55 protein-coding genes, 1 other RNA gene and 1 riboswitch (2 of these 57 only partly in view) are annotated in these 55847 nt (G+C 72.4%); of the genes, 19 read left to right on the top strand and 37 right to left on the bottom strand.

The window, feature by feature from the left end:
* Both ACFQ6X_RS00935 and ACFQ6X_RS00930 read right to left on the bottom strand, forming a co-directional pair.
* Positions 1–1176: the 5' portion of an MFS transporter gene (locus ACFQ6X_RS00935; protein WP_383173890.1), read on the bottom strand. Its footprint begins 186 nt before the window's first position; the window shows 1176 of its 1362 coding nt (coding positions 1–1176); it begins with the start codon at positions 1174–1176; its stop codon lies beyond the left edge, outside the window.
* A gap of 236 nt (positions 1177–1412) precedes the next feature.
* Positions 1413–2075 (bottom strand): TetR family transcriptional regulator, encoded by a 663-nt coding sequence (locus tag ACFQ6X_RS00930; protein ID WP_383173887.1) that lies wholly within the window; start codon positions 2073–2075, stop codon positions 1413–1415.
* A gap of 145 nt (positions 2076–2220) precedes the next feature.
* Between ACFQ6X_RS00930 and aroQ the strand changes: the two genes are divergently transcribed.
* The 3 genes from aroQ to ACFQ6X_RS00915 all read left to right on the top strand — a co-directional run bounded on the left by aroQ (position 2221) and on the right by ACFQ6X_RS00915 (position 5408).
* Positions 2221–2691, top strand: coding sequence for a type II 3-dehydroquinate dehydratase (aroQ, locus tag ACFQ6X_RS00925; protein WP_383173884.1), 471 nt, complete (start codon positions 2221–2223; stop codon positions 2689–2691).
* Entirely contained in the window at positions 2688–3551 is an 864-nt protein-coding gene (locus ACFQ6X_RS00920; protein WP_383173881.1) for a shikimate dehydrogenase, read from the top strand. Before aroQ ends, ACFQ6X_RS00920 begins: the two co-directional genes overlap by 4 nt.
* A gap of 66 nt (positions 3552–3617) precedes the next feature.
* The gene (locus ACFQ6X_RS00915) at positions 3618–5408 is read left to right on the top strand and encodes a bifunctional sugar phosphate isomerase/epimerase/4-hydroxyphenylpyruvate dioxygenase family protein (protein ID WP_383173878.1); all 1791 of its coding nucleotides are present in this window, start codon (positions 3618–3620) and stop codon (positions 5406–5408) included.
* Positions 5409–5479: 71 nt separating this feature from the next.
* Here ACFQ6X_RS00915 and ACFQ6X_RS00910 read toward each other — a convergent pair whose 3' ends face one another.
* The 6 genes from ACFQ6X_RS00910 to ACFQ6X_RS00885 all read right to left on the bottom strand — a co-directional run bounded on the left by ACFQ6X_RS00910 (position 5480) and on the right by ACFQ6X_RS00885 (position 11812).
* A complete protein-coding gene (locus ACFQ6X_RS00910) occupies positions 5480–5920 on the bottom strand; it encodes a lytic transglycosylase domain-containing protein (RefSeq protein WP_383173875.1) in 441 nt (146 codons plus the stop codon).
* Between the two features lie 274 nt (positions 5921–6194).
* Positions 6195–7019, bottom strand: a complete 825-nt coding sequence (locus ACFQ6X_RS00905; RefSeq protein ID WP_329211546.1) for an ECF transporter S component — start codon at positions 7017–7019, stop codon at positions 6195–6197.
* Complete coding sequence (locus ACFQ6X_RS00900) at positions 7016–8752, bottom strand: ABC transporter ATP-binding protein (protein ID WP_383173872.1); 1737 nt, start codon at positions 8750–8752, stop codon at positions 7016–7018. The genes ACFQ6X_RS00905 and ACFQ6X_RS00900 overlap by 4 nt, the downstream gene beginning before the upstream one ends.
* Positions 8749–9897, bottom strand: coding sequence for an energy-coupling factor transporter transmembrane component T (locus tag ACFQ6X_RS00895; protein ID WP_383173869.1), 1149 nt, complete (start codon positions 9895–9897; stop codon positions 8749–8751). The genes ACFQ6X_RS00900 and ACFQ6X_RS00895 overlap by 4 nt, the downstream gene beginning before the upstream one ends.
* Positions 9894–10568, bottom strand: a complete 675-nt coding sequence (locus tag ACFQ6X_RS00890) for an SCO2322 family protein (RefSeq protein ID WP_383173866.1) — start codon at positions 10566–10568, stop codon at positions 9894–9896. Before ACFQ6X_RS00890 ends, ACFQ6X_RS00895 begins: the two co-directional genes overlap by 4 nt.
* Positions 10565–11812: a prenyltransferase/squalene oxidase repeat-containing protein gene (locus ACFQ6X_RS00885; protein WP_383173863.1), complete on the bottom strand. Its 1248-nt coding sequence runs from the start codon at positions 11810–11812 to the stop codon at positions 10565–10567. The genes ACFQ6X_RS00890 and ACFQ6X_RS00885 overlap by 4 nt, the downstream gene beginning before the upstream one ends.
* A gap of 125 nt (positions 11813–11937) precedes the next feature.
* Positions 11938–12008: riboswitch (cobalamin riboswitch) on the bottom strand.
* A gap of 248 nt (positions 12009–12256) precedes the next feature.
* On the opposite strand from ACFQ6X_RS00885, the gene ACFQ6X_RS00880 reads away from it, so the two are divergent.
* Positions 12257–12721, top strand: a complete 465-nt coding sequence (locus ACFQ6X_RS00880; protein WP_383173861.1) for a hypothetical protein — start codon at positions 12257–12259, stop codon at positions 12719–12721.
* Here the strand turns inward: ACFQ6X_RS00880 and ACFQ6X_RS00875 are convergent.
* Complete coding sequence (locus tag ACFQ6X_RS00875) at positions 12703–14184, bottom strand: PHB depolymerase family esterase (RefSeq protein WP_383173858.1); 1482 nt, start codon at positions 14182–14184, stop codon at positions 12703–12705. The genes ACFQ6X_RS00880 and ACFQ6X_RS00875 overlap by 19 nt on opposite strands.
* 273 nt (positions 14185–14457) lie before the next feature.
* Between ACFQ6X_RS00875 and ACFQ6X_RS00870 the strand changes: the two genes are divergently transcribed.
* A complete protein-coding gene (locus ACFQ6X_RS00870) occupies positions 14458–15252 on the top strand; it encodes a 3-hydroxybutyrate dehydrogenase (RefSeq protein WP_383173855.1) in 795 nt (264 codons plus the stop codon).
* Between the two features lie 36 nt (positions 15253–15288).
* Positions 15289–17277: a helix-turn-helix domain-containing protein gene (locus ACFQ6X_RS00865; protein WP_383173852.1), complete on the top strand. Its 1989-nt coding sequence runs from the start codon at positions 15289–15291 to the stop codon at positions 17275–17277.
* A 63-nt stretch (positions 17278–17340) separates the two neighbouring features.
* On the opposite strand, the gene ACFQ6X_RS00860 is transcribed toward ACFQ6X_RS00865, so the two are convergent.
* The 7 genes from ACFQ6X_RS00860 to ACFQ6X_RS00830 all read right to left on the bottom strand — a co-directional run bounded on the left by ACFQ6X_RS00860 (position 17341) and on the right by ACFQ6X_RS00830 (position 23736).
* Complete coding sequence (locus tag ACFQ6X_RS00860) at positions 17341–18219, bottom strand: alpha/beta fold hydrolase (protein WP_383173849.1); 879 nt, start codon at positions 18217–18219, stop codon at positions 17341–17343.
* Positions 18216–19322, bottom strand: coding sequence for a branched-chain amino acid ABC transporter permease (locus ACFQ6X_RS00855; RefSeq protein ID WP_383173846.1), 1107 nt, complete (start codon positions 19320–19322; stop codon positions 18216–18218). Before ACFQ6X_RS00855 ends, ACFQ6X_RS00860 begins: the two co-directional genes overlap by 4 nt.
* Entirely contained in the window at positions 19319–20206 is an 888-nt protein-coding gene (locus ACFQ6X_RS00850) for a branched-chain amino acid ABC transporter permease (protein WP_329211562.1), read from the bottom strand. The genes ACFQ6X_RS00855 and ACFQ6X_RS00850 overlap by 4 nt, the downstream gene beginning before the upstream one ends.
* Complete coding sequence (locus ACFQ6X_RS00845; RefSeq protein ID WP_383173842.1) at positions 20206–20955, bottom strand: ABC transporter ATP-binding protein; 750 nt, start codon at positions 20953–20955, stop codon at positions 20206–20208. The genes ACFQ6X_RS00850 and ACFQ6X_RS00845 overlap by 1 nt, the downstream gene beginning before the upstream one ends.
* Positions 20952–21743, bottom strand: a complete 792-nt coding sequence (locus ACFQ6X_RS00840; protein WP_383173839.1) for an ABC transporter ATP-binding protein — start codon at positions 21741–21743, stop codon at positions 20952–20954. The genes ACFQ6X_RS00845 and ACFQ6X_RS00840 overlap by 4 nt, the downstream gene beginning before the upstream one ends.
* A 3-nt stretch (positions 21744–21746) precedes the next feature.
* On the bottom strand, positions 21747–22976 hold the full coding sequence (locus tag ACFQ6X_RS00835; RefSeq protein ID WP_383173836.1) for a substrate-binding domain-containing protein: 1230 nt from the start codon (positions 22974–22976) through the stop codon (positions 21747–21749).
* Between the two features lie 139 nt (positions 22977–23115).
* Complete coding sequence (locus ACFQ6X_RS00830) at positions 23116–23736, bottom strand: TetR family transcriptional regulator (protein ID WP_383173833.1); 621 nt, start codon at positions 23734–23736, stop codon at positions 23116–23118.
* A gap of 340 nt (positions 23737–24076) precedes the next feature.
* On the opposite strand from ACFQ6X_RS00830, the gene ACFQ6X_RS00825 reads away from it, so the two are divergent.
* Genes ACFQ6X_RS00825 through ACFQ6X_RS00815 form a run of 3 tightly spaced genes read left to right on the top strand, consistent with a single transcriptional unit; the run spans position 24077 to position 27244 of the window.
* Positions 24077–25390, top strand: coding sequence for a glycosyltransferase family 4 protein (locus ACFQ6X_RS00825; RefSeq protein WP_383173830.1), 1314 nt, complete (start codon positions 24077–24079; stop codon positions 25388–25390).
* A 52-nt stretch (positions 25391–25442) separates the two neighbouring features.
* On the top strand, positions 25443–26174 hold the full coding sequence (locus tag ACFQ6X_RS00820; protein WP_329211574.1) for a methyltransferase domain-containing protein: 732 nt from the start codon (positions 25443–25445) through the stop codon (positions 26172–26174).
* Entirely contained in the window at positions 26171–27244 is a 1074-nt protein-coding gene (locus ACFQ6X_RS00815) for a prenyltransferase (RefSeq protein WP_383173827.1), read from the top strand. Before ACFQ6X_RS00820 ends, ACFQ6X_RS00815 begins: the two co-directional genes overlap by 4 nt.
* 7 nt (positions 27245–27251) lie before the next feature.
* Here the strand turns inward: ACFQ6X_RS00815 and ACFQ6X_RS00810 are convergent, their stop codons facing one another.
* On the bottom strand, positions 27252–27545 hold the full coding sequence (locus ACFQ6X_RS00810; protein ID WP_356414213.1) for a hypothetical protein: 294 nt from the start codon (positions 27543–27545) through the stop codon (positions 27252–27254).
* Between the two features lie 140 nt (positions 27546–27685).
* On the opposite strand from ACFQ6X_RS00810, the gene ACFQ6X_RS00805 reads away from it, so the two are divergent.
* Both ACFQ6X_RS00805 and ACFQ6X_RS00800 read left to right on the top strand, forming a co-directional pair.
* On the top strand, positions 27686–28252 hold the full coding sequence (locus ACFQ6X_RS00805; protein ID WP_383173824.1) for a hypothetical protein: 567 nt from the start codon (positions 27686–27688) through the stop codon (positions 28250–28252).
* Positions 28253–28293: 41 nt separating this feature from the next.
* Complete coding sequence (locus ACFQ6X_RS00800) at positions 28294–29073, top strand: maleylpyruvate isomerase family mycothiol-dependent enzyme (RefSeq protein WP_383173821.1); 780 nt, start codon at positions 28294–28296, stop codon at positions 29071–29073.
* A 75-nt stretch (positions 29074–29148) separates the two neighbouring features.
* Here ACFQ6X_RS00800 and ACFQ6X_RS00795 read toward each other — a convergent pair whose 3' ends face one another.
* The 9 genes from ACFQ6X_RS00795 to ACFQ6X_RS00755 all read right to left on the bottom strand — a co-directional run bounded on the left by ACFQ6X_RS00795 (position 29149) and on the right by ACFQ6X_RS00755 (position 39460).
* Positions 29149–29976 carry a hypothetical protein gene (locus tag ACFQ6X_RS00795; protein WP_383173818.1) on the bottom strand — a complete coding sequence of 276 codons (828 nt, stop codon included), beginning with the start codon at positions 29974–29976 and terminating at the stop codon, positions 29149–29151.
* A gap of 188 nt (positions 29977–30164) precedes the next feature.
* A complete protein-coding gene (locus ACFQ6X_RS00790; RefSeq protein WP_383173815.1) occupies positions 30165–31142 on the bottom strand; it encodes an N-acetylmuramoyl-L-alanine amidase in 978 nt (325 codons plus the stop codon).
* Between the two features lie 22 nt (positions 31143–31164).
* Positions 31165–31845 carry a class I SAM-dependent methyltransferase gene (locus ACFQ6X_RS00785; protein ID WP_383173812.1) on the bottom strand — a complete coding sequence of 227 codons (681 nt, stop codon included), beginning with the start codon at positions 31843–31845 and terminating at the stop codon, positions 31165–31167.
* Between the two features lie 77 nt (positions 31846–31922).
* On the bottom strand, positions 31923–33437 hold the full coding sequence (locus ACFQ6X_RS00780) for an MFS transporter (protein ID WP_383173809.1): 1515 nt from the start codon (positions 33435–33437) through the stop codon (positions 31923–31925).
* A 336-nt stretch (positions 33438–33773) separates the two neighbouring features.
* Positions 33774–34589, bottom strand: coding sequence for a DUF899 family protein (locus ACFQ6X_RS00775; protein ID WP_383173806.1), 816 nt, complete (start codon positions 34587–34589; stop codon positions 33774–33776).
* Positions 34590–34709: 120 nt separating this feature from the next.
* Positions 34710–35876, bottom strand: a complete 1167-nt coding sequence (locus ACFQ6X_RS00770) for a sensor histidine kinase (RefSeq protein ID WP_383173803.1) — start codon at positions 35874–35876, stop codon at positions 34710–34712.
* Positions 35877–35887: 11 nt separating this feature from the next.
* On the bottom strand, positions 35888–36610 hold the full coding sequence (locus ACFQ6X_RS00765; protein WP_383173800.1) for an ABC transporter permease: 723 nt from the start codon (positions 36608–36610) through the stop codon (positions 35888–35890).
* The gene (locus tag ACFQ6X_RS00760; protein ID WP_383173797.1) at positions 36610–37560 is read right to left on the bottom strand and encodes an ABC transporter ATP-binding protein; all 951 of its coding nucleotides are present in this window, start codon (positions 37558–37560) and stop codon (positions 36610–36612) included. Before ACFQ6X_RS00760 ends, ACFQ6X_RS00765 begins: the two co-directional genes overlap by 1 nt.
* A 463-nt stretch (positions 37561–38023) precedes the next feature.
* Positions 38024–39460, bottom strand: a complete 1437-nt coding sequence (locus tag ACFQ6X_RS00755) for a hypothetical protein (protein ID WP_383174582.1) — start codon at positions 39458–39460, stop codon at positions 38024–38026.
* Between the two features lie 567 nt (positions 39461–40027).
* On the opposite strand from ACFQ6X_RS00755, the gene ACFQ6X_RS00750 reads away from it, so the two are divergent.
* The 5 genes from ACFQ6X_RS00750 to ACFQ6X_RS00730 all read left to right on the top strand — a co-directional run bounded on the left by ACFQ6X_RS00750 (position 40028) and on the right by ACFQ6X_RS00730 (position 44766).
* Complete coding sequence (locus ACFQ6X_RS00750) at positions 40028–41068, top strand: ABC transporter substrate-binding protein (RefSeq protein WP_383173794.1); 1041 nt, start codon at positions 40028–40030, stop codon at positions 41066–41068.
* Between the two features lie 85 nt (positions 41069–41153).
* Positions 41154–41990: a Nif3-like dinuclear metal center hexameric protein gene (locus tag ACFQ6X_RS00745; protein WP_383173791.1), complete on the top strand. Its 837-nt coding sequence runs from the start codon at positions 41154–41156 to the stop codon at positions 41988–41990.
* Positions 41987–42730 (top strand): zinc ribbon domain-containing protein, encoded by a 744-nt coding sequence (locus ACFQ6X_RS00740; RefSeq protein WP_383174579.1) that lies wholly within the window; start codon positions 41987–41989, stop codon positions 42728–42730. Before ACFQ6X_RS00745 ends, ACFQ6X_RS00740 begins: the two co-directional genes overlap by 4 nt.
* Positions 42730–43971, top strand: a complete 1242-nt coding sequence (locus ACFQ6X_RS00735) for a bifunctional RNase H/acid phosphatase (protein ID WP_383173788.1) — start codon at positions 42730–42732, stop codon at positions 43969–43971. Before ACFQ6X_RS00740 ends, ACFQ6X_RS00735 begins: the two co-directional genes overlap by 1 nt.
* A gap of 9 nt (positions 43972–43980) precedes the next feature.
* The gene (locus ACFQ6X_RS00730; RefSeq protein ID WP_383173785.1) at positions 43981–44766 is read left to right on the top strand and encodes a sulfite exporter TauE/SafE family protein; all 786 of its coding nucleotides are present in this window, start codon (positions 43981–43983) and stop codon (positions 44764–44766) included.
* Between the two features lie 28 nt (positions 44767–44794).
* Here the strand turns inward: ACFQ6X_RS00730 and eda are convergent, their stop codons facing one another.
* Both eda and yaaA read right to left on the bottom strand, forming a co-directional pair.
* Complete coding sequence (eda, locus tag ACFQ6X_RS00725; protein ID WP_383173782.1) at positions 44795–45436, bottom strand: bifunctional 4-hydroxy-2-oxoglutarate aldolase/2-dehydro-3-deoxy-phosphogluconate aldolase; 642 nt, start codon at positions 45434–45436, stop codon at positions 44795–44797.
* 59 nt (positions 45437–45495) lie between these two features.
* Positions 45496–46296 carry a peroxide stress protein YaaA gene (gene yaaA, locus ACFQ6X_RS00720; RefSeq protein ID WP_383173779.1) on the bottom strand — a complete coding sequence of 267 codons (801 nt, stop codon included), beginning with the start codon at positions 46294–46296 and terminating at the stop codon, positions 45496–45498.
* Between the two features lie 165 nt (positions 46297–46461).
* Here yaaA and ACFQ6X_RS00715 point away from each other — a divergent pair, with 165 nt between their 5' ends.
* A complete protein-coding gene (locus tag ACFQ6X_RS00715) occupies positions 46462–47901 on the top strand; it encodes an RNB domain-containing ribonuclease (protein ID WP_383173776.1) in 1440 nt (479 codons plus the stop codon).
* On the opposite strand, the gene ACFQ6X_RS00710 is transcribed toward ACFQ6X_RS00715, so the two are convergent.
* The gene (locus ACFQ6X_RS00710) at positions 47852–48709 is read right to left on the bottom strand and encodes a hypothetical protein (protein WP_383173773.1); all 858 of its coding nucleotides are present in this window, start codon (positions 48707–48709) and stop codon (positions 47852–47854) included. The two genes, ACFQ6X_RS00715 and ACFQ6X_RS00710, sit on opposite strands and share 50 nt — an antisense overlap.
* A complete protein-coding gene (locus ACFQ6X_RS00705) occupies positions 48706–49449 on the bottom strand; it encodes a MerR family transcriptional regulator (protein WP_383173770.1) in 744 nt (247 codons plus the stop codon). Before ACFQ6X_RS00705 ends, ACFQ6X_RS00710 begins: the two co-directional genes overlap by 4 nt.
* A 175-nt stretch (positions 49450–49624) precedes the next feature.
* Here ACFQ6X_RS00705 and ACFQ6X_RS00700 point away from each other — a divergent pair, with 175 nt between their 5' ends.
* Positions 49625–50149, top strand: coding sequence for a TetR/AcrR family transcriptional regulator (locus ACFQ6X_RS00700; protein ID WP_383173767.1), 525 nt, complete (start codon positions 49625–49627; stop codon positions 50147–50149).
* A 50-nt stretch (positions 50150–50199) separates the two neighbouring features.
* Positions 50200–50601: RNase P RNA component class A (gene rnpB / locus ACFQ6X_RS00695), an RNA gene on the top strand.
* 79 nt (positions 50602–50680) lie between these two features.
* Here rnpB and ACFQ6X_RS00690 read toward each other — a convergent pair.
* The 7 genes from ACFQ6X_RS00690 to ACFQ6X_RS00660 form a co-directional block, all read right to left on the bottom strand.
* Positions 50681–51523: an HAD family hydrolase gene (locus ACFQ6X_RS00690; RefSeq protein WP_383173764.1), complete on the bottom strand. Its 843-nt coding sequence runs from the start codon at positions 51521–51523 to the stop codon at positions 50681–50683.
* 4 nt (positions 51524–51527) lie between these two features.
* Positions 51528–52382: an ABC transporter permease gene (locus ACFQ6X_RS00685; RefSeq protein WP_383174576.1), complete on the bottom strand. Its 855-nt coding sequence runs from the start codon at positions 52380–52382 to the stop codon at positions 51528–51530.
* A 12-nt stretch (positions 52383–52394) separates the two neighbouring features.
* On the bottom strand, positions 52395–53228 hold the full coding sequence (locus ACFQ6X_RS00680) for an ABC transporter permease (protein WP_383173761.1): 834 nt from the start codon (positions 53226–53228) through the stop codon (positions 52395–52397).
* The gene (locus ACFQ6X_RS00675) at positions 53225–54229 is read right to left on the bottom strand and encodes an ATP-binding cassette domain-containing protein (protein WP_383173758.1); all 1005 of its coding nucleotides are present in this window, start codon (positions 54227–54229) and stop codon (positions 53225–53227) included. The genes ACFQ6X_RS00680 and ACFQ6X_RS00675 overlap by 4 nt, the downstream gene beginning before the upstream one ends.
* Positions 54230–54298: 69 nt before the next feature.
* Entirely contained in the window at positions 54299–55537 is a 1239-nt protein-coding gene (locus ACFQ6X_RS00670) for an NAD(P)/FAD-dependent oxidoreductase (RefSeq protein WP_383173755.1), read from the bottom strand.
* Positions 55534–55830: a hypothetical protein gene (locus ACFQ6X_RS00665; protein ID WP_383173752.1), complete on the bottom strand. Its 297-nt coding sequence runs from the start codon at positions 55828–55830 to the stop codon at positions 55534–55536. The genes ACFQ6X_RS00670 and ACFQ6X_RS00665 overlap by 4 nt, the downstream gene beginning before the upstream one ends.
* Positions 55820–55847: the end of an NUDIX hydrolase gene (locus ACFQ6X_RS00660; protein ID WP_383173749.1), read on the bottom strand. Its footprint extends 503 nt past the window's final position; only the last 28 of its 531 coding nucleotides appear in the window; the start codon falls outside the window, past its right edge — the gene reads right to left on this strand; its stop codon occupies positions 55820–55822. The genes ACFQ6X_RS00665 and ACFQ6X_RS00660 overlap by 11 nt, the downstream gene beginning before the upstream one ends.

Here is a 55847-nt window from a genome sequence, read left to right as displayed (position 1 = left end):
GAAGGCCACGGCGAAACCGGCGATGGCGAAGCCGGTCTGGGTGCCGATCGCCATGCCCGAGAGCCTGACCCGGGTGGGGAACATCTCGGCGTAGAACGAGGGCCAGATCCCGTTGGCGGCGCTGTAGACGACACCGAAGACGAGGATGCCCAGCCCCAGCACCAGGGGGTAGCTGCCGGTGGAGATCGCCCACAGGTAGAGCGGCATGACCACCGCGCTGCCGATGGCGCCCATCAGGAAGACGGGCCTGCGCCCGATGCGGTCCGAGAGCCGGGCCCACAGCGGAATCGTGAACAGAGCGACCAGATTGGCCAGGGCGCCGACCCACAGCATCCCGGTGCGGCCCATTCCCACGGCGTCGCTCGTCGCGTACGACAGCGCCCAGACGGTGAAGATCGTGCTGACGGTGGCGACCACCGCGCACCCGACGACCCGCAGGACATCGGCCCAGTGGTCGCGGAGCAGCACCGCGAGCGGCAGCTTCGCCACACCTTCGGTCGCTGCCTGCTTGGCGAAGACGGGTGTCTCCTCCAGGGTGCGGCGGATGACGTACCCCGTCACCGCGACGGCGATGCTCAGCCAGAACGGGATGCGCCAGCCCCAGGAGAGCAGCTGCTCCTCGGGGAGGGCGGCGACGGGGATGAAAGCGAGGGTCGCGATGAGCTGGCCGGCCTGCGTTCCGTTGATGGTGAAGCTGGTGAAGTAGCCGCGCCGGTGAGCCGGTGCGTGTTCCAGGCTCATGGAGTTGGCGCTGGCCTGCTCGCCTGCCGCGGATATGCCCTGGAGGATGCGGAGGAGTACGAGCAGGACCGGAGCGGCACCACCGATCTGGTCCCGGGTGGGCAGACAGCCGATGAGGAACGTCGACAGGCCCATCAGGATCAGCGTGAAGACCATGATCTTCTTACGGCCGACCCGGTCTCCGACATGGCCGAGGAAGAGCGCGCCGACGGGACGGGCGGCGTAGGCGACACCGAAGGTGGCCAGCGACAGCAACGTCGCGTTCGCGGGATCGGACTCGTCGAAGAAGACCTTCGGGAAGATCAGCGCGGCCGCGCTGCCGTAGATGAAGAAGTCGTAGTACTCCAGGGCGCTGCCGATCCAGGCGGCGAGCGCGGCCTTACGGGGCTGGGCCTGAGGCAGCGGTGGACCGGTGGCGGGGTCGTGAACGGTCACGTCGTACTCCTTCGGGGACGTTCCGTGCGGGGAGGGCGAGCGGGTGGAGCGAGCGGGAACGAGCGGCGCGGCTAATTAACGCACTAGGTAGTTAGTTGCGGATGGCTACGGATGCTGCGAGGAGATGACGCCCCTGTCAAGAGTCCGCGCAGAACTCACCCGGTCCGCGCGCCGCCCGGCCCGCGCCCCGGCCGTCTCGGCCGGCCCTGCTCCCGGACCGGCCCCGGCCGCGGGTCTCAGGCTGCCCGGTCGGCCGTCAGATAGGCGATGATCATGTCGCCGAGCATGGTCCGGTAGTGCTCCCGCCGGTCCGTGGCGACCAGGTCGCGGCCGAAGAGCGCCCCGAAGGTGTGCCGGTTCGCGATCCGGAAGAAGCAGAAGGAACTGATCATCGCGTGCAGGTCCACGGCGTCGACGTCCGCCGTGAACAGCCCCGATGCGCGGCCCGCGTCCAGGATGCGTCGCAGGACATCGATCGCGGGGGAGCCGATACGGCTCAACTCGGCGGAAGCGGCGATGTGTTCGGCCTCGTGGATGTTCTCGATGCTGACGAGCCGGATGAAGTCCGGGTGGTCCTCGTGGTGGTCGAAGGTCAGCTCGGCCAGCCGTCGGACCGCGGCCACGGGGTCGAGGTGCTCCACGTCCAGGAGCTGCTCGGCCTCCCGGATCCTGCTGTACGCCCGCTCCAGTACCGCGGTGAACAACTGCTCCTTGCCGCCGAAGTAGTAATAGATCATGCGCTTCGTGGTGCGGGTGCTGGCCGCGATCTCGTCGACCCGGGCCCCCGCGTAGCCCAGGCGTGCGAACTCGCGTGTGGCCACGGTGAGGATCTCGTCCCGTGTGCGGGCCGCGTCGCGGGTGCGCCCGGCGGGTCGGACGGGTCCTTCGGTGCTGGTCATCCGGATCCTCCGCGGGCAGTCGGTGAGTGCTCGCGATTCTAGAAGCCGGGGGGGCGGGGCGGCCGATCCGGGCCGGGGTCTTCCCAGGGCGGCCCGCATTCGGTAAGACTAACTAACCAGTCCGTACATTAATGGGAAGTGAGCGATGCCGAACCACGCCGACACGCCCCACGGCGCCCCGGTCCTCGTGCTGAACGGGCCGAACCTCGGCCTCCTCGGTCTGCGCGAGCCCGCCGTCTACGGAACGGGCACCCTCACCGACGTCGAGGAGCTCTGCCGCCGGACCGCGCAGGAGCACGACCTGCGCGCCGACTGCCGGCAGAGCAACCACGAGGGCGTGCTCATCGACGCCGTCCACGAGGCCCGCACGGCCCACCGGGGCATCGTGATCAACCCCGCCGGGTACAGCCACACCTCGGTGGCCCTGCGCGACGCGCTCGCCGCCGTGGAGCTGCCCGTCGTGGAGGTGCACCTGTCGAACATCCACCGGCGTGAGGCGTTCCGCCACCACAGCTACGTCTCGGCCGTCGCCGATGCGGTCATCTGCGGGGCGGGTGCCCACGGGTACGCCATGGCCCTCGCCCACCTCGCCCAGCTCCTGGAGGAGAACCGTTGAGCCCGGACTCGTACCTCGTCGGCCTCATCGGCTCCGGCATCGGCCCCTCGCTCAGCCCCGCTCTCCACGAACGGGAAGCCGACCGGCAGGGGCTGCGCTACCTCTACCGCCTCATCGACATCGGCGCGCTCGGTGTCCCGCCGGAGAGGACCGGTGAACTCGTGCGCGCCGCGCGCGACATGGGGTACGACGGCCTCAACGTGACCCACCCCTGCAAACAGCAGGTCCTGGAGCACCTCGACGCGCTCTCCCCACAGGCCGAGGCGCTCGGCGCGGTCAACACCGTTGTCTTCGAGGGAGACAGGGCGACCGGCCACAACACGGACGCCACGGGCTTCGCCGCCTCCTTCGCCCGAGGGCTGCCCGACGCGGCACTGGACCGGGTCGTGCAGCTGGGCGCCGGCGGCGCGGGAGCGGCCGTCGCCCACGCGCTGCTCGCCCTGGGCGCCGGCCGGCTCACCGTGCTGGACGCCGTTCCCGAGCGTGCTGCCGCCCTCGCCGGTTCCCTGAACCTGCACTTCGGTCCGGGGCGGGCGGAAGCCGCGGACCTCCTCGACATCGCCGCGCGGACCGCCGGTGCCGACGGGCTGGTCAACGCCACCCCCATCGGAATGGCCGCCCACCCCGGACTCCCGCTCCCCGCAGACCTGTTGCACCCCGGCCTGTGGGTTGCCGAGGTCGTCTACCGTCCGCTGGAGACGACCCTCGTACGCACCGCCCGCGCGCTCGGCTGCGCCACCCTCGACGGCGGCGGTATGGCCGCCTACCAGGCCGCCGACTCCTTCCGGCTCTTCACCGGCCGTGAACCCGACACCGCGCGCATGCTCGCCGACATCGCGGATCTCACGAGCACTCGCTGACCCAGGAACCCGGAAACCCGGACTCCTGAACCCCGATCCCCGATCCCCGAATCCCGGAGGACCGACATGCGTACGTCCATCGCCACCGTCTCGCTCAGCGGCCCGCTCACCGAGAAGCTCACCGCTGCCGCGCGCGCCGGCTTCGACGGCGTCGAGATCTTCGAGAACGACCTGATCGGCAGCCCGCTCACACCGGAGGAGATCAGGGAACGGACCGCGGACCTCGGCCTGACGATCGACCTCTACCAGCCCATGCGTGACATCGAGGCCGTCCCCGAGGACGTGTTCGCCCGCAACCTGCGGCGTGCCGCGCACAAGTTCCGTCTGATGCGGCGGCTGGGTGCCGACACCGTCCTGGTCTGTTCCAGCGTCTCCCCGCAGGCCCTCGACGACGACGCGCTCGCGGCCGACCAGCTCCGCCGACTCGCGGACCTCGCCCAGGAGTCCGGCATCCGCATCGCGTACGAGGCGCTGGCCTGGGGCCGTCACGTCAGTACGTACGACCACGCCTGGCGCATCGTCGAAGCCGCGGACCATCCGGCTCTCGGCGTCTGCCTGGACAGCTTCCACATCCTCGCCCGGGGCTCCGAACCCGCGGGGATCGCGGACATCCCCGGCGACAGGATCTTCTTCCTGCAGCTCGCCGACGCCCCCCTGATGGCCCTGGACGTCCTGCAGTGGAGCCGCCACTACCGCTGCTTCCCGGGCCAGGGCGACCTGGACGTCGCCGGGCTGGTCCGGGCCGCCGTGCGGGCCGGCTACGACGGGCCCCTCTCCCTCGAGGTCTTCAACGACGTCTTCCGCCAGGCGGACGCGGGCCGCACCGCCGTGGACGCCCAGCGCTCCCTCGCCCTGCTGCAGGAGTCCGCGGGGCTGACCGCGCCCCCGGCACCGGTCGTCCCCACCGGATTCGCCTTCGTCGAGATCGCCACCGCCGACACGGCCAGAATCACGCCCCTGCTGACCGCGCTCGGCTTCTCCCGCACGGCCAGGCACTCCGGCAAGCCGGTGGACCTCTGGGAACAGGGCGGGGCCCGCATCCTCCTCAACACCGATACCGACACCGGCACCGGCAGTCACCTGCCGGACCCCTCGCTCACCGCCATCGGCCTGGAGAACCCCGACCCGGCGGCGGCGTCCGCCCGCGCCGAGTCCCTCCTCGCCCCCGTCCTGCCCAGGCGCCGCGCACCCCGGGACGCACCGCTGGACGCGGTGGCCGCGCCCGACGGCACCGAGTTCTTCTTCTGCGCCACGGGCCGTCCCGGGCAGCCCGACTGGACCGGCGACTTCGCACCCGCCCCGCACACGCCGCCCGGCGGCATCGGCGTCACCCGCATCGACCACGTCGCACTGACCCAGCCCTGGCACCAGTTCGACGAGGCGGCCCTCTTCCACCGCAGCGTGCTCGGCCTCCGGCCGCACGCGAGCATCGACCTCGCGGACCCGTACGGCCTGCTCCGCAGTCGAGCCGCGAGCAACCCCGAAGGAACCGTACGCATCGCCCTCGGCGTGGGGGCGTCCCCCACGGACGACCCCGCACGCCCCCAGCACGTGGCCCTGGCCACCGACGACCTGGTCACCGCGGTCCGCCGTGCCCGCGCGGCCGGCGCGCGGCTGCTGCCGGTGCCCGCCAACTACTACGACGACCTGGCCGCGCGCCACGAGTTCGCCCCCGGCGAGCTGGAGACGTACCGCGAACTCGGCATCCTCTACGACCGTGACGAGAAGGGGGAGTTCCGGCACTGCTACACCGTGACGACCGGCAGTCTCTTCTTCGAACTCGTCGAGCGCACCGGCGGATACGACGGATACGGGGCCCAGAACGCCCCCGTCCGGCTCGCCGCCCAGCGGACGTGAACGCGTGCGCACACCACAGGGCCCCGACCGGTGAACCGGTCGGGGCCCTGTGGGATGTGTCTGCTGCTGGATCAGTACCAGCCGTTGGACTGCCAGAAGTCCCAGGCGCCGCACGGGCTGCCGTAGCGGTCCTCCATGTAGTCGACGCCCCACTTGATCTGCGTCTTGGCGTTGGTCTGCCAGTCGGAGCCCGCCGACGCCATCTTCGAGCCGGGCAGGGCCTGGACCAGGCCGTACGCGCCGGAGGAGGCGTTGGAGGCGTGCACGTCCCAGTCGCTCTCGTGGTCCACGATCTTGTTGAAGCACTCGTACTGGGCGCTGTCGTCGATCATCTTCTTCGCCGTGTCCTGCGCGCTCGCCGCGGTCGTCGGAGCGGCGGCGGGCGCAGCGGCCATCGCCGGGGTCACGCCGAGGGCCAGTCCGGTGGCACCCAGCAGCACGGAGGCGCCGGTGACAGCGGCCCTGCGACGGGTGATGCGGGGCTGGGCGAGGATGCGACGGGCGAACGACACGTGGAACCTAACGTCGGGGACGGGGAGGTCGCGGCCGGCCCTGAAGTGCGGGACCGGTACTCATGGACCGCGGTCCGTCCGTGCGGACGCTGCGGTGCTCGGCGACGTCATCCATCGTCAGCGACGCGGCCCGGGCCGCGCAACGAGCGCCGGTACGACCCCGCGTAGTACCAGGGGGCCGAAGGCCCCGTACGTGCCGCCGGGAACGGGGCCCGGGCGAGGGATCACGCCCTACGGGGCCGGGTCGTACAGGACCGAGGTCCTGTGGGCGCCCTCACGCCTTCGGGACCTCGAATGTGACCTGGGCCTCGAAGGCCGCACGCCGGGTGGCCCGCCGCAGCGCCTTCAGCAGGGTGGGCCCGATCGTGAGGGTCAGGACCACGGTGAGGACGGCGCGGCCCAGGTCCCAGCCGAGCGAGGTGGCCACGCAGTACGCGAGGAAGCGGACCAGGTTCTCGTGCAGCGGGCCGCCCTCGACGAACGAGATCCCGGACCCGAGCCCCGTCACGAGCGTCCAGCCCTGCAGGTTCATCACTGTGCCGTACGCGAACGCCGCCACACATCCGTACGCCGCGAGCATCAGCACCTCGCCCCTGCCCCGCAGCCGCTCCGGGCCGGGCAGCAGGCCCGCGCCCATCGCGAACCAGCCCATCGACAGCATCTGGAACGGCATCCACGGACCCACTCCTCCCGTGAGCAGGGCGGAGGCGAACAACGTCACCGAGCCGAGCACGAAACCGAAGCCCGGGCCCAGGACCCGTCCGCTCAGCACCATCAGGAAGAACATGGGTTCCAGGCCCGCCGTCCCCGCCCCCAGGGGGCGCAGCGCGGCGCCCACCGCCGCGAGGACACCGAGCATCGCGACCGCTTTCGCGTCCAGCCCGCCGTCCGCGATCGTCGCGACGACCACGCCGACGAGCAGGACGAGCAGCGCGGCGAACAGCCACGGCGCGTCCTGGGCGTGGGCGGTGACACCGGATCCCTCGCCGGCCAGCAGCGGCCAGCCGAAGGCGATCACCCCGATCGCGCTGACGAGGACGAGTGCGGCAGCGGCACGCGGGCCGATACGGACCGGGCGCGCCGGACGGGAGCCGGTCATGCGGTGGGCTCCCCAGGACCGGACGCTTCCAGCGCCGTACGTACCTGCGTCACGGTCAGCCACTCCTGCGGGGCCAGGATCTTCGCGGTCTGCGGGGCGAACGCGGGGGAGGAGACCACGACCTGGCGGGTCGGGCCGTCGGCGACGATCTCGCCGTCGGCGAGGATCACCACCCGCTGGGCCAGCTCCGCCGCCAGCTCCACGTCGTGCGTGGCCAGGACGATGGCGTGACCGTCGGCGGCCAGAGCGCGAAGCACCCCGACCAGGCGGGCCTTCGCCGCGTAGTCGAGGCCCCGCGTCGGCTCGTCCAGGAGGAGGAGCGGGGGCCGGGCGGTGAGCACCAGCGCCAGGGCCAGGGCGAGACGCTGCCCCTCGGACAGGTCGCGCGGGTGGGTGTCGTCCGGCACACCGGGCAGCAGCTCGGAGACCAGGGCGCGACAGCTGCCCGCGGGCGCGCCCGCGTCGGAGTCGGCCGCCGCGCACTCGCCGGCGACCGTGTCGGCGTACAGCAGATCGCGTGGCTCCTGCGGTACGAGCCCGACCCGGCGCACCATGTCGCGCGGGGCCGTACGGGAGGGGACCAGGCCGCCCACGCGTACGGAACCCGTGGTCGGCTCGATCATTCCGACGAGCGTGGACAGCAGGGTCGACTTCCCCGCACCGTTGCGGCCCATCAGCGCCACGGTCTCGCCGGGTGCGACGGACAGCGTCACCCGGCGCAGCGCCTCGACGCGCCCGCGCCGCACGCCGAGCCTCTCGACCCGGGTGACGGGGTCGTCCGCACCGGGGCCGGGGCCGGGGGCTTGGCGCGGGCCACGGCCGAGCAGCCGGCCGATCAGACCCGGGGGTGCGGCGGCGGGAGCGGGGAGCGGGGCGACGACGGGGGGCGGGGAGACAGGCCCGGGCGGCAATCGCACCTGCGCCAGCCGCTCCCGGAGCTCCGCGCCCCGGCGCCGGGCGTCGCGCACCGACAGCGGCAGCGGCTCCCAGCCCACCAGCTGCCCGAGGGCCACCACCGGCGGGCGTACGGGCGAGACGGCCATGATGTCCGCGGGCGCGCCGACGACCGGGGCCGCGCCGGGCGAGGGCAGCAGGACGATCCGGTCCGCGTACTGCACCACCCGCTCCAGCCGGTGCTCGGCCATCAGCACCGTCGTCCCCAGGTCGTGCACCAGACGCTGGAGCACCGCCAGGACCTCCTCGGCCGCCGCCGGGTCCAGCGCGGACGTCGGCTCGTCGAGGACCAGGACCTTGGGGTGCGGGGTGAGGACCGAGCCGATCGCGACGCGCTGCTGCTGACCCCCGGAGAGCGTGGCGATCGGCCGGTCGCGCAGCTCCGCCAGACCCAGCAGGTCCAGCGTCTCCTCGACACGCCGCCGCATCACATCGGGGGCGAGGCCCAGCGACTCCATGCCGTACGCCAGCTCGTCCTCGACCGTGTCCGTGACGAAGTGGGCGAGCGGGTCCTGGCCCACCGTGCCGACGAGATCGGCGAGTTCACGTGGCTTGTGGGTACGGGTGTCACGGCCGTCGACCGTGACCCGGCCCCTGAGCACACCGCCGGTGAAGTGCGGCACGAGACCCGAGACGGCACCCAGCAGAGTCGACTTGCCGACTCCGGACGGGCCGACGAGCAGCGCCAGCTCACCCTCCGGGACGGTGAGGTCGACGCCCGAGAGCGTGGGACGGTCCGTGCCCTCGTACTGCACCGAAACCTGTTCGAACCTGATCACGGCTGCTCCTTGGACGTACGGGAGTTCGGCGGCGGGACGGGCGCCACCACGGCGGGCAACAGCCCGGCCAGCACCGCGGCAGCGGGCCACAGCGGCAGTACGGGAGCGGTCAGTGGTACGACACCGGGGCGCAGTGCCGCCGGATCGGCGCTCCCCGCCCAGATCATCGCGGCCGCGACCACCGCACCCGAGCCCGCGACCAGCCAGGCGCGTACACCCCACCGGTCCGGCCGGTAGCGGGTACGGACCGAGCGGCGCCCGCCGAGCCTGAGCCCCGCCACGGCCGCGACCAGCCCGGCGAGCAGCAGCGGCAGCCCGTACACCGCGCCCTCCACGGCCAGCAGCCCGTACGTTCCCGCGCACACGCCCAGCAGCCCGCCGAGCGTGAGCACGTTCGTCGTGAGCCGGACGGCGGGCGGGACCTGGGCCGTGCGCCCGTACCCCCGGGCGTCCATCGACGCCGCCACGGCCACCGAACGCTCCAGCGCGCCCTCCAGCACAGGCAGCCCGATCTGGAGCACCGCCCCGACCCCGCCGGTCGCACGCCCCCGCAGCCTCCGGGCCGTCCGCAGCCGCACCACATCGGCGACCATGTTCGGCGCGAAGGTCATCGCGACGACGACGGCGACTCCCGCCTCGTACAGCGCGCCCGGCAGCGACTTCAGGAGCCGGGCCGGGTTGGCCAGCGAGTTCGCCGCCCCCACACAGATCAGCAGGGTGGCCAGCTTCGCCCCGTCGTACGACGCGAAGACCAGTTGCTCCGCGGTGACCCGGCCGCCGATCCTGACACCCTGCGCCCAGTCGGGCAGCGGAACCTCGGGCAGCGTGAACACCGTGTGCGTCCCGGGGATCGGTGATCCGAGGAACACCGAGAAGACCAGCCGCACACCGACGACGAACAGCCCCAGCTTGATGAACGCACCGTAGGAGCGGGCCCACGGCGCGTCAGTGCGGCGGGCCGCCACGACATAGCCCGCCACTCCCACCAACAGCCCGAGCAGCAGCGGATTGGTCGTACGGGACGCGGCCGTGGCGAGGCCGAGCGCCCACAGCCACCAGGCCCCGGCCGGCAGCGCGTTGCTGCGGGTGGCCTCGGGCGCGAGCAGCGCACGGTGGAGCCGGGCCGTGCCGGTGGAACGCGTCATCGCCGGCGTCGGGCCTGCAGCACCGCGGCGATACCGAGCAGGAGGACCGCGCCGACCCCGGCCAGCACACCGGCCGACGGACCGCCGCCGGAGCCGTCGGAGGCGTCGTCCGTGGCGGACGCCGTGGCCGGATCGCCGGTGTCCGAGGCACCGGAGTCCTCGCCGACCTGCTCACCGCAGCCCGACGCGGGATAGTCCGAGATCGCACAGAGCATCGCGGAACTGTCGTACCGCAGCGGCTTCGCCACCGAGGCGAGCGCCTCGGCGGTGCTCGCGTCCGGCTCCACCTGGGCGCACGCGGTACGCAGCGCGGGCGGCTTCTCGCCGTCCGGGGCGTCCGCCGCCGTCCCCGGGTCGATGACCAGCGCGATCCGCTTGGTGCCTTCCTCGGCGGGGGTCCCCGCACAGATCGCCCCGAAGTCCGGGGCCCTGCGCGGCTGCGCCGAATCCTGCGAGTCCTCGCTCACCGAGAACCGGAAACCCTGCACCGCGCCGTCGTCCGGCCGGACCAGGGACGGGCCCTGCGTGGCGTACGACCAGTTCTTCCCGCCGTCGCCCTCCCAGAACGACCAGTAGCGGTAACCGGCCGCCTGCGCGCTGCCCGCGCCCAGCACGGTCAGTAGGGCGCCGATGAGGAGGAGGAGCGCCGCGGTGACCGGCGTGCGCCTCACAGGCCCTGGTTCTTCCGGCGTCCGCTGAGCAGGAAGCCGATGCCCGCACCGAAGGCGAGACCGATACCGACGAGCCACCAGACACCCAGTCCGCCGTCGTCGCTGCTCGTGTCCTTCTGCTGCTGCGCCGACGCGGTCGGCGAGGGCACGGCGGTGGCGGCAGGCTTGGGCCCGGTGGCGTTGAGCTGCTTGACGAGGTCGACGCCGCCGAAGTCACGCGCGTCCGCGCCCGTCGCGTGTGCGGCGAGCACCAGCTGGGCGGTGGCGGCGGGGCCGCCCTCCTTGGCCCACGCCTGAGAGTTCTTCTGCAGGTAGGTGACCGCTCCGGCCGCCTTGTCCTTGTGGCCGGACGCGGCCAGGGCGACGACCGCGTCGGCGGTGTTGCCGAAGTCCGGCTGCGGTGCGGCGTCCTCGGCACCCGGCATCGGGGGGAGGTCGAGATGGCCCGACTTCGCGAGCGCGCCCGCGAGGAAGTAGGCGCCGTTCTGCGCGGACTGTTCGGCCGTGAGGCCGGTGCCCTTGTGGCAGACGGGGGCCTTCACCGCGTTGGAGTTGCCGGCGGCCAGGCCCTTGCCCATCGCGCCGAGCACCGCTGCCGCCGTGGCGTCCGCGTTGGCGGTGAGCTTGCCGTCCTTGTCCGGCTGGTACGCGAACGCGCCGCCGCCCTCGCCGCCGCACGGCAGGGCGAACGTCTGCAGCGCCGTGTACGGCGTCTTCCCCGAGTCGGTCGTGATGTCGGCCAGCGGCACACCCGCGCGGGCCAGCGCTCCGATCACGACGGAGGTGGAGTTGGCGTCGCTCGGGCTGCCCGGGTTGTACCCCCAGCCGCCGTCCTCGTTCTGTACGGACTTGAGGAAGCCGACGCCCATGTCCACGACCTCGCGGTGCACGGCGAGCTCGACCATGGCCTGGACCGCGGCCGCGGTCGCGTTGGTGTCCGCCACCGTCTTCGCGTCGCAGGGCTTGGAAGCGTCGCGGTACGAGGCGAAGGCACCGTCGTCGCACTGCTGGCCCACGAGCCAGTCCACCGACTCCGTGGCGGGCGTGACCAGTTCGATCTTCTGGGCGAGGAAGGCCAGCGACTGTCGCCACACACCGTCGTACGTGGGGTCCTTCGTCCCGTACAGCCCGGCCGGCAGGTCCGCCGACGGGGAAGGACTCGGTGCGGCGACCGCTGCGGGGGCGGCTGCGGAACAGAGCACGGCGGTGATCGCGAGTGCTGCCGCGCGGCGGCGTACGGTCATGGCGGGCTGGGCCTCTCCTGCGAGGACCGGGCACAGGCACACGGATGCACCGGGCTCGGCCCCGTATACCTCGACGGTGCCGCCACCGGGGTTCCGGTGGCGCGAGCCGGTCACGCTCACGGACGGGGCATTCCGGCTCTCCGCCCCGGGGCGGATGACGGCTGCGGGTCAGCGCCGGATTCGCACCGGCTTCCCCCCGTACGGGCATGATGACGACCCGCTCACTCTACCGGGGCGCCTCGGGGCCGCTGTGTGCGGACGGCTCCGCCCGCGGTGGACCTGCCGCAGGACAACGGAGGAAAGGCCTTCCCAGCAGGTCAGAGCGCATGCGAAACTCCGGCGGGGATCGCACGGGCACCCGCCCGTGGGGAGGAACGACCGGGGCGGGAAGCACCTGTGCGTACAAGAAGAACGGTGGCCGTGACGGCCGCGGTGAGCGCATTCATGACCATGGCCGCAGGCTGCGGTCTTGTCGGCGGGAGCGACAGTGCGCCGAAGGCGTCACCCTCGCCCACCGCACCGTTCACCAAGCAGACGGTGGGCGACGAGATAGCGGCCCTCGCCGACGCGGCGGGGCTCCCGCCCGGCGACACCTCCACGGCCGGCATGCCCGAGGGGGCCTGGCAGGACTGCGTGGCGCCCTGGATGGGGGACGCGCCCGCGGCGGACGCGGCCCGGGCCTTCGAGGCCACGGTCAAGGCGCTGCGCACCCAGGACTGGGAGATCGTCTCCAGCCACGCGGAGCAGGACGTCACCTTCCGCACCCTCGCCAAGCGGGGCTGGAAGGTGTACGCCCGGCACTACGCGATGGAGGGCTTCGGCACGGAGCAGATCGTGTCGCTCACAGCCGTCGAGGACGGCTGCGAGCTGCCCGACTCGATCCGCGGCGACTACGAGGACCCGGCCTGACAACCGGAGTCCGCGATCACGAAGTGGCCGGCCGGTGACTCCCTGAGCGTGTGGGTGACGAACACGTTGTACAGCCCCATGTTCTGCGCGGAGCCGTTCGCGTACACGTATCCGCCCGAGGTGTACGCCCGCCCCGCCGCCACATGCGCGTAGTTCGTCGCGGTGAAGCACTGTGCGGGGGCCGAGCCTCCCGAGGTGGTCGCGGTCACCGCGGACGTGACGGCCCCGGCCGTGCCCGAGGAGTCGGCCGCCGCCACGGTGTAGCGGTAGGAGGCCCCGGCGGACAGCCCGGTGTCGGTGAAGGACGTCGACGCGGGCGAGCCCACCGCGGTGCCGTCGCGGAACACCTTGTACGAGGCCGCTCCCGCGACCGCGCTCCACGACAGCGACGCGCTGGCGTCGGTGACCCCGGTGACCTTCAGCCCGGCGGGGGCCGGCAGCCCGTCCCCACCGCCCGGGGTGCCCTGGTCCAGACCCCAGAAGACACCCGTGTAGTACGTGGAGCAGATGGTGTTCAGGAAGTAGGCGGCCGTCGACCCGCACTGATCGGCACCCGAGCCCGGGCTCACCGGCAGACCGTGCCCCATGCCGGACACGGAGAACATCTCCACGGCCGGCTTGCCGGAGGCGTCGTCGTAGGTGGTCTGCGTGGTGTTGCCGGGCAGGCTCCGGGTGCTGGACGGGGTCTGGCCGATGCCCCAGACATCGGTCCACTGGTCGCGCAGCGCGGTGGCGTTGGCCGGGTAGACCGTGTAGTCCGAGGTGCCCTGCCAGATCGCGACCCGGGGCCACGGCCCGGTGTGGCCGGGGTAGGAGTTGCGGACCTTGTCGCCCCACTGGGCGGGCGTCAGCCTCTGCGGCCCGGTCTGGCAGCCGGACGCGGCGGCCTGGCTGGTGGCGCACTGCGCGGGCAGCCCGGAGGCCACGGACCCGCCCGCGAACACATCCGGGTACGCGGCGAGCAGATCGGCCGTCATGCCGCCGCCCGCGGACAGCCCCGTGACGTACACCCGGCGGCCGTCGGAGCCGTACGTCTGCTTCGCGTACTCGACCATCTGCACGATGGACGCGGCCTCGCCCCGGCCCCGGGTGCTCTCCGCCTGGTCGAACCAGCCGAAGCAGGACAGCGCGTTGTTCGCCGACGTCGTCTGCGGGAAGACGACGTCGAAGCCCCAGGCGTCGGCGAACTTCGGCCAGCCCGAGTTGGTGTAGTAGGCGTTGGCCGTCTGGGTACAGCCGTGCAGGGCGACGACCAGCGGCGCTCCGGCCGCCAGGTTGTCCGGGGTGTACGCGAACATCTGCAGATTGCCGGGGTTCGTACCGAAGCCGGTGACCTGCGTCAGACCGGCGGCGGCCGCGGCCGGCGGGGCGGTCACGGCCGTACCGAGGGTCGCGGCGAGAAGACCGAGTACTGCGGTGGAGGCGACGCGGCGGAACAGGCGTCGCAGGATCGGTGGGCGCACGGTGGGGCCTCCCTGGTCGGACGTGCGGACTGCTGCCGGAACCTATGAGCCGGGCCGGTCGCCGCCCATGTGGCAGGAGGACATCCGCTGCGCCGTGCTGTGTGCGGCACTCCTCTTGCGTCCGGCTCCCGGCCCTCGGGCATCCGGCTCCCGCCCCGGATCCGCCCGCCCGCCGCTCCGCCCGCACCATGTACGCCGCCACCATGCCGTCGCCCGAGGGTGTGTGCACCGACCCCGTGTGATGCGGGCGGTGACGTCCTTACGGTGACGCTCATGCAGACTTCCCGGACCCCCGATCTCGAACCCCCCACGCCCCCCGCAGACCGGTCCCTGGCCGGGCGCACCGCGCTGGTCACCGGTGCGGCGAGCGGCATCGGGCTGGCCTGCGCGCAGGCCCTCGCCGCCGCGGGCGCCCATGTGCACGTGGTGGACAAGGCCGCCGACGCGGTCAAGGAACTGGCCGACCGGATCGGCGGAACGGCCTGGGTGGCCGACCTCTCCGTGGCCGAGGCGGTGGACGCACTGCCCGACGGCGCGGACATCGTGGTCAACAACGCGGGGCTGCAGCATGTGGCACCGGTGCACGACTTCCCGCCGGACCGCTTCACACTGATCCACCGGGTGATGGTGGAAGCACCGTTCCGCATCTTGCGCCGTACGCTCCCCGGCATGTACGAACGCGGCTGGGGGCGCGTCGTCAACATCTCGTCCGTACACGGGCTGCGCGCCAGTCCTTACAAATCGGCCTATGTCTCGGCCAAGCACGCACTGGAGGGACTCAGCAAGGTGGTCGCACTCGAAGCGGCGGAGCACGGGGTGACGAGCAACTGCGTCAGCCCCGGCTACGTCCGCACCCCCCTCGTCGAGAACCAGATCGCCGACCAGGCCCGCAGCCACGGCATCTCGGAACAGGACGTGGTGGGCCGGGTGCTGCTGGAGCGCAGCGCCATCAAGCGGCTGATCGAACCCGGCGACGTGGCCGGCGCCGTCCTGTGGCTGTGCGGTCCCGGCACGGGGCACATCACCGGAACCTCCCTCGCGATGGACGGCGGCTGGACCGCCAACTGACCTCTCCCCCCGCCCACCGAAGAACGATGGCCGCCCATGTCTGAACCGTCCCCCTCCGCCACCCCCCTCCTGGCGCGCCTCCTCGACCTGCTGGCCGACGACGCCCCCGCCGAGGCGATCGGCGTCGTCACCTCGGAAGCCAGGGCCGCCGGGGTGCCCGCCGCCGAACTGGCCGAGGTGGAGCGGGCGGCCGCGACCGCCCTGCGGATCAGGGGGGTCCTGCGCCAGCACCGGCGGCGGGAACTCCAGCTCACCGCCCTCTTCGACACCGCGGGCGACCTGGCGGCCTCCCGGGACCTGGACGATGTGCTGAAGGCCATCGTGCGGCGGGCCAGGATGCTGCTGGGCACCGACACCGCCTACCTCACGCTCCCCGACGAGGAGGCGGGGGACACCTACATGCGGGTCACCGACGGATCGGTGTCCGTCCTCTTCCAGCGGCTGCGCCTCGAACTGGGCGAGGGGCTCGGCGGACTCGTGGCACAGACCGCGAGCCCGTACGCCACCCCCGACTACCGCACCGACGACCGCTTCCGCCACACCCACAACATCAACGCCGGTGTGCTCGACGAGGGGCTCGTCGCGATCCTGGGAGTGCCCCTGCTGCTCGGCTCCAGCCGCGGCGGTACGGGAAAGGTCATCGGCGTCCTCTTCGCCGCGGACCGGGCCCCCCGCGTCTTCAGCCCCGAGGAGGTGGCCCTGCTGTGCTCGCTCGCCGCCCACGCCGCGATCGCGATCGACACCGCCCGGGCGCTGGACGACACCAGATCGGCCCTCGCCGAACTCGCCGGTGCGAACGCGGAACTCGCCGAGGCCAACGCCGCCGTACGCGCGCACTCGGCCGCCATGCAACGGGCCGAGGAGGCCCACGACCGGCTCACCGACCTGGTGCTGCGCGGGGGCGACGTCAAGGATGTCGCCGCGTCCGTGGCGGGGCTGCTGGACAGCGCCCTGACCATTCACGATCCGGTCGGGCGGCCACTGGCGGCCGTGTCACCGCAGGGCGGGGCGTTCGCCGTCGACAGCATGGACGCGGGCTGGCTCGCCGGGACCGCGGAGGAGTCCCGGAACGGGGGGCGCGCGGTGCACCGCGACGGCCGGTGGATCTGCGCCGTGCTCGCCGGCCAGGAGCTCCTGGCCAGTCTGGTGCTGCACCGGCCGGACCGCCTCGACGACTCCGACCGGCGGCTCTTCGAGCGCGCCGCTGTCGTCACCGGTCTGCTCCTGCTGCTGCGCCGCACGGTCGCCGAGACAGAGAACCGGATACGGGGCGAGCTGATCAGCGATCTGCTCAGTGACCCGGAGCGCGACCCGGCGGGACTCGCCGAGCGCGGCAGACGGCTCGGCATCGATCTGGACCGGCCGCATCTGCTGCTGGTGGCGGAGGCGGCGGCCCGGGAGAAGCTCGGCGGCGCGGCGATGCGGTACCTGTTCGGCGGCGACATCCACGGAGTGAGCGCCGAACACGCGGGTACGGTCGTGCTGTTGATCGACTGCGACGGCCGGACACCGATGTCCGCCGCGGCTGCCGGCGAGGCCGCGCGGGCGGCGGCCACGCAGCTCGGGCACCTGGTCCAGGCGCCCGTCACCGTCGCGGGCACGGGGCCCGCACGGGGCCCGCGCGAACTGGCCGCCGCCCATGCGGAGGCCGCGCGCTGTCTGCGGGCGATGCGGGTGCTGGGGCGTGCGGGCGAGGGCGCCTGTGTCGACGAACTCGGCTTCCTCGGTGTGGTGCTGGGCAACGCGAAGGACGTGGACGGCTTCGTCACCGCGGTGCTGGGCCCGCTGCTGACGTACGACGAGCGGCGCGGCACCCACCTGGTCCGGACGCTGCGGGCGTACTTCGCCGCGGGCGGCAGCCTCATCCGGGCCAAGGACGAGCTGCACGTCCATGTGAACACGGTGGTGCAGCGGCTGGACCGCATCCAGGTGCTGCTGGGCCGCGACTGGAACGAGCCGGACCGGGCGCTGGAGCTTCAGCTGGCGCTGCGGCTGCAACTGCTCTCGGGCGGCCGGGACGAGTGATCCGGGCCGCCCGGAGTGCGGGTCCTGCTCTCAACCGCCGTACGTATCCGGTCCGTCCGGTCCTCAGGCCGACAGCAGAGTCTCGGCGATCCGGGTGGCTCCCGGCTCGCCCGTCAGCACCGTGTAGTGGTTGACGCCGTCGATCCGTACCGCCCGTACCCCTGTACCGGACAGGCCCGCCGCTGCCAGTCGCGTCTCGTCGTACAGGCCCTGCTCCTCGTTCATCAGACCGCGCTCCGCCCACAACAGCGTGGCGGGCTCCTGGAGTGTGCGTACCGCCGACAGCACCTCGTCCTCGAACAGGCCCATGCCGTCCGTGCGGACCGCCTCCAACAGGCAGCCGGAGCGCAGCGCGGGCTCCTCGCCCGTCAGGTCGCGCTGGATGTACGCGTCCACCTCCGGCGACCAGGCATCTCCCTGGAACGCGGGGTGGGCCTGCCAGAACGCCCGGTACGCGGCGCGGTCGGTGAACGTCATCGACAGACGGTCCATGGCCGGGCCGATCACGGCCGTCAGCAGTTCGTCCGCGGACAGGTGCGTGGGGGCGGGGAAGCCGAATCCGCCGTCCACGAGCACCAGCGGACCGAAGCGGCCCGGGTGCCGTACGGCGGCCAGCGCCGCCACGAACGCGCCCATCGAGTGGCCGACCAGCACCACCCGGCCCGGGCCGAGTGCCTCGGCCAGCGCGGCGGCGTCGTCCGCGTGCGCGGCGATGCCGTACGGGCCGGGCAGCGCGGCACTCGCGCCGCGGCCGCGCAGATCGGGGGCGACCAGGGTCGCGCGGCCCGCGAGCACCCCCGCCACCGCGCCCCAGGAGAGCGCGTTGGCGGTGATGCCGTGCAGGGCCACGACCACCGGCGCGCCGGGGTCCCGGGCGGGCCAGCGCAGCGCTGCCAGTTCGCCTCCGGTCACGGGGACACGTATCTCCTCGTACGGTGTCACGGGTTCTCCTCACGGGGTCGGCGCAGACGGGACGGCAGGCGGGCCAGGCCGCCGGGCAGCAGGTGTACCACGGCCACGAACAGCACCCCGAGCAGGAACAGCGGCTGGGAGAGCGGAACCCGCAGCACGGCGGGCAGTTCGGCGACCGCTCCCGATCCGGCGAGGTCGCCGAGCCGGTGGTCCGCCCAGGTGTACAGGATGCCGCCGACCATCGGCCCCCAGCGGGTGCCCGATCCGCCCAGGACCACCATCACCAGCAGCGAGAGCGTGAAGTCGGAGGTGGTCGTCTGCGGGGTGGAGCCGCCGGTGAGCAGGAGGTGGACGAGGCCGCCGACCGCCGCCAGGGCCCCCGCCAGCACGAAGGCCGTCAGCTTGAACCCGTACGGCTTCAGGCCCAGGACCTCCACCCGGCGTTCGTTCTCCTTGATGCCTTCCCAGACCCGCCCGGTGGGGGAGCGGACCGCCCAGTGGACGACGCCGAGGGTGAGGACGAGGTAGGCGAGGGCGATCCAGTAGAGGTTCGCGGTGTTGTCGATGCCGACCAGTGAGGACGGCAGCAGCTCCGCCGGGGCCGCCCGGCCCTCCTCGCCGCCGGTGAGGCCACCGGGGTTCCGGGAGACCAGGATCGAGCCGGCCTGGGCGAAGGCGAGCGTCACCATCGAGAAGCCGATGCCCGTGACCCGCAGGCTCACAGACCCCAGCACGAGGGCGAGCGCGATGCCGAAGCACAGCCCCAGTACCGCGGCGACGGCGAACGGCAGGCCCGCCTCCAGCAGGAACATGTTGGTGGCGTAGCTGCCCGCGGCGAAGTACAGCGCGTGCCCGAAGGAGAGCAGGCCCGTACGGCCGAGCAGCAGGTCGTAGCCCGTGGCCAGTGCCCCGAACAGCAGGCAGGTGGCGAGGAGTTGGAGACTCCCGGGGCTGCCGACCGGTCCGTCCAGCAGGCCGGGGAGGGGAAGCGCGCTGAACGGCGCGACGATCAGGACGACCAGCACGGCGACCGGCCACCGGCGCAGCAGCCGGGCGGCCCTCCCGGACGCCGGGGGCGCGGCGAGCGCCGGTCCGCCGTCCGTACGGTCGGGTGTCTGGGTGGCGGTACTCACGCGAGCCTCCCGGTCAGTCCGCGCGGCCGGACGAGCAGCAGCGCGGCGAGCAGGACGACGACGGCCAGGTCGCCGAGGCCCGCTGCGGTGTAGTAGTTGGCGAACTGCTGGACCAGACCGATGACCACGGCGGCCACTGCGGCACCGGTCACCGACCCCATGCCTCCGGTGACCACCACGACGAACGCGAAGATCAGCAGCGAGGTGCCCTGACGGGGGTCGACCGAGCCGAAGTACAGCCCGCCGAGCGCCCCGCCGAGCGCGGCGGCACAGCCGCCGATCGCGAAGACGAGCGTGAACGCCCTGCGGACGTCGATGCCGAGCGCGGTCACCATCGCCCGGTCCTCCACCCCGGCCCGTACGACCAGGCCGTGCCGGGTCCGGCCGAGGAAGAGGCGCAGCGCCACCAGGACGAGCACCGCCGCCGCGATCAGGACCAGCCGGTTGACCGGGACCTCGGCGCCCAGCAGCCCGAAGGTGCCGGACAGTGCCTGCGGTCCGGGGAAGGTCCGGGCGTCCGAACCCCAGATGCCCGACAGGAGGGCGGGGACGGCGAGTCCCACGCCGACCGTGGCGAGCACCTGCTCGCGCGGGCGGGTGTAGAGGGGGCGTACGACGGCCAGTTCGAGCAGCACGGCGGCGAGCGTGCCCACCGCCGTACCGAACAGCACCGCGAGGACGAAGCCCGGCCCGTCGGCGCCCGCACCCGGAAGATTCCCGGAGGCCGCCCACCAGGTGCCGTACGCGCCGATGGAAAGGAGCGCGCCGTGGGCGAAGTTGAGCACGTCCATCAGGCCGAAGATCAGCGAGAGTCCGGACGCGATGAGGAAGTAGAGCGCACCCAGACCGAGACCGGTCATGGTGAGCAGCACGATGGTGGACATCAGGAATCCGCCTCCGCGGGGTGTGGGGTGAGCGGGCCCTGTCCGACGCCGAGCAGCCGGCGGGTCGCCTCCGCGTCGCCGAGCAGCCCGTCCGCCGTGCCCCGGTGGGCCGTCCGGCCGTCGGCGAGCACCACGCAGTGTTCGGCCAGGCGCCGTACGACGGCGAGGTTCTGCTCCACGAGCAGGACGGGCACGGCCTGTGCCGCCCGCTCCAGCACCCCGGCCACCTCGGTGACCACCTTCGGTGCCAGGCCCTTGGTGGGCTCGTCGGCGATGATCAGCCGGTTGCCGTTGAGCAGGGTCCGGCCGATGGCCACCATCTGCTGCTGGCCGCCGGACAGTGTGCCCGCCAACTGCCCTTGCCGGAGCTTCAGTTCGGGGAAGAGCTCGTGCACCAGGGAGTAGGCGGGCTCGCCCGCGCCGCGGCGCTCGGCCAGCCGCAGGTTCTCCGCCACGGTCAGTCCGGCGAAGATCCCGCGGTCCTCGGGGGCGTATCCGATGCCCCGCCGGACCAGGGTGTGGGTGGGCAGCGCCACGGTCTCCTCGCCGTCGAGCCGCACGCTCCCGGCGCGCGGGACGAGACCGAGGATGCCGCGCACGGTCGTGGTCTTCCCGGCGCCGTTGCGGCCGAGCAGCGCGGTCACCCCGTGGCGGGCCACGTCCAGGTCCACGCCGTGCAGGATGTGCCGGCCGCCGATGAGGACCCGCAGGTCCCGCACGACGAGCAGCACCTTCGGGTCGGACGTCACAGCCCCTCCCCGAGGTACGCCTGCTGGACGACCGGGTCGGCGGTCACGGCCTGCGGGGTGTCCAGCGCCAGCAGCCGGCCGTGGTGCATCACGGCGAGCCGGTCGGCGAGGCCCAGCAGGACGTCCATGTGGTGCTCGACCATGAGGACGGTGCGGCCCTCGTCCCGGTGCAGGGTGCGGATCAACTCGGTGAGCGCGGGGACCTCCTCCGCGCTCACCCCGGCCATCGGCTCGTCGAGCAGCATCAGCCGGGGCTCACCCACCAGCAGCACCGCCAGTTCCAGCTTGCGCTTCTCGCCGTGGGACAGCTCCGCGGCCGTCGCCCGGGCGCGGTGGCCGAGACCGGTGCGCTCCAGTACGCCGGTCACCTCGGCGGTGTACGGGGAAGCGCGCCGCCACAGCCGGTACGAGCCGCCGTGGCGGGCCTGTGCGGCCAGCCTGATGTGCTCGGCCACCGTCATCTGCGGCCAGAGGCTGGAGGTCTGGAACGTCCTGCCGATCCCGCGCCGGGCGCGGGTGTGCACGGGCAGTCCCGTGATGTCCGCGCCGTCCAGCGAAAGAGTGCCCCCGGTCGGCGGGTTCAGCCCGCTGATCAGGTTGAACAGGGAGGTCTTTCCCGCTCCGTTGGGGCCGATGAAGGCAAGGAACTCACCCTCGTGGACGCTCAGCGTGATGTCCTGGAGGATGGTCGCCCCGCCGACGCTCCAGCCGAGCCCGTCCAGTCGAAGCACGGGAGCAGTCGTACGCGCTCCCTCGTCGTGCGCGGTGATGGCGCCGGGTGCCGTCACCGGTCAGCCCGCCGAGGGCTTCGCGGGCGGTGCGACCGCGTCCTTGGGCTGCGTGCTCAGCAGCTCGGGTTCGGCGGCGGCGCCCTTCCCGTTCAGCCTGGCCACGAACATCGGCTGAATCAGCGCATGGTCCTCGGCGCGGATCTGCTCCTGGCCCTTCACACCGTCGAACGTCCAGCCCTCCAGGGCCTTCACCATGGCGGCGGTGTCGGTCGCACTGCCCTCCTTGACGGCCTGCACGATCATCTGGGCCGCGGTGAAACCGTCCGGGGTGAACAGGTCGGGAGTGCCGCCCGCCTTCGTGACCCCGTCGAGCATGGCCTTCTCCACGGCGTTCCCGCCGCCCGCGCCGGGGAAGTAGTGCGCGAGGAAGGAGACCTTGGCCCCGGCGGCTCCGAACACCGGGTACGAGGCCGTCCCCGCGAGTCCGGTGACGACCTTGCTCGCCGTCAGCACCCCCTGCTGGTCGAGGGCCGTCCACAGGGCGGGGGCGGTCGCCCCGGCCCAGGCGACGAAGACCAGATCGGGGCCGCCCGCCTTGACCTGTCGGGCGAACGGGGTCAGATCCGTGGCACTGGGCGGGGCCAGGACGGAGCCGACCGTCGCGCCCTTCGCGCCGAGCACCGCCTTGACCGCGGCGACATTGGCCTGGCCGAAGGTGGAGTCCTGGGCCAGGACGGTGACCTTCCTGCCCGCGGCATCGCCCAGCATCGAGCCCGCGGTGAGGATGTCCTGGTAGGACTGCCGGCCCGAGCGGAAGGTGTACTCGTTGATCCCGGTCACGGCATCCGTGGCGGCCGGGCCGTTCACGTACAGCACCTTGTTCTGGGCGGCCAGCGGGGCCATCTGGAGGGCGACGCCGGAGTCGGTGGTGCCCGCCAGCACCTTGTAGCCCTTGCCGATCAGGTTCTTCGCGGCCGAGACGGCCTTGCCGGGGTCGCCCGCGTCGTCCTGCTCGGTGACCTCGATGGTGTGACCGTCGACCTTGCCGGTGCCCCCGGTGGCGTGGTCGAGGCCCGCCATGAACCCGTCGCGGTACTGCTTCCCGTACGCGGCGAGCAGTCCGGTACGGGAGTAGACCAGGCCCACCTTGACGGCCTCGTCCTTGCCGGCGGCGGAATCGCTGCCCGCCTGCCCCGCGGTGGTGCACCCCACCAGGAGCAGTCCGGCGGCCGCCAGCGTGGCCGCGGTCAGGGTTCTGTGCTGGACGGTGCCTACGGCTCTGCGACGCATGGGGACCGGCTCCTCGGCATGGTTCGGGTGATGTCGGCCGAACCGTATGAACACCGTGGCGCCGTCGATATGGTGCAGGGCACCTCACCTGGCGGGGGCACCGTGTGGGTGCCGTACATGGAACGCCGGGCCGCGTCGTTCAGCGCCCGGCGGTGCCGGGTTCCGCAGCGGGCGGGCCGACCAGCCGGCACACCGTCTCGATGTCCCCCCTCACCTGCGCGATCGACGCGCGTCCCGACAGCCAGGTGATCAGCGCCGAGTGCCAGGTGTGCTCGATGACGCGGACCACGGCCAGCTGCTCCTGGGTGGGGTTCCGAAGACCCATCGCATCCACGACGATCGCCGTCGTCAGACGCGAGACGGCATCCACCTCCGTGCTCGCACTGCGGTCGGCGAAGGTCAGGGCCCGCACCATCGCGTCCGCCAGATTCGGTTCGCGCTGGAGCGCCCGGAAGGCCCGCATCAGGGTCTCGGCGACCCGCTCGGCGGCGTCGTCCCCGGCTGGCGGCCGCTTACGGAGCGTGAGGTGCAGATGCTGGAGCCGGTCCTGCATGACGGCGACCAGCAGATGGATCTTGGAGGGGAAGTAGCGGTAGAGCGTCCCCAGGGCGACCCCGGCGGCGTCCGCCACCTCGCGCATCTGCACGGCCTCGAAACCGCCCCGGCCGGCGAGCTGCGCGCCCGCCTGCAGGATGCGGCGGCGGCGTGCCTCCTGGCGTTCCGTCAGGGGAGGCGCTGCCGGTCCGGGTTCCGCTGTCATCTGTCCCCATCCAAGGCTTCCGTCCGCACCGGAGGGCGGCACCGCTGGTTCGCACCGCCGGTCCGCGGCGTGGACCGGCGCCGCTGCCCGCGCCGCTGACCTGCGAAGCCGGGCGGTCCGCGGAGAAGGGAACCGGTTCCCTTCTTGGGCGGGCACCGGCCTCCGGGGGCGCACAGCATGCCAGGGCGCCCGCCGTGGCGCGAATCACCTGATCCGGCCGTCACGCCGACGCTACCTGCCGGTAGATTCGGTGCTTGTTGAACGAACGAGTCTGAAACTTGTTCTAGATTAACGCGACCGGTTACGCTCCGGCGAAAACGCAGTGAGAAGGGGGCCGAGTGTGACCGCTGAGGCCATAGAGTCAGGCCCCTTCACGGGCAGCGGCGCGTCGGGCACCGACAGTGACCGTCCGTTGCGCATTGCCCTTCTGACCTACAAGGGCAACCCCTTCTGCGGCGGCCAGGGTGTGTACGTGCGCCACCTCGGACGCGAACTGGCCCGGCTCGGCCACAGCGTCGAAGTGATCGGCGCCCAGCCCTATCCCGTACTCGATGAAGGCGTTCCGCTCACCGAGCTGCCCAGCCTCGACCTGTACCGGCAGCCCGACCCGTTCCGCACCCCGGGGCGCGGCGAGTACCGCGACTGGATCGACCTCGCCGAGGTCGCCACCATGTGGACCGGCGGCTTCCCCGAGCCCCTCACCTTCAGCCTGCGGGCCCGGCGCCATCTCCTGGCCCGCCGCGGCGACTTCGACGTCGTGCACGACAACCAGACGCTCGGCTACGGCCTGCTCGGCGACCTCGGCGCCCCCCTCGTCACGACGATCCACCACCCCATCACCGTCGACCGCCAACTCGACCTGGACGCAGCGGAATCCGGCCTCCGCCGGCTCTCCGTGCGCCGCTGGTACGCCTTCACCCGCATGCAGAAGCGCGTCGCCCGCCGGCTGCCGTCCGTCCTCACCGTCTCCGGCTCCTCCCAGCAGGAGATCGTCGAGCACCTCGGGGTACGCCCGGAGCGCGTCCGGGTCGTGCACATCGGCGCCGACACCGACCTGTGGTCGCCCGACCCCTCGGTCGCCGAGGTGCCCGGCCGGATCGTCACCACCTCCAGCGCCGACGTCCCGCTCAAGGGCCTCGTCCACCTCGTCGAGGCGCTCGCCAAGCTCCGCACCGAGAACCCGCAGGCCCACCTCGTCGTCGTCGGGAAGCGGGCCGAGGACGGACCCGTCGCCCAGGCCATCGAGCGCTACGGACTCCAGGACGCCGTCGAGTTCGTCAAGGGCATCAGCGACGCCGAACTGGTCGGCCTCGTCCGCAGCGCCCAGATCTCCTGCGTCCCGTCGCTGTACGAGGGCTTCTCCCTCCCCGCCGCCGAGGCCATGGCCACCGGCACCCCGCTCGTCGCCACGACCGGCGGCGCCATCCCCGAGGTCGCGGGCCCCGACGGGGAGACCTGCCTCGCCGTGCCCCCCGGCGACGCGGGTGCCCTGGCCGCCGCACTCGGCCGGCTGCTCGGCGACCCGGAGCTGCGCGCCCGCCTGGGCGCGGCAGGCCGTGCGCGGGTACTCGCCAACTTCACCTGGGCCAGGGCGGCCCTCGGCACCGCCGAGCTGTACCGTCAGGCGATCGCCGCCAGGGGAGCCCGCAGGTGACCTCCGCCGTGGCCCCCGGACCCCGTACCTCCGACCTCGAAGGCAGGCCCCCGTGCTGACCGTCGACTTCACCCGCTTCCCGCTCGCCGCAGGCGACCGGGTGCTCGATCTGGGCTGCGGCGCCGGCCGTCACGCCTTCGAGTGCTACCGGCGCGGCGCCCAGGTGGTGGCTCTCGACCAGAACGGCGAGGAGATCCGCGAGGTCGCGAAGTGGTTCGCCGCGATGAAGGAGGCCGGGGAGGCCCCCGAGGGCGCCACGGCCACCGCGATGGAGGGCGACGCGCTCAACCTGCCGTTCCCCGACGACTCCTTCGACGTCGTGATCATCTCCGAGGTGATGGAGCACATCCCCGACGACAAGGGCGTGCTCGCCGAGATGGTCCGCGTACTGAAGCCCGGCGGCCGGATCGCGATCACCGTGCCCCGCTACGGCCCCGAGAAGATCTGCTGGACGCTCTCCGACGCGTACCACGAGGTCGAGGGCGGGCACATCCGGATCTACAAGGCCGACGAACTCCTCGGCAGGATCCGCGAGGCCGGGCTCAAGCCCTACGGCACCCACCACGCGCACGCGCTGCACAGCCCCTACTGGTGGCTCAAGTGCGCCTTCGGGGTCGACAACGACAAGGCGCTGCCGGTGCGCGCCTACCACAAGCTGCTGGTCTGGGACATCATGAAGAAGCCGATGGCCACCCGGGTCGCCGAGCAACTGCTCAACCCGGTGGTCGGCAAGAGTTTCGTGGCGTACGCGACCAAGCCGCACCTCCCGAAGGCCGAGGCGTGAGCACACCCGAGCGGACCGAGCACCTCGTCCTGCCCGGAGTCCTCACCGCCGAGCAGGCCGCCGAATCCGTGGCCGCGCTGCGCGCCGTACAGCGCGAGGACGGGGCCCTGCCCTGGTTCCGCGGCCACCACCTCGACCCGTGGGACCACACCGAGGCCGCCATGGCCCTCGACGCGGCCGGTGAGCACGAGGCCGCGGCACGCGCCTACGCCTGGCTGGCCCGTCACCAGAACGAGGACGGCTCCTGGTACGCCGCCTACCACGACGGCGACCCCGAGCAGCCCACCGACCTCGGCCGCGAGACCAACTTCTGCGCGTACGTGGCCGTCGGCGTCTGGCACCACTACCTCGCCACCGGCGACGACGCCTTCGCCGACCGGATGTGGCCGACGGTCTACGCCGCCGTCGAGTTCGTGCTGCGACTGCAGCAGCCCGGCGGCCAGATCGGCTGGAAGCGCGAGCCCGACGGCACCCCCGTCACCGATGCGCTGCTGACCGGCTCCTCCTCCATCTACCAGGCGCTGCGCTGTGCGCTCGCCCTCGCCGAACAGCGCGAGGAGCCGCAGCCCGACTGGGAGCTGGCGGCCGGAGCGCTGGGCCACGCGATCCGCAGCCACCCCGAGCGTTTCCTGGACAAGGACCGCTACTCGATGGACTGGTACTACCCGGTCCTCGGCGGCGCGCTCACCGGGCCCGCCGCGACCAAGCGGATCGAGGAGGGCTGGGACCGATTCGTCGTGCCCGGCCTCGGAGTGCGCTGCGTGCTGCCCAACCCCTGGGTGACGGGCGGCGAGAGCTGCGAACTGGCCCTGGCGCTCTGGGTGACCGGGGAGTCGGACCGGGCGCTGGAGATCCTGCAGTCCGTCCAGCACCTGCGCGCCGAGGGCGGCATGTACTGGACGGGATACGTCTTCGAGGGCGAGAGGGCCTTCTGGCCCGAGGAGCTCACCACCTGGACCGTGGGTTCACTGCTGCTGGCGGTGGCCGCCCTCGGTGGGGACGAGGCGACCACCGCGGTCTTCAGCGGCGAACGGCTGCCGACGGGCCTGGAACCCGACTGCTGCGGCTGAGGGACCGCTAGAAGCGGCGGATCCGGCCGGCCACGGCATGCCCGATGAAGAGGTAGACGACTGCGGCCAGACCGTAGCCCGTGACGACCCGCGCCCACGCTTCGTCGAAGGTGAACAGGTCGTACGACCACCCGGCCAGCCAGCGGGCCGAGTCCTGGACGAACTCCACCAGGTCATTGGCCCGGTTGGCGTCGAGCAGGTACATCAGGATCCACAGAATGATGATGAACGCCATGATGTCCGCGACGACGGCGATGAGTCGTGCGGCGGTACTGCTTCCTGTGCCTGTTCTGGGAGACATGCTCTCCGGGTTGCCGCTTTCCGGTGAGTGAAACCCGTACGGCCTGTGCCGAGTGGCGGGCCGCCCCCGCGCGGGCGAGCCTGGCGGCGAGTGCCGAGCCGCGTCACTCACCGTGAGACGCCCGGTCAGGGAGGCCCGCCGTGCCCCGTTCCGTCCCGCTCCGCCGGCTGCTCGTGGCGTTGCTGCTGTCCTGCGCCGTGCTCGTGGGCGGCACCGCCTGCGGCGACGGTGACACCGGCACGAGCAGCAGCGCGACGGCGAGCAGCAGCACGACGGCGAGCCCCACGACCTCGGCCGAGGCCCAGAAGTTCGCCAAGGCCCGGTTCGTGGCCAACGCGGGACTGGCGGCCGGAGCCGCGTACCAGTGGATCGTGAAGCCGTACCGCGCGGGCAAGTTCAAGAAGGGCGCCGAGGGGCGCACGTTCGCGGTGGTCAAGGCGAGCCTCGCGGGCGCGTTCGCGTACAACAGGCTCAGGGCGGCGGCGGACAACGCCAAGGGCGACCCGCTCCTGGCGAAGGCCGTGGCACCGCTGACCGCGGGAATCGAATCGCTCAAGGGGATGGCCACCAAGCTCGCCAAGGGCGAGGCGGGTGCCGGGGACGTCGGCGCGTTCGAGAGCGTCATCAACAGCATCAAGGACGCCGGGAAGAGCGCGGGCGCCGAAGTGACGGACAAGGTGCCGTCCAGCTCCCAACTGGGCGGATGAATCCAGCTGAGAGACCCTGCGCGCCGTACTAGGGTGCGATGATGAGTTCTCTTGCGCACGACCGCTACTGCGACGAGATCCTGTTCCAGACGGACGCGTTGAGAGCGGCGGTCAAGGGCGCCGACCTGAGCGCGAGAGTCCCGACGTGCCCGGACTGGAGTCTGCGCGATCTCGTCGTCCACGTCGGGGGCGCCCACCGCTGGGCCGGCGAGATCGTCCGCACCCGGGCCGCCGCGGGGATCCCCGACGAAGAGGTGCCTGACGCCGAGGGGCCCGGAGGCGACGACCCCGGCGCGCTCGACGCCTGGCTGGCCGAAGGAGCCGCCGAGACCGTGGCCGCCCTGCGCGAGGCCGGTCCGGACACGGCCGTCTGGACCTGGGCGTGGGAACGGCGGAGCGCCTTCTGGGCCCGCCGCATGGCGCACGAGACCGTCGTCCACCGCGCGGACGCGGCCCTGGCGACGGGGACCGTCTACGAGGTGGTACCCGACCTCGCGGCCGACACGATCGACGAGTGGCTGCAGATCGTCGCCTTCTCCCAGGCGGAGGGAGACCCCGAGGCGGCCGAACTGCGGGGCGGGGGACGCTCCTTGCACCTGCACGCGACAGATGTGCCGGGTGCCGAGTGGCTGATCGAGTTCGGCGAGAAGGACTTCACGTGGCGCCGTGCCCACGAGAAGGCGACGGTGGCCCTGCGCGGCCCGCTGACCGAGCTGATGCTGGCGTTCAACCGGCGGCAGAAGCCGGACGAGGGAGGACTGGAAGTACTGGGGGACAGGGACCTGCTGGACTTCTGGCTGGACCGCTCGTCGTTCGGCTGAGCGGCCAACCGGACCCCCGTACGACAGTGGCCCCCGCCCTTCCGGGCGGGGGCCACTGATCGTCCGCGGGACAACTCAGCCGCGCTGGATGCCCGTCGTGTCCTGCAGCACACCGCGACGGCCGTCCTGCGTCTGGGCGATGAGGCCCGGACCGCGCTGCTCGACCGCGAGGTACCAGGTACCGGGCGCGAGTTCGGCGATCGGGTTCGGGGCGCCGTCCTCGCCGTACAGCGGACGGGCCACCGGCACCGCGAACCAGAACGGGGTGAAGTCACCGGCCGGTGCTCCACCGCCCTGCGGAGCCTGCGGCGCCTGCTGGGGGTCCGGCTGACCGGGCTGGCCCGGCTGCGCACCGTACGGCTGGGGCTGACCGGGCTGCGCACCGTACGGCTGCGGCTGGCCACCGGGGTAGCCGTAGCCCTGGCCGGGCTGCGGCTGGGCGCCGTACGGCGCCTGCACGGCCTGCGCGGGGCGCGGGGCGCCCACGAGCGGGGCCTTGAGCGCGGGAACCAGCGGTGTGGCCACCGCGCCGCCGGCCAGCGCGATGGTCGCCAGCAGTCCGAGGATCAGGCCGGCGCCCGCGTTGCTGGCGTCGATGATCGTCCAGAACATGGTCCACAGGGCGAACACCGTGAAGGCGGCGCCGAACTGACCGAGCTCGAGCCCCACGACCTTGCGGCCCGGCATGGAGCGGCTCACGATCAGCAGCGCCGCGCCGATGATGCCGGCCAGGTAGATGCTCATCAGGAGCGAGAGCGAGTCCCAGGCGTTCGCGCTGTAGCCGGAGCAGTCGACGCCCGAGGGGCAGTCGAAACCGGAGAGGTCGAGGAAAGAGGCGATGAACAGCACGACCGCTGCTCCGATCACCACGCCGTCGCCTCGAGTGAGGGAGCGGATATTCACGTGAAGGTCCTTAGTCGGTCGTCTCGTCGGGGCGGTCGTCGATGCCGCCTGTACGGCGGGTACGGCGCGAAGCTCGGGGGCGGCTCCCCATCGTACGGATGAATCTATCGTCTGCCCGGGCGGGTTGTGTGCCTGCCCGGACCTCGGACGGGCTATCCCCCCAATGTCTCGCCACTATCACCGCAGTTCTACCGCTTGAGGTAGCTGCTGATGCCCTCGGCGATGCCGAGGGCCGCCTTCTGACGCCAGTCCGCGCTCATGAGCAGAGCGGCATCCTTCGGGTCACGCATATTGCCGCATTCGACGAAGACTTTGGGCACGGTGGACAGATTCAGGCCGCCCAGATCCTTGCGGGTGTCCAACCCCGTATTGCCGCCGATGTAATTGGAGGGCGCGCTTCCGGTAATGCGGACGAACTTTCCCGCGATCCGTTCGCCGAGATCGCGCGAGGGGGCCACGATGTTTGCCGTGTCCGCGCCGCCGCCGCGTACCTGTGCGGGGAGGATCACATGGAAACCCCGGTTGCCGACCGCGGAACCGTCCGCGTGGACCGAGACGACGGCATCGGCGTGGGCCTCGTTGCCGATCCGGGCCCGCTCGTCGACGCACGGGCCGAACGGGCGGTCGTCGTCCTGGGTGAGGACGACCTTCGCGCCCTGCGACTCCAGCAGCGTGCGCAGCCGGCGTGAGACGTCCAGGGTGAACCGGGCTTCCGCATAACCGGAGTTGGTGGCGGTGCCCGTGGTGTCGCACTCCTTGTGCCCGGTACCGATGTCCACCTGGCGGTTGATCTCGCTCGTACGGTCGCGGTTGCGCGGGTTGTGCCCCGGGTCGATCACCACGGTCCTGCCCGTGAGCGGGCCCTTCGGCAGGGGCTTCGGCGGCTTCACCGAAGCGGACCCGGACGCCGGAGGGGACGTGGGGGAGGGACTCTTCGACGCCGCCGGGGGCGGGGAGGACGACGCGGACCCGGACGGTGCGGCCGCGCTGCTGCCGGGCAGGGGCTGTGCCTGCCCGGGGGCGGAACCACCGTCGCCGCCGCACCCCGCGGCGGTCAGACAGACGGACGCCAGCACCACGGCGGCGAGCACGGGCCTGCGGGGCGCGGCGGCGCGCAGGGGGGCGGCAACGCGCGGGGTGGGGGGACTGCTGTCGTCGTAGCGCACGTCGCGATGCTATCCGTGACCTTCAGATCCCCGGTCCCGTACGCCGCAGTACGCGCAGGGAGTCCGTCACCGAGACCTCCGTGAACGCGCCGGAGGACAGCGCCCGTTGGTGGACGCGGTACGGGGCCTGGCCGCCGTCCGCCGGATCGGGGAACACATCGTGGATCACGAGCAGACCGCCGTCGGCGACATGAGGGGCCCAGCCCTCGTAGTCACCGTTCGCGTGCTCGTCGGTGTGACCGCCGTCGATGAACACGAAGCCGAGCTTGCCGCCCCAGACGGCCGCGACCTGCGGCGACCGCCCGACGAGCGCCACCACGTGCTCCTCCAGGCCCGCCCGGTACAGGGTCCTGCGGAAGGACGGGAGCGTATCCATCAGGCCGATCTCCGGATCCACGACCGTCGGGTCGTGGTACTCCCAGCCGGGCTGCTGCTCCTCGCTGCCCCGGTGGTGGTCGACCGTGAGCACGCTCACGCCCGCCGCGCGGGCGGCGTCGGCGAGCAGGATCGTGGAGCGCCCGCAGTAGGTGCCCACCTCGAGCAGCGGCAGCCCGAGTGCGGCCGCCCCGGCCGCCGCGGCGTACAGCGCGAGCCCCTCGCGCAGCGGCATGAAGCCCTTGGCGGCCTCGAAGGCGGCGAGGACCTCCGGCTCGGGTGCGACGGCGGACTCGGCGGTCACGGCTTCCTCCAGGTGGTGCGGCATCGATCGGCGCCCCATCGTGCCGCACGCCCCCGCCGGTGCTGTCGGCGGGGGCGTGCGGCTGCGCGGGTCCTGGCAGGTCAGGGGCGCACGGAGGCCGGGGCCGGGACGTCGTCGGCGGCCGCGGAGGCGAGCGCGTCGCCCGCACTGCTCGCCAGCAGGACCGGGCGCGCGGGCCGCTGCGCCGGCAGGAACGCGGCCAGCAGCAGACCGATCAGCACGGCACCCGTAGCGATCATGAACGAGGTCCGGAAGCCCTCCATGGTGGGCACCTCCACCGATCCCATGCGCACCGAGGTGTTCGCGAGCACCATGCCGATGACGGCACTCGACAGCGAGGTGCCGATCGACCGCATCAGCGTGTTCAGGCCATTGGCGGCGCCCGTCTCGGACGCGTCGACCGCCCCGATGATCAGTGCGGGGAGCGAGGAGTACGCGAGTCCGATCCCGGCCCCGAGCACCACCGCGATCACCACGGTCTGCCAGGCGGCACTCATCAGGCCGAGCCCCGCCCCGTAGCCGATCGCGATGATCAGGAGGCCGAGCATCAGGGAGACCTTGGGGCCGCGGCGGGCGGAGAGCCGGGCGTACAGCGGCGCCACGAACATCATCGTCACGCCCAGCGGCGCCACGCAGAGCCCCGCGACCACCATCGACTGCCCGAGCCCGTAACCGGTCGACGTCGGCAGCTGCAACAGCTGCGGCAGGACCAGCGAGACCGCGTAGAAGGCGACCCCGACCATGATCGAGGCGAGATTGGTGAGCAGTACCTCGCGGCGGGCGCTGGTACGCAGGTCGACCAGCGGAGCCGGGCTGCGCAGCTCGAAGATCCCCCACAGGACCAGGATCACCAGCGAAGCGGCGATCAGCCCGAGCGTGACGGGCGACGTCCAGCCCCAGTCGCCGCCCTTCGTGACGGGGAGCAGCAGACAGACCAGGCCGAGCGAGAGCCCCAGCGCACCGACGAGGTCGAAGCGCCCGGCCGCGCGCAGCGAGGGCTCGGGCACGACGAGGACGGTGAGGCCCATGGCCACCACCCCGAGCACGGCCGAGCCGAGGAACAGCGTGTGCCAGTCGGCATGCTGGGCCATCAGCGCCGCGGCGGGCAGGGCGAGCCCGCCGCCCACCCCGATCGAGGAGCTCATCAGGGCCATCGCCGAGCCGAGCTTCTCGCGGGGCAGCACGTCCCGCATGATGCCGATGCCGAGCGGAATGGCGCCCATGGCGAAGCCCTGGAGCGCACGGCCGACGATCATGACCACGAGGTCGTCGGTGGTCGCGCAGACCAGGGAGCCGATCACCATCACGGCGAGACTGGCGAGCAGCATCCGCCGCTTGCCGTAGAGATCACCGAGCCGCCCCATGATCGGCGTCGAGACGGCCCCGGCGAGCAGTGTGGCCGTCATCACCCAGGTCGCGTTGGCCGGGTCGGTGTCGAGCAGGGCCGGCAGGTCCTTGATGACGGGGACGAGCAGGGTCTGCATCACCGCGACGGTGATCCCCGCGAACGCCAGCACGGGCACGACGCCGCCCGACCGGCCCTTGCGCGGGTCGGGAAGCTCCCCGGCCTGCTGTTCGGTTGTCGTCCGTTGCATACGTGGGGCCTCCGGGCAGGGGAAAGTCAGGGGAAGGGCGGGGACAAGCGTGCGGCGGTGCGCCCGCGGGCAGCACCGACCGCCAAGTGTGTGCACCCTGAACGCTTTCGTGTCTCCGCTGTATTCCGCCGCAGCATTCCGGCGAACGGAGAAAGCCGGAGGCTTCACCGGAGCGGGCCCCCGGGGGCGGCGCCACCTGGGCATCCGAATCGTGGAGCGGTCCGAAGCCACTCCGAATTCGCTCCGCACGTCGGCTATGAGGGCACCGGATCGCTCGGGAGAGTGACGCCGCCGAGATTTGAGAGTGCTCGCTTGCGTCGGGGACGACGGCCGACGTCAGTGGTGGTCGCCCTTCCGGCCGAGGGTCTCCTCGGGGGTCGCGCCGGGGCGGGTCCACTGCGGTACCGGCCGGCTGGTCGGGCCCCAGGTGGCGGCCCCGTCGGCGTCCGAGCGCCAGCTCCAGCAGGACTGGCCGGCCACGGGCGGGTACCCGTCGCCGACATCGCCGTTCACGGGCCGGCCCTCGGGCCTGTCCTCCCACGCCTCGCCGCGGCCGTAGGGCGTCATGTCGAGCAGGCCCATGGACCCGTTGACCCGCTCGTTGCCACGGCCCGTCGTGGAGTAGGTGAGGAACGTGCGGTCGCCGTCGCGCAGGAAGCAGGCGAGGTACCCCATCTCTCCGCCGACCGGAGCGTCCACGCCCCGCACCGAGTACCAGGGCTGGGTGTAGCCCATGAACTCGACGTAGGAGGCCACCTCTTCCCACGGGCCCGAGGTCAGGACGGCGAACGAGACGCCCCGGGCGTCGAGGTAGACGGCGTCCTTCACGTGCCAGGCCGTGGTGGTGCAACCCTCGCACTGCCCCTGGTGCGGCGCGCCGTCGTACCACATGTGCTGATAGGCCACCAGCTCGTCGCGGCCCTGGAACAGGTCGAGGAACGGCACCGGCCCGTCGGCACCGGTGACCTCGACCGTGCCGTCGAACTCGACCATCGGCAGCCGCCGCCGGGCCGCGGCGATCGCGTCGCCCTCACGGGTGTGCGCCTTCTCGCGGACCAGCAGTGTCTCGCGGGCCGCCTGCCAGGTGGCCAGGTCGACGACCGGCGGCTTGCCGGGGAGGTCGCTGCTCGCGTTGCCGGGCGTGGTGGTCATGGTGTCCTCCGTGGTGTCGCGTGCCGGGCAGCGCCGCAGGACCTCCCGAGACGCTCACCGGAACAGACTCCAGACCCGGCCGGAACTCATCGCTGGGGCCGAGGGGCCGGCGGCGGCATCTCACGGGCTCGGCGCGGCACACGGGTCGCCGTGAGGAGTCGACGGCGTGTCCAAGGGCAGCTCCGCGGCGACGGCGAAGCCGCCCTGTGCGGCGGGGCCCGACTCCAGGGAGCCGCCCGCGGCGGCGAGCCGTTCGGTCAGGCCCTTCAGGCCGGTGCCACCGGCCTGCCGCGTGCCCCGCACCTCGCCAGGGCCGCGGCCGTCGTCCGTGACGGTCAGCCGGACCCGATCGGGCGTGGACTCGACCACGAACACGCAGCGGGTCGCGCCGCTGTGCCGTACGACATTGGTGACGGCCTCCCGTGCCACCCAGCCGAGCAGCGCCTCGGTCTGCGAGGTGAGGGGCGGGCCCGAGCGGCGTACCACCGGCTCGATACCGGCGGCGGTCAGCGCGGACCTTGCCCGGTCCAGCTCGGTGGCGAGGCTTCCCTCGCGGTACCCCGTCACCGCTTCGCGGATCTCGGTCAGTGCCTGGCGGCCGACGGACTCGATGTCGGTGACCTGGGCGAGTGCCGCGTCGATGTCGCGGGGGGCGAGCCTGCGCGCGGCCTCCGACTTGATGACGATGACCGACAGCGTGTGCCCCAGCAGATCGTGCAGGTCGCGCGAGAAGCGCAGCCGTTCCTTCTCCACCGCGGTGCGGGCCAGTTCCTGCCGGGTCGCCCGCAGTTCCGTCACGGTCTCCGAGAGGGTGAGGATCGCTGCCGTCACGGCACCCGAGAGGAACGTGCCGTAGCCGATCGTCCACGGCTCCGAGACGTGGTCGCCGCGCCACACCGTGACGGCCACCGCGCAGGCGGCGAGGAAGGCCAGCGCCGGCACGAGCCGCCTGCCGCGCAGGATGGTTCCGCAGGCCAGTGAGAGCAGCGGGAAGAACAGCAGCCAGCTGCCCCCGTACCCGATCGCCAGACCGAAGGTGACCGCGGCCATCGCGGCCAGCAGCACGTACGAGGTGGGCGTGTCCCGCCTGTTGTTGTCGAACCCGCGGAACACCACCGAGATGTAGAGGGAGTTGAAGGCGAGGAGCCCGAGGCCGCCGACCCAGGGGTTCGGTGACTCGCCCTGCCACAGGTTGGAGAACGCACCGAGCCCCATCAGCAGCCAGGGCACCAGGGCGTAGGGACCGGGCGGCCCGGGACGCCGGGGCCTCTTTGCTGCGCGCGGCATCGTCGCTCCCCTCACACGGTCCTCGCGGACCGACGGTAGGAGATCATGGCGTATCCGCCGAACAGCAGCAGCCACGCGGCCAGTACGGTGACCGACCCGGCGCCCGGCGCGTGGCCGGCCACCGTTGCCCAGCCGAGGTCCGCGAACCCGTGGGCGGGGGTGAACTCGCCGATGGAGCGCACCCATGCGGGGAACTCCGTGAGCGGGAACCACAGCCCGCCCACGATCGCGAAACCCATCAGGCAGGCCACATTGACGACACCCGTGCCCTGCGGGGTGAGCCGGTAGCCGTTGCCGATGCCGAGCAGGGTGAACGGCAGCGCGCCGATCCACAGCATCAGCACCAGGGCGATCCACTGCCAGGCCGCCAGCCGCACCCCGTTGACCAGCGCACCCGCCAGCAGAACGGCCAGGATGGTCGGCAGTACCGTCACCGAGCCGCTGATCGCACGGCCCGCCACGGCACGGCCCGGATCCAGCGGCGTGATCCGCAACTGCTGCAACCAGCCGAGGGACTTGTCCGACGCGATACCAGTACCGATCGCCATGGCCGACCCGAGCGCCCCGTACGCGGCCATGCCGACCATCGACGCGGCCTTCCAGTCGCCGTAGTCGCCGGCCCCGCCGAGGTTGGTGAAGAGGAGGTACATCATCACGGGCATGCCGGTCCCGAAGACGAGGAACACGCTGTCGCGCAGGGTCCGGCGGATTTCGAGCACGATGTACGGGAACATCACACAGTCTCCTTGTGGTGGTCGGCGACGCTGTCCGCAGGCTCGGTCAGGGCGAGGAAGGCGTCCTGCAGCGTGGCCCTGGTGACCTGGAGACCGCGTACCGCCCCGATCCTGGCCAGTTCGACGACCGTCGCGTCCGAGTCCTCCGTACGCAGCAGCGCCCGGTCCCCGCGCACCTCGACGCCCACGACTCCCGGCAGCGACTCCAGCCCTGCGGTCGTGCGGCCGGCCAGGTCGAAGGAGACCAGGCTGCCGCCCGCGGAACGCCTGATCAGGTCGCCGCTGCCGTCCGCGACGATCCGGCCGTGGTCGATGACCACGATCCGGTCGGCGTTCTCGTCGGCCTCCTCCAGATAGTGCGTGGAGAACAGGACGGTGTTGCCGCGCCCCGCGAAGGACCGCATCGAGTCCCAGAACGCCCGGCGAGCCTCCACGTCCAGGGCGGCGGTCGGTTCGTCCAGCACGATCAGTTCCGGATTGCCCGCCAGCGCGACGGCGAAGCGGACGCGCTGGGTCTGGCCGCCGGAGAGCTTGTCGATGCGCCGGTCCGCGTACTCCGCGACTCCTGCGAGGGCGAGCGCCTCGGCCACGGGCATCGGACGCGGATAGGTGGACGCGACGAAGGTGATCAGTTCGCGCACGGTCACCCGGGGGATCGGACGCCCGTCCTGGAGCATCGCGCCGACCAGTCCGGCCCGCACCGCCCGGTCGGGACTGCGGCCGAGGAGCCGCACCGTGCCGGAGTCGGGGTCGTCGAGCCCGAGCAGGAGGCTGATGGCCGTGGACTTGCCCGCGCCGTTACGGCCCAGCAGGGCGACGGTCTCGCCCCGCCCGACGGCCAGATCGATGCCGTCCACGGCCCGGACGGTGCGTTCCGCCCTGCCGAACGTCTTGACCACCGCGGTGAAGATCACCGCGGGTCCGCCCGTCGTCCCCGTCGTCTGCGTCATGACCACGACGCTACGGAGCATGGCGTGCGGACGGCAGGGGCCGCGTGTACGGAGTCCGCGATGACAAATGTCATGGAAGGCCGCGGTGTCGGTCCGGGTCGTACCGGGGGACAGGCAGAGGGCCGCCACAGCCTCGCGGCTGTGACGGCCCTCTGCCCCGTGCGGCGCGGATCAGGCCGCCGCTCCGCCACCCCCTTCGGAGGGACGGCGGTGACGGCCGTGCGGCTGCACGCTCGTGTTCTCCGCCGACGCACCCCCTCGGTGCTTTCCGGAGCCGCCGGCTTCGGCCCGTTCGGCGTCCGCCCCCGGCGGACGCGTCTGGGTCGTGTCGGTTCGGGCTTCAGACATGTGGGAAGTCACCCCGTTGCAATCGCTTACGTGTGTGTCGCAAGCCCCGCCACCGCCACCCGACGTGGTCACCGTCGGCACCCACGCGTAACGGCTGCGTAGCCCTGGTCAGAGTTTATCCAGGTACCCGGCGCCCGGTGAGAGGCGCCCGGCCGAGTGGAACGGGCTTGCACACAGCAGGAGGCACAGCTTCCACGGACGGTTGCGTTCCGTTCGCGCCCACTCCGTGAACGTCGTCGGCCGGCGCGTCCAGCAACGCCACGGCGCACGGCGCACCGGTCTGTTCGTACGGCAGGTGGAGCACCCCCTCCCGGCTCCAGAAGCCGGCACCGGTCAACCAGCCCTCCGGTGCGCCGAGATGGTGCAGCCGCCGTCCCGCCGGACGCCAGACGCCCACCCAGCTGCCCGCGGCTCCGTCGATCCGCAGTGCCACCGCGCAGCTCTCCGGCATCAGCACCTGGCCCGGCTGTACGGCGAACGGCGTCACGGCCACGTCCGCCGGGCGCAGGCACTCCGGGAAACGCACCGGCAGGCAGCTGCCGAGCACGCCCCAGCCGAGGCGGTCATGTCCGGGCGCATCCGAACGGAGCAGCAGCAGCCCGCTGTCGGCATCGGCGAGCAGCAGCCGGTCGTTGCTCTCCGGCGCGATCTGCAGCAGCGGTGTCACCTCGCCGCCCCGCCCCAGATCCACGGCCACCGCCTTCACCGGCCCGCCGCCGGGCAACTGCCGGTCCAGTGAGAGCAGTCGCCCCTCACGGTCGAGCCAGGTCCCGCCCGAGCAGTGGCCCGGCACATCCGCGACATGCTCGGGACCGAAGGCGCCGCCCGCCACCAGCCATACGCCGGTGCTGCGTTCGCCGGGGAGCAGGGCATAGGCGCTCACGCCGTCCGGTGACGGCGGCAGGAGTGTCAGGTCCGTGCATTCGATGGCGCCCAGCGGAAGTTCGCCGGTACCGGGACCGGTCGGATAGAGCAGCGAGAAGGTGTGGCGGTCCGCCACCCGCCGCCGGATCAGCACCCGCCCGTCGGAGAGCGGCAGCACATCCGAGTCGGCCTCCTCCGGCTGGCCGAGGGGCAGGGGAACGGCGTAGGGCTCGGGTCCGTCGAGCGTCCAGCGCTCCGGGAACCAGGCGGGATCGGAGGTTCCGGCGGCGGTGGTGAGCCTCGCCGCGTACGCACGGTCCGCGGCGATGGTGAGGACGGGCGGCAGGCGGCGTACGAACGTTTCCGCACGGGGCGGAGCGGTCGGCGGGGCGGCCGGTGCGGCACGGTGGCCGGATGCGGCCGGTGCGGCGTCCCGGGGCGGGGCCGGGGGAGTGGCGGGCTCGCCGCTCCCGTCCATGGCGTCGGTGGCACCGGGCGGTCGGGGCGTCCCGGCGGGGCCGGGCTCGTCGGTCCTGCCGGAGGCGGTGGCGGTCCGGGTGCTCCCGGTGGGCGCGATGCCGGGGGCGCTGTCCGTCCCACCGGGCGTCAGGGACACGCCCGTCCCGGGGGTCGCGTACGTCCCGGCGGTCGTGCCTGTCCCGGGCGGCGCGTACGTCCCCGACGTCATGCCGGTCCCGCGCGGCCCGTACGTCCCGAGGGAGATGCCGATCCCGAGCGGCGCGGCCGCAGCGGCGGACACGCCTGTATGAGGGGGCGTGTGTGCCCCGGTGGGCCGCTCGGGCGTTCCGGGCGTCACGCCCGGAACAGCGGGGCCACCGGTGCCACCCGGCGCGGTGGTCTCGTGGGACCGGGCGGCGGCGGGTCCGTGCCCGCCGGCCGGGTCGGTTCCGCCGGCCATGCCGGGCTCGGCGGTTCTGCGGGGTTTCTCGGGCTCCGCCGGGTCGTCCGGCTCAGCGGCTTCCTCCGGTACGGGTCCGACCGTCGCGGCAGCCCCCGAGGCCCCCATGGACTTGTTCTCGATGACACAGGCAGTCATGGTTCGGTCACCTCCGGCAACCGAAGCTAGTTTTCGCACTTCCTGCCGAACAACACGAGCCATCGCACTTCACACATAAGGGTGGCGATGTTCGGATTCGGCTGAAGGGAAGGGGGTGACTGTGCACCGTGATGACACGCGTGACTAAGGTAAGGCATTCCTAAGAGTTCCCTGTGTGACGTTCAACTGGAGCACGTGATGTCCCTTCGACGCCGCGGTACCGCCGCAGTCGGCCTGGCAGTGGCTGCCGCCCTCTCCCTCTCGGCATGCGGGGGCGAGGACGCATCGGGCGGACCGGCCGCCGCCGACGCGGGCGGCGACAAGAAGGCCGCTGTCGCCACGGGCGGCAAGGACTTCGGCGACGCGGCGAAGAAGACGGCGGAGTACGGCACGGACGCGAAGGCCGGCCAGTTCCCCCGTACGCTCACCCATGCCATGGGCAGGACCGAGATCAAGGCCGCGCCCAAGCGGGTCGTCGTCCTGGACGTCGGCGAGTTCGACAACGTCGTCTCGCTCGGGGTGAAGCCCGTCGGCTACGCCCCCTCCGAGGGGGACGCGGCCATTCCGTCGTACCTGAAGAAGGACGCGGGCAACCCGAAGAACGTCGGCACCATCAACAGCCTCAACCTCGAGGCGATCGCGGGCCTGAAGCCGGACCTGATCCTCGGCAGCCAGCTGCGTGCGGCCGACAAGTACGACGAGCTCTCCAAGATCGCGCCGACGGTGTTCTCCATCCGCCCGGGATTCACCTGGAAGGAGAACTACCTCCTCAACGCGGCCGCGCTCGACAGGACCGCGAAGGCGAAGTCCGAGCTCGCCGCCTACGAGACGAACGCGAAGAAGCTCGGCGAGGACATCGGCCCCGACAAGCCGACCATCTCGATGGTCCGCTACCTGCCGGACAAGATCCGCCTCTACGCCAAGGCCTCCTTCATCGGCACGATCCTTCAGGACGCCGGCCTGCCGCGGCCCGAGAACCAGCAGATCAACGACCTCGCCGCGGAGATCAGCCCGGAGAACATCGACCAGGCCGACGCCGACTGGATCTTCACCGGCGTCTACGGCGACGCGAAGGCCACCAAGCGCGACACCGCACAGTCCAACCCGCTGTGGAAGAACCTCGGGGCGGTCAAGGCCGGCCGTGCCAAGGACGTCTCGGACGAGACCTGGTACCTCGGCCTCGGGGTCACCTCCGCGAACCTCGTCCTCGGCGACCTCCGCGCCGACCTCGTGAAGTAACGATTGGCAACCGGCTGCCGGTCCGCCCGCACGGGTGCCCGCAGCCATGGCCGACGGGGCACGGAGGACAGGTAGCCTTTCCTCCGTGCCCCGTCTGTCTGAAGTCATCGCCGAGCTGGACGCCCTCTGGCCCCCCGAGCGTGCCGAGGGATGGGATGCGGTCGGCACGGTGTGCGGCGATCCCGGGGCGGAGATCGACCGCGTGCTGTTCGCCGTCGACCCCGTGCAGCAGATCGCCGACGAGGCCCGCAGCCTCGGCGCCCAGCTGATCGTGACCCACCACCCGCTCTATCTGCGCGGTACGACGACGGTCGCCGCCTCCACCTTCAAGGGCCGGGTCGTGCACGGCCTCATCAAGCACGACATCGCGCTGCACGTCGCGCACACCAACGCCGACAGCGCCGACCCGGGTGTCTCCGACGCCCTCGCGGGCGCCCTCGACCTGCGCGTCACCGGCCCTCTCGTCCCGGACCCCACCGACCCCGAGGGCCGTCGCGGCCTCGGCAGGATCTGCGAGCTCGACCACCCCGAGACCCTCCGTGACCTCGCCGCACGCGCCGCCGCACGCCTGCCCGCCACCGCGCAGGGCATCCGCCTGGCGGGCGACCCCGACGCCGTCGTGCACCGGGTCGCGGTGAGCGGAGGCTCCGGCGACAGCCTCTTCGACGCGGTACGCGCCTCCGGTGTCGACGCCTTCCTCACCGCGGACCTGCGCCACCACCCGGCCTCCGAGGCCGTCCAGCACTCGACGCTCGGCCTGGTCGATGCCGCACACTGGGCCACCGAGTGGCCCTGGTGCGAGCAGGCAGCCGCGCAGCTCGACGCAATTTCCGACCGCCACGGATGGGACCTGCGGGTCCACGTCTCGAAGCAGGTCACCGACCCCTGGACCACCCACCACTCTTCTGGAGCCCCCAACTGAACGCCGCGCCCGCCGACCAGATCCGACTCCTCGAAGTCCAGGCCCTCGACGTACGTCTGTCGCAGCTCTCCCACAAGGGCACGTCCCTGCCCGAGCACGCCGAGATCGACTCGCTCAACAGCGACCTCGCCCAGCTGCGCGACCTGCTGGTCGCCTCGCAGACCGAGGAGAGCGACACCACCCGCGAGCAGACCAAGGCGGAGCAGGACGTCGACCAGGTGCGCCAGCGCGCCGTCCGCGACCAGCAGCGGCTCGACTCCGGTGCGGTCTCCTCGCCGAAGGACCTGGAGAGCCTGCAGCGCGAGCTCACCTCGCTCGCCAAGCGCCAGGGTGACCTGGAGGACGTCGTCCTCGAGATCATGGAGCGCCGCGAGTCCGCCCAGGAGCGCGTCACCGAGCTGACCGAGCGCGTCAGTGCCGTCCAGGCCAAGCTCGACGACGCGACCGCCCGCCGGGACGCCGCGACCGGCGAGCTCGACGCCGAGTCCGCCACCGTCGCCAAGGACCGCGAGGTCGTCGCGGGCGCGATCCCCGCCGACCTGCTGAAGCTGTACGACAAGCTGCGCGCCCAGCAGGGCGGCGTCGGCGCGGCCCGGCTCTACCAGCGCCGCTGCGAGGGCTGCCGCCTCGAGCTCAACATCACCGAGGTCAACGACGTGAAGGCGGCGTCCCCGGACACCGTGCTGCGCTGCGAGAACTGCCACCGCATCCTGATCCGCACCTCGGAGTCGGGCCTGTAATGGCCGCTCCCCACCAGCTGGTCGTCGAGGCCGACGGAGGCTCCCGGGGCAATCCGGGGCCCGCCGGTTACGGCGCGGCCGTCATCGACCCGGTCACCGGCGAGACGCTCGCCGAGGCCGCCGAGTACATCGGCGTCGCGACGAACAACGTCGCCGAGTACAAGGGCCTGATCGCCGGCCTGAAAGCGGCGAAGGCCCTGTTCCCGGACGCGGCCGTGCAGGTGCGGGTCCGGATGGACTCCAAGCTGGTGGTCGAACAGATGTCGGGGCGCTGGAAGATCAAGCACCCCGACATGAAGCCGCTCGCGGCGGAGGCCGCAAGCATCCTGCCCGCCGCCTCCGTCACGTACGAGTGGATCCCGCGCGCCGAGAACAAGCACGCCGACCGGCTCGCCAACGAGGCGATGGACGCCGGCAAGCGGGGCAGGCAGTGGGAGCCGTCGTCCTCGACGGCCGCCCTGGACGCCCCGCGGCGTACGCCCGCCCCGGATCAGGCCCCGGCCGGTCCGCCCGGGGACGCCGTCGCGGGCGCGGCGAAGGTACGCGCCGCGATGGCCGCGGCCCGCCCCGCCGCGGCGGTCACCCCGCAGGTGGGCTGGGGGAGTTCACCCGACCTGGGTGCGCCCGCCACCTTCATCCTGCTCCGGCACGGGGAGACGGCCCTCACCCCCGAGAAGCGGTTCTCCGGCAGCGGCGGCACCGACCCCGAGCTCTCGGCCACCGGCCGCCACCAGGCCGCCTGTGCCGCGGAGGCGTTCGAGGCCCGCGGCACGATCCAGGAGATCGTCAGTTCGCCGCTGCGCCGGTGCCGCGAGACGGCCGCCGCCGTCGCCGACCGGCTCGGCCTGGAGGTCCGCATCGAGGAGGGCCTGCGCGAGACGGACTTCGGTGCGTGGGAGGGCCTGACCTTCGCCGAGGTACGGGAGCGCTACGGCCCCGACCTGACCACCTGGCTCGCTTCCGCCGACGCGGCACCGACCGGCGGCGGCGAGAGCTTCGCCGAGGTGGCCGACCGGGTCTCCGCGGCCCGCGACCGCCTGATCTCCCGCTTTGCGGGCCGCACGGCGCTCGTGGTCACCCACGTCACCCCGATCAAGACCATGGTCAGACTGGCACTGGGAGCCCCGCCGGACTCCATGTTCCGCATGGAGCTTCTTCCCGCCTCCGTCTCGACGGTCGCCTACTACGCGGACGGCAACGCCTCGTTGAGGCTCCTGAACGACACCTCGCACCTGCGGTAGCGGGATGCGGTGACCTGGTCCACGGGACTGCTCGGCTTCGTGGCGGGCCTGCTGATATCGGTGGCGACGGCGCCCGTGGGCGTGTCCGGCGCGGTGTTCCTGCTGCCGGTCCAGGTCAGCGTGCTCGGCGTGCCGAGCCCCGCCGTGACCCCCACCAACCTGCTGTACAACGTGGTGTCCTGCCCCGGGGCGCTGCTGCGCTACCGCACCAGCGGCCGACTGCGCGGGCCGCTGACCCGGCTGCTCGTCGTGGGCGCGGTGCCGGGTGTCGTGATCGGCGCGGTGATCCGGGTCTTCGCCGTGCCGGGACCGGTCGTCTTCCGGCTGTTCATCGCCGTCCTGCTGCTTCCCCTGGGAGCCTGGCTGTGCGCCCGCACCCTGCGCCCCTCACGCCGCGCCGCCGCCTCCGCGCAGCCCTCGCCGCGTGCCACCACCACTCTCGCCGTCGCGGTCGGTGTCGCGGGCGGCATCTACGGGATCGGCGGCGGTTCCCTGCTCGGCCCGATCCTCGTCGGGCGCGGGGTTCCGGTCGCGAAGGTCGCACCCGCGGCCCTCGCCTGCACGTTCGTGACCTCCCTCGCGGGAGCGGGCACGTACGCACTGCTGTCCCTGACCGCCACGGGCGACATCGCACCGGACTGGCCGCTCGGCCTGGTCTGCGGTTTCGGCGGACTCTGCGGCGGCTACCTCGGGGCCCGCCTCCAGCCCCGCCTTCCCGAGACGGCGCTGCGGCTCCTGCTGGGCGCCCTGGCCCTGGGCATCGGCACGCTGTACGCCGTCCAGGTCGTGCGCTGACCGCGGCTCAGCTGGTCAGCCTTCCCGCTCAGCCGCGCAGCGCGGACGCCTCGCGTGCCAGTCGCTCCACCCGCGCCCAGTCCTTCGCGGCCACGGCGTCGCCGGGAACCATCCAACTGCCGCCGATGCAGCCGACGTTCGGCAGGGCCAGGTACGACGGTGCCGACGCGAGCGAGATCCCGCCCGTCGGGCAGAACCTGGCCTGCGGCAGAGGCGCGGACAAGGCCTTGAGGTAGGCCGTACCACCGGCCGCCTCGGCCGGGAAGAACTTCATCTCCGTGACCCCGCGCTCCAGCAGCGCGACCACCTCGGACGTCGTGGAGACCCCCGGCAGGAACGGCACACCCGACGCCTTCATCGCGTCCAGGAGTGTGTCCGTCCAGCCCGGACTGACCAGGAAGCGCGCCCCGGCGGCGACCGTCCCGGTCACCTGCGGCACGGATATCACCGTGCCGGCACCCACCACGGCGTCCGGGACCTCCGCGGCGATCGCCCGGATCGCGTCGAGTGCGGCGGGCGTCCGCAGCGTCACCTCGATCGCCGGGAGGCCGCCCGCTACGAGTGCGCGGGCCAGCGGCACCGCGTCGGCCGCGTCCTGGAGGACGACGACGGGGACGACGGGGGCGAGGTCCAGCACGGAAGGGGATGCGGAAGGCGCGGAGGAGGTCATGACCTCATCCTGCCGCGCCCACCGCACTCTACGCAACGACCGTTGCGCATGCTGCAACGTCAGTGGATCTCGGTGACCACGACATCGAGCGCCCACGCCCGCCCGGGCCGCTCCGGAGCCTGCGCCTCGACCACGTGACCGAGGTCCCGCAGCGCCTCCACCAGCTCCGCAGGGCCCTTCGGCCGTGCCCCCGCGAGCAGCAGGTCACGGACCATCCGGCCCTTGGTCGCCTTGTTGAAGTGGCTGACCACCGACCGCTTCTCCACCCCGTTCACCCTCTGCGACTGCAGCACCCGCACGCTCGCCGTGCGCTCCGCGACCTCGCCCGCCGGCTTCCATGCACCGGTGTACGCCGACGACCGCAGGTCCAGCACGAGCCCGCTCCCGGCCGCCTCCGGCATGACCGAGGCCATGGGGGCGCGCCAGTACGCGTTGAGCGCGCCCAGACCCGGCAGCTTCACGCCCATCGAGCAGCGGTACGAAGGAATCCGGTCACCGATGCGCACCGCGCCCCACAGCCCGGAGAAGACCAGGAGCGACTTCCCCGCCCGCCGTCGGGCCGCCGGGTCCAGGGAGGCCAGGTCCAGGGCGTCGTACAGCACTCCGGTGTAGATCTCCCCGGCCGGCCGGGTACCTGCCGTGCGCAGCTCCGCGTTCTTCGCGATCTCGCCCCGCAGCCCGTCGCTCAGGCCGAGCACCTCGCGTGCCTTCTCCTCGTCGGCCATGCACAGCTCGACCAGCTCGTCGAGGATCGCGGCGCGCGCCCCGGCGAGACCCGGGAGCGACAGGGCCTCCGGTTTCAGGGGTGCTCCGCGCCCCGAGGCGGCCTTTCCCTCGGAGGGCGGCAACAGCACGAGCACGGGGGTCTCCTTCGTACGTGACAGAGGGCGTGACAGAGGCATGGCAGGGGCCCGTAGTGGCTCCCGAACCCCCGGCAAGGGTACGGGCCCGGCGCGAGAGGCCCCCGAGGCGCCCGCGGGCCGACCGGGATGCCGACCGCACCGCCCCGGCCTACGCTCGGTGGCATGCCTCGCCGCCAGCTCCATATGACCGGCGCAGCCGACACTCCGCTGCGGGCGGCCCTGCGCGGTCTGCGTGACGAGCTCGATCTGCCGGCCGACTTTCCGCCCGCCGTGCTCGCCGAGGCGGCCGAGGCCGCGAAGGCGCCGGACCTGTCGGGCCACCGGGACGCCACGGACCTGCCCTTCTTCACGATCGATCCGCCCACCTCCACGGACCTCGACCAGGCGATGCACCTGGAGCGGCGCGGGGACGGCTTCCGGGTGCACTACGCCATCGCCGACGTCGCCGCGTTCGTCCGGCCGGGCTCGGCGCTCGACGCCGAGGCCCACCACCGGGTGACCACCCTCTACTTCCCCGACGGCAAAGTGCCCCTGCACCCCACCCTGCTCTCCGAAGGGGCGGCCAGCCTCCTCCCCGGAGAGACCCGCCCGGCCGCGCTCTGGCAGATCGACCTCGACTCCGAGGGACGCCAGACCGCCTGCGAGGTGCGCCGGGCCCTCGTCCGCAGCAGGGCCAAGCTCGACTACGCCGGTGTTCAGCGGCAGATCGACGCAGGCACCGCGGAGGAGCCGCTCGCCCTGCTCAAGGACATCGGCCTGCTGCGCGAGGAGCAGGAAGTCGCCCGGGGCGGCATCTCGCTCAACGTGCCCGAACAGGAGATCGTCGAGCGGGACGGCGCCCTGGACCTCGACTACCGGGTGCCCCTGCCCGCCGACGCCTGGAACGCCCAGATCTCCCTGCTCACCGGAATGGCAGCCGCCCGGATCATGACGGAGTCGGGTACCGGCATCCTCCGTACCCTGCCGGTCGCCCCCGACGGTGCCGTCGCGCGCCTCAGGCTCTGTGCCCAGGCCCTGCACATCGACTGGCCGCACCACGTCCCGTACGCCGAGGTCGTCCGCTCGCTCGACCCCCACCTGGGCAACCACGCCGCGTTCCTGCAGGAGTGCACCACGCTCCTGCGCGGCGCCGGCTACACCGTCTTCGAGCACGGCGACCTCCCCACCCCCGCCGTGCACGCCGCCGTCGCCGAGCTCTACACGCACTGCACCGCGCCGTTGCGCCGCCTCGTCGACCGGTACGCCGCCGAACTGTGCCTCGCGGCGTTCGCCGGCGGGGAGCCCCCCGAGTGGGTTCTCCGGGCGCTGCCCGCACTGCCGAAGGAGATGGCGGAGGGAACCCGCCGGGCCAACACCGTGGAGCGCGAGTGCGTCGACCTCGTCGAGGCCGCGCTGCTCAAGGACCAGGTGGGGGCGGTCTTCGACGGGTACGTGATCGACGTCAAGGACAACGAACCGGCCGTCGGCACCGTCCACATCGAGGACCCGGCGATCGTCGCCCGGATCGAGGGCGGCACCGTCCTCCCCCTGGGCGAGCGGCTGCGGGTCCGGCTCACGCAGGCGGACCCTGGCTCGTCGAAGGTGCTGTTCGCGCCCGCATGAGGGCGGCGACCGCGGCGCGCGGGTCATCGGCGTGGAAGCGGACGGTGTGCGCGACACCGCTCCTCCCCAGCGGCCGTACGAACACGACCGGACCGGTGAGCTCCACGGTCACGGTGGTCTGACTGCCCACGGAGAGGTCGAGCACCCCGTCCGGGTGCAGCGTGACCAGCCTGCCTTCGGGGTAGCGCCGGTCGACGCGCGCGGCGGTGACCGAGGACGCGGGGATCCGCAGATCGAAGAGCCCGCCGTAGCGCAGTCGCAGGGAGCCGTCCTCGCCCACGACGTGCGGCCGGGTCACGCAGGCGGCGTGCATGGCGAGGACCAGAACCACCCCGTACACGTCCAGGACGAGCAGGACGCGGTGCACCACGGGCCAGGGAATCACCAGGGCCAGCATCACCGTCTCGACGACGGAGACGAAGAGCAGCCCGTACATCATCGCGGTCTGCGGCCCGGTGTACGGGACGGCCAGCGCCTCGGCCGGCACCCCGTGACGCCGCCGCAGCAGCCACAGCCACAGACTGTGCAGAGCCCGCGCCTCGTGCGCGACCAGGCGGCGGACCGGGACAGGGACGAGGACCCGCAGTGCCGCCCCCAGCGCCTCCCGGCGGCCCGAACCCGCCCGCCTCTGCCCTGCGTACAGCGGCCACAGGACGCAGACCTCCAGAGCCACCGCGGCGAGCACCAGCGCCTCGGTCGCCAGCAGTGCGGCAGCGGGTATGCGTACGCCCGCCACCAGGCAGACCATGACGGCCAGTTCAGCCGGCAGGACCGCCCAGACCACGGCGCGAGCCGTCCGTACGCTCATCGGTTCCTCCCCCTGTTCACCTCGGTGGTCAGCGCGGTCATCATCCGGCGCACCACCTCTGCCTGCGCGGGTGCGTACTCGTCGAGCAGGGCCTCGCCGAAGCCCGTCATGACCGGTCCGTCGGACGGGATCACAGCGAGCACCTCGGCCGGCACGACAGCCGCCAGATCGGCGGCCAGCGGGGCGATCCGGGGGTCGTCCACCGGGGCGTCGACCAGCTCGTCGAGCCGCTCGTACAGACGCAGTACGGCCGGGTCCTCGGCCAGCGGCCGCAGGGCGGCGTACACCGCGTCGGCGCCGTCGGCCCCGTCGAGCAGCGCCAGGTGCTCGCGGTCCTTGACGGCTGCGGGAGAGTCCGTGTCCGGTGCCGCGCCGAGCAGCGCCCGGAGTGCGGGGGAGACCGGTTCGTGGCCGCTCACCGGCCCCTCCAGCAGCCCGGCCAGCCGGCGCCGCCGCTCCCGGATCTCGTGCTCCTGGCGGGCCAGGTCGGCGTCCAGCTCGCCCAGCACCTCGACGAGCTCGCGCCCGGCGTCGTCGGCCAGCACGTCCCGCACCTCGTCGAGTCCGAGGCCGAGCTCGGTGAGCCGCCGGATCCTGGCCAGCAGGACCGCGTCGCGGACGCTGTAGGCCCGGTAGCCGTTGGCCCGGCGCGCGGGCTCGGGCAGCAGGCCGATGTGGTGGTAGTGCCGAACGGCCCGGGAGGTGACTCCGACGAGCGCGGCGATCTCTCCGATGCGCATGAGGCCAGTAGAAACCCTGACGCTGCGGCAAGGTCAAGCGGCTCCTGTCCGGACGGCTCCGAAGGCTCCGCGACCTCCTTCGGCACCCGCCGTGTGCGGGCGGCTCGTCCCCGTCTCGTACGATCGCGCCTTTGGACACGGAATCCCGGACTCCGCACCAAGGAAGGGTTCACGCGTGAGCGACCTCGCCACCGGCCAGGAGATCAGCAGGCCCCGGCAGATCGTCGCCGCCGCCCGGGCTCTCCTGGAGGAGGAGGGCCCGGAGGCGCTCACCATGCGCCGGCTGGCCGACCGGGTGGGCTTCACGGCGCCCTCCCTCTACAAGTACTTCCCGGACAAGTCGTCCGTGGTGGCCGCCCTGGCCGGCGAGATGCTCGGGGAGGCGGCCGAGGTGCTGGAAGCGGCGGAACGGGAGGCCCCCGGTTCCTTCTCGGCCCTCGCCGCGGCGTACCGCACCTACGCGCTGGCCCACCCGCACCTCTACCTCCTCACCATGGGCCGCCCCGTGAACCCCGCCGCCGGCGTGCAGGACGCCGCGGCTGCCCCGCTGTTCCGCGCCGCCGGCGGCGACGAGGACCGGGGCCGGGCGGCCTGGGCGTTCGCCCACGGGATGGTGGTCCTGGAACTCAACGGCCGCTTCCCGCCGGGCACCGACCTCTCGGCGGCCTGGGAGGCCGGTATCGCGGCCTTCACGGTCTGACGGCGAACCGAGCGCCCCGCCCCGCCGGGTAGCATGGTCGACACGGCAGACGAGCCGGGCGGACGGCCGCGTGGGGATCCCCGGATCCTCCCGAGGAACGTCCGGGCTCCACAGGGCAGGGTGGTGGCTAACGGCCACCCGGGGTGACTCGCGGGACAGTGCCACAGAAAACAGACCGCCCGGGACCTCGGTCCCGGGTAAGGGTGAAACGGTGGTGTAAGAGACCACCAGCGCCTGAGGTGACTCAGGCGGCTAGGTAAACCCCACCCGGAGCAAGGTCAAGAGGGACCGTCGCAAGACGGTCCTGCGCGAACGTCCGAGGGCTGCTCGCCCGAGTTCGCGGGTAGACCGCACGAGACCGGCAGCAATGCCGGTCCTAGATGGATGGCCGTCTCCCCGGCCGCCGCGAGGCGACCGGGCGACAGAACCCGGCGTACAGCCCGACTCGTCTGCCGCCTTTGCGTTTCTGCCTCGAAAGGGCCCCCGACCTGTGTCGGGGGCCCTTTCCGGTCTTCCGGGCGCAGTTCGGGTTCAGGCGAACAGCCGCTCGAGGACGACGGCGACACCGTCCTCGTCGTTGCCCGGCGCCATCTCGTCCGCCGCTGCCTTGAGTTCGGGATGGGCACCGGCCATGGCCACGCCGTGGGCGGCCCATTCGAGCATGGGGAGGTCGTTCGGCATGTCCCCGAACGCGACGGCGTCCGCGCCGGTCAGGCCCAGGCGGCGGGCGACGTAGGCAAGGCCTGTCGCCTTGTCCAGGCCCAGCGGCAGCAGTTCGATCTCGCCCGGGCCCGCCTTCGCCACTCCCACCAGGTGGCCCGCGGCCCGCGTCGCGATCAGCGCCAGGGCGTCCTCGTCGAGCACGGGATGCTGCACGTAGATCTTGCGGAGCGGCGCCGCCCACAGCGCGTCCGGGCCCGCGTCCGGCACGATCGGCACCTGGCCCGCGAGGTCGAGCCGGTAGCCGGGGGCGGCCACCACCTCGCCGTCCACGCCGTCCCGGTCGCCGGCCGTCACCAGCGGCCCGGTGACGGCCTCGATGGCCGCGAGGGCAAGCCGTGCGCGTTCCCTGTCGAGGATGACGGAGGTCAGCTGTGTGTGCGCCGCCGCGTCGTACACCTGCCCGCCCTGCCCGCAGACGGCGAGCCCCGTGCAGCCCAGGTCCGCCAGCACGTGCCGGGTCCAGGACACGGACCGGCCGGTGACGACGACGTGCCTCGCTCCCCGTGCCGCGACGAGCGCCAGCGCCGCCCTGGTCCGGGCCCCCACGGTGTGGTCGGAGCGCAGCAGCGTCCCGTCCAGGTCGGTGGCCACGAGGGAGAACCGGCGCGGGAGCGGCTCCTTTGCCGCTTCGGTGGCTGTTCCCGTGGTCACGAGGTCATCCTCCCGTGCTGCGGTAGTGACGGAGATTCCAGTTCCACAGCCGTTTCGAGATCAGGAACAGCAGGAGGCAGACCGCCGGGGACCAGGGCGCCAGCCACGAGAGCAGGCCGTTCTCCGGTGTCCTGTCCAGCAGGACCAGCACGGGGAAGTACGCGACGAACGCGAGGGGCAGTACGAAGGTGAAGACGCCCCGGAGGAACAGGGGCAGGATCGACAGCGGGTAGTTCCCGATCGTCGCCATGATGTCGTCGAGCCATTTGCCCACCCCGTGCGCGAACGGCGAGCGCAGCAGCAGTGCCGCCAGCGGCAGTTGGACGGCCGCCTCCAGGAAGACCCCGCCGATGATCGCCGCGACGAGATAGAGCACGGCGGCGGGGGTCCAGTCCACCGGAGCCTGGCTGACGGCCATGGCGCACACGGTGACGCCGACGGTGAAGTCTCCCAGGGCGTTGATGTTGAAGCGGCTGATGAGGATCTGCGTCAGTACGGACAGCGGGCGCAGGAAGAACCCCTCGATCCTGCCCTCCTCCACGAGTTCCAGCAGGGCGTCCGACAGGTTCCCGAACACCATGGTGAAGAGTCCGTGCGCCATGAGCCGCATGCCGACGATGAGGAGCACGCCCCCGGCCGGGAAGTTGCCGAGCCCGTCGAAGCGCGTGAGCAGGACGGCGGCGAACGCGAGCGTGGAGGTCTGCCACAGAATGCCGAACACGACCTCGAACGCGAAGTCGCCCGGGTACTCCATGCGGCCCCGGATGTTCACGGCGGTGGCCTTGAGCACGAACCTCAGCACGTGCGCGGTCCGGCGGGCACGGGCCCGGATCCGTGGGACGGGGGCACCATCGGCCATCACTGTCACTGCTCAGCCTCCCTGAACGGTCACGCGCCGGGCCGCGCGCGACCAGACGAACCGGGTGAGCAGGGCTAGTACGACGACCCAGCACACTTCTTCCACCAGGTGCCGGGGGGCCTGATCGAGCGGAATCCGGCCCACATAGATCGAGATGGGGACGCTGATCGTCGTCGCGAACGGCAGCACCGACGCCGTGCTCAGCAGCCAGCCGGGCAGGAACCAGAGCGGCACGAACACCCCCGAGAGCAGGTCCTGCACAAAGCTGTACATGCGTGTCAGCCCGGTGTTCGAGACGAGCCAGAAGGTCGCGAGGTCGACCAGCTGGCCGAGGTAGTACAGGATGATCTGCCCGAGCACCAGGCTCACCACGAACACCGCGCCCACGGCAGCCGAGGCAGGCGGTTGAAGCGCCCCCGTCGCGAGGGCGACCAGATAGCCGACGAGCGCCCACATCGCTCCGTACGCCATGTCTCCGACGGAGCGGTACATGTAGTAGCGGCCCGGTGAGATCGGTCTGAGGAACCAGTAGACGATCGTGCCTTCGCGGGTGCGCTGCGGCAGGGCGTCCTTGGAGACCATGCGGCTGTTCCACCGGATGCGGCCCAGCAGGATCGCGAGGATCACGTAGCCGACGGCCTGGTCGACGTCCAGACCGGCGACGGACGTCCTGCCGCGGTAGACCGCGGTCCACAGCAGGTAGTACAGGTATATCTGCACGCCCAGCATGAACGGCGCGAGGAAGAAGCGGCCCCGGTAGGCGATGGTCTGGTAGAGGGGGGCGATGCGCCAGATCCGCCAGGCGCGGCTCCGGACGGGTGCCGGGGCGGCAGCAACGGCGCTCATGCGAACTGGGTTTCGTTCTCGGCCTCATAGGCGTTGCGCATCAGTTCCTCCAGGTCGGTCTCCTCCACCGCCATGCCGACCACCGGGAACCGGGCGATCAGGGCCCGTACGACATCCTCGGGCGTGCTGTCACCCTCCGGCGCGAGCGTGGCGCGCGTCCCTTCGTGGGAGAGCACCCGCGCGCCGGGCACCAGCACCTGCGCCACCGGCTCACCGAAGGTGACGCTGACGACCCTGCGGGCGCCGTGCTGCTTCTTCATGTCGTCGAGCGTTCCGTCGAACATCAGCCTGCCGTGGTTGATGAGCAGCACCCGCTCGCACAGCCGGGCGACATCGGTCATGTCATGGGTCGTCAGCACGACCGCGCGGCCCCGGTCGTGCACCTGCTGCAACAGGAACGCGCGCGTGCGTTCCTTGGCGACCACGTCCATCCCGATCGTGGGCTCGTCGAGGAAGAGGATCGCCGGGTCGTGCAGCACCGCCGCCGCCAGGTCGCAGCGGACCCGCTGCCCGAGCGACATCAGACGGACCGGGGTGTCCCAGAACTCCGATACGCCCAGCACCTGGTCGACATCGCGCATGCGGTGCTCGTAGTCGTGGAGGGAGATGCTGAAGATGTCCCGGATCAGGCCGAAGGAGTGGCGGGCCGGCAGGTCCCACCACAGCTGGGTCTTCTGGCCGAAGACCGCCCCGACGGACAGGGCGTTGGCCGTCCGGTCCTCCTGCGGGACGCGTCCGTCGACGTACACCTCGCCGGACGTCGGTGTGAGGATCCCGGTCAGCATCTTGATGGACGTCGACTTGCCGGCCCCGTTCGGCCCGAGCAGGCCCACGAGTTCACCGCGGTCCACGGACAGCGTCAGATCGGAGACGACGGTGCGCTCGTCCTTCACGGGGCTGATGAGCGACCGCACCGTGCCGAAGCGGCCGGTGGCCGGCCGCCTCACTCTGTACGTCTTGGTGAGGCCGCGGGTCACGATGGCCGCAGATTCGCTCGGCATTCCAGTTCCCTTCGGTCGGCGGTCGGACGTGACCGCCCTATTGGTGCGTCCGATGCGTCAGTTGATGCGTCAGCGCGAGAACAGCCGGCTCAGCTCGGCGATGTCCGGCGGACCGCTCGCCAGGTCCGGGTCCTTGACGGCGTCCAGGCCGGTCTCCCATTTCTCGCCGGTCCGGCTCCCCTCGGACCCCCGACCCGTTCCGGCGGGAACGGGGTCCCAGGCGGCGCCGTCGAACGGGAACTTCAGGACGCGCGCCACCGACCGCATCGCCCTCTCGGCGGCCAGCGGAGCGAGGGTGAGTTTCGACGGGCTGGCGACGATCGCGCGGCCGGCGAGGAAGTCGTGGCCCAGCCCGTGCGAGACCGTGCCGCTGCTCGGTACGAGGCCCGACTTGACGGCCGCGTAGCCGGAGACCGTGGCGACGCCCGCCAGGCGCTCGGGGCTGATGATCCTGCGGAGCGTCAGCAGGATCCGGTGTGCCCACCATCCGGGCAGCTGGCCGGAGGCGCCCCACGCGCTGTCGAAGGACTGGAAGTCGGACACGAGCCACGTCGTCCCGCTCTCGTGTCCGGTTCTGCTCGCCAGGAAGAGCCCGTGCTCGGTGCCGGCCGGGAACACCGCGCTGATGACGGGCAGGTCCCCGCGCAGTACCAGCACGAACGACTTGCGGCAGCGCACGACGGGCGGCAGCCCGGAACGGGCGAGTATCCCCGGCGTGCCCGCCCCCGCGGCGACGACCACCGCACGGCTCCGAACCGTCAGCCCTGTTCCGTCCGGGCGCTCGAACTCGCAGTGCACGCCGCCCGGTTCCTCGGAGAACCCGGTGAGGGTCCCCGCGTCGACGTCCACTCCGCACGCGGCGATCCGCGCACCGAGGTGACGCAGCACCTGACCGAAGTCGTGGGTGGCCTCCTCGCTCCTGAAGCAGGACGCGAATCCGCCGCCGAGCCAGTCGGGTGCCTCCACCGCGGAGACCGGAAGGCCGCAGGACCGCCAGAACTCGGTCGCGCCCCGCGCCGCCTCAGGGTCGGAGAACGACACGAGCGAGTGCGAGGTGACCGGTGACGTGTCCCTCAGCAGGGCGTCCCAGTGCTCCCGCGCGCGGCCGAGGAGCGGCGGCAGCAGCGGCTCGGTGCGGCCGTACGCGTACCCCCGGTGGAGATAGCCGTGCGACTGGCCGGACTGGCCGGCGCCCACCCCGTGCGGCTCGACCAGCAGGACACGTACGCCGTGGCCGGCCAGCCCCAGGGCGGTCAGGACTCCCGCCATGCCCGCGCCCGCGACCACGACGTCGTAGCGGCGCGTCACCGCACATCCCCCGCACCGGGAGCCGACGGGACCCGGTGGACGCGTTCGACGGAGGCCACCAGCCCCGACTCCTCGGAGATCCCGACGAGCCACCGCGCCCCGGAGGCAGCCTCCAGCACCAGGCCCGCGTTTCCGCACCCCGATGCGGAGCGCAGCGGGCCGAGGCCCGCCAGCAGCAGCCGTTCCTGCGCGTCCGGTGCCGTGCCCGGACGACAGGTCACATCTCCGCTGGTGAGGCTGATCGTTACGTCGATGAAGAGGGGGACCAGGACCTCCGCCGTGTCAGCCGACATCGTCCGCCGCCCTGAGC

It is taken from the genome of Streptomyces sp. NPDC056452 (assembly GCF_042796085.1).
In the GTDB taxonomy this organism is placed as follows: domain Bacteria; phylum Actinomycetota; class Actinomycetes; order Streptomycetales; family Streptomycetaceae; genus Streptomyces.
Note: the sequence above shows the minus strand (reverse complement) of the source record. Positions and strands in the feature narration are given on the sequence as shown.

Coding starts and splice junctions, on each gene's coding strand:
- ACFQ6X_RS00750 (WP_383173794.1), top strand. CDS start 40,028: ATGTCCCTTCGACGCCGCGGTACCGCCGCAGTCGGCCTGGCAGTGGCT.
- ACFQ6X_RS00775 (WP_383173806.1), bottom strand. CDS start 34,589: ATGACCACCACGCCCGGCAACGCGAGCAGCGACCTCCCCGGCAAGCCG.
- ACFQ6X_RS00710 (WP_383173773.1), bottom strand. CDS start 48,709: ATGAGCGTACGGACGGCTCGCGCCGTGGTCTGGGCGGTCCTGCCGGCT.
- eda (WP_383173782.1), bottom strand. CDS start 45,436: ATGACCTCCTCCGCGCCTTCCGCATCCCCTTCCGTGCTGGACCTCGCC.
- ACFQ6X_RS00785 (WP_383173812.1), bottom strand. CDS start 31,845: ATGCCGCACCACCTGGAGGAAGCCGTGACCGCCGAGTCCGCCGTCGCA.
- ACFQ6X_RS00735 (WP_383173788.1), top strand. CDS start 42,730: ATGGCCGCTCCCCACCAGCTGGTCGTCGAGGCCGACGGAGGCTCCCGG.
- ACFQ6X_RS00680 (WP_383173761.1), bottom strand. CDS start 53,228: ATGAGCGCCGTTGCTGCCGCCCCGGCACCCGTCCGGAGCCGCGCCTGG.
- ACFQ6X_RS00685 (WP_383174576.1), bottom strand. CDS start 52,382: ATGGCCGATGGTGCCCCCGTCCCACGGATCCGGGCCCGTGCCCGCCGG.
- ACFQ6X_RS00770 (WP_383173803.1), bottom strand. CDS start 35,876: ATGCCGCGCGCAGCAAAGAGGCCCCGGCGTCCCGGGCCGCCCGGTCCC.
- aroQ (WP_383173884.1), top strand. CDS start 2,221: ATGCCGAACCACGCCGACACGCCCCACGGCGCCCCGGTCCTCGTGCTG.
- ACFQ6X_RS00675 (WP_383173758.1), bottom strand. CDS start 54,229: ATGCCGAGCGAATCTGCGGCCATCGTGACCCGCGGCCTCACCAAGACG.
- ACFQ6X_RS00895 (WP_383173869.1), bottom strand. CDS start 9,897: ATGACGCGTTCCACCGGCACGGCCCGGCTCCACCGTGCGCTGCTCGCG.
- ACFQ6X_RS00835 (WP_383173836.1), bottom strand. CDS start 22,976: ATGCGTCGCAGAGCCGTAGGCACCGTCCAGCACAGAACCCTGACCGCG.
- ACFQ6X_RS00850 (WP_329211562.1), bottom strand. CDS start 20,206: ATGTCCACCATCGTGCTGCTCACCATGACCGGTCTCGGTCTGGGTGCG.
- ACFQ6X_RS00780 (WP_383173809.1), bottom strand. CDS start 33,437: ATGCAACGGACGACAACCGAACAGCAGGCCGGGGAGCTTCCCGACCCG.
- ACFQ6X_RS00915 (WP_383173878.1), top strand. CDS start 3,618: ATGCGTACGTCCATCGCCACCGTCTCGCTCAGCGGCCCGCTCACCGAG.
- ACFQ6X_RS00715 (WP_383173776.1), top strand. CDS start 46,462: ATGCCTCGCCGCCAGCTCCATATGACCGGCGCAGCCGACACTCCGCTG.
- ACFQ6X_RS00885 (WP_383173863.1), bottom strand. CDS start 11,812: ATGACCGTACGCCGCCGCGCGGCAGCACTCGCGATCACCGCCGTGCTC.
- ACFQ6X_RS00800 (WP_383173821.1), top strand. CDS start 28,294: ATGAGTTCTCTTGCGCACGACCGCTACTGCGACGAGATCCTGTTCCAG.
- ACFQ6X_RS00870 (WP_383173855.1), top strand. CDS start 14,458: ATGCAGACTTCCCGGACCCCCGATCTCGAACCCCCCACGCCCCCCGCA.
- ACFQ6X_RS00865 (WP_383173852.1), top strand. CDS start 15,289: ATGTCTGAACCGTCCCCCTCCGCCACCCCCCTCCTGGCGCGCCTCCTC.
- ACFQ6X_RS00665 (WP_383173752.1), bottom strand. CDS start 55,830: ATGTCGGCTGACACGGCGGAGGTCCTGGTCCCCCTCTTCATCGACGTA.
- ACFQ6X_RS00880 (WP_383173861.1), top strand. CDS start 12,257: ATGACCATGGCCGCAGGCTGCGGTCTTGTCGGCGGGAGCGACAGTGCG.
- ACFQ6X_RS00905 (WP_329211546.1), bottom strand. CDS start 7,019: ATGACCGGCTCCCGTCCGGCGCGCCCGGTCCGTATCGGCCCGCGTGCC.
- ACFQ6X_RS00830 (WP_383173833.1), bottom strand. CDS start 23,736: ATGACAGCGGAACCCGGACCGGCAGCGCCTCCCCTGACGGAACGCCAG.
- ACFQ6X_RS00705 (WP_383173770.1), bottom strand. CDS start 49,449: ATGCGCATCGGAGAGATCGCCGCGCTCGTCGGAGTCACCTCCCGGGCC.
- ACFQ6X_RS00930 (WP_383173887.1), bottom strand. CDS start 2,075: ATGACCAGCACCGAAGGACCCGTCCGACCCGCCGGGCGCACCCGCGAC.
- ACFQ6X_RS00765 (WP_383173800.1), bottom strand. CDS start 36,610: ATGTTCCCGTACATCGTGCTCGAAATCCGCCGGACCCTGCGCGACAGC.
- ACFQ6X_RS00810 (WP_356414213.1), bottom strand. CDS start 27,545: ATGTCTCCCAGAACAGGCACAGGAAGCAGTACCGCCGCACGACTCATC.
- ACFQ6X_RS00760 (WP_383173797.1), bottom strand. CDS start 37,560: ATGACGCAGACGACGGGGACGACGGGCGGACCCGCGGTGATCTTCACC.
- ACFQ6X_RS00755 (WP_383174582.1), bottom strand. CDS start 39,460: ATGACGTCGGGGACGTACGCGCCGCCCGGGACAGGCACGACCGCCGGG.